The sequence below is a fragment of the Streptomyces sp. B6B3 genome, assembly GCF_039871525.1.
In the GTDB taxonomy this organism is placed as follows: Bacteria; Actinomycetota; Actinomycetes; order Streptomycetales; family Streptomycetaceae; genus Streptomyces.
In genome coordinates this window covers 461,374-518,820 of the sequence record NZ_JBDPLU010000002.1, presented here as the reverse complement: position 1 = coordinate 518,820, position 57,447 = coordinate 461,374, and the positions used below count along the sequence as shown (strand labels likewise).

Below are 57,447 nucleotides of genomic sequence, written 5' to 3'. Positions count from 1 at the left end.
CGGCGGGCACCCGCACGTTGTCCAGGTAGACCTCGCGGGTCGGCGAGCCCTTGATGCCGAGCTTCTTCTCCGGCGCCCCGAACGACACGCCCTCGTCGCCCTTCTCCACCACGAAGGCCGAGATGCCGCCACGGGCCCCCTTCTCCGGGTCGGTGACGGCCATCACCGTGTAGTACTCCGAGACGCCGGCGTTGGTGATCCACCGCTTCACGCCGTTCAGCACGTAGTCGTCGCCGTCCCGCACCGCCCGGGTCTTCATGCCGCCGGCGTCCGAACCGGCGTCCGGCTCGGACAGGCAGTACGAGAACATCGCCTCACCGCGGGCCAGCGGCGTCAGGTAGCGCGCCCGCAGCTCCTTGGAGCCGGCCAGGATCACCGGCATCGAGCCGAGCTTGTTGACCGCGGGGATCAGCGAGGAGGAGGCGCACACCCGCGCCACCTCCTCGATCACGATGACCGTGGCCAGGGCGTCCGCACCGGCGCCGCCGAACTCCTCGGGCACGTGCACGGCGTGCAGGTCGTTGCCGACCAGCGCGTCCAGGGCCTCCTGCGGGAAGCGCCCCTCCTCGTCCACCTCGGCCGCGTGCGGCGCGATCTTCGCCTCCGCGAGGGCGCGCACCGAGGCCCGGAGCATGTCGTGCTCCTCGGCCGGTCGGTAGAGGTCGAAGTCTCCGGCTCCTGGCACGTCTCTCTCCTCGCTCCAGTTGGCAAACGACCGTTAAGTAACTTAATCCTAGGGACGTGGGCTGGCTGTGGATAGGTGAGCTCGCCGACACGCTCGTCCGTTCTATGCTCGGGCCGAACGTTCCGCTTCCACCGTGTCATCAGCTGCCACCCGTCGGGAGTCCGCATGTCCTCGCCCGCGCCCGCCACCGAGCCCCCCGCGTCGCCCGCGCCCAAGATCACGGTCATCGGCACCGGGTATCTCGGCGCCACCCACGCCGCCGCCATGGCCGACCTGGGGTTCGAGGTGCTGGGTCTCGACGTCGACCAGACGAAGGTCGACAAGCTCCGCGGCGGCACCGCCCCGATGTACGAGCCGGGCCTGGAGGAGCTGCTGGCCCGGCACGTCGCCGGCCTGGACGGCGCGACCGGGCGGCTCTCCTTCACCACGTCGTTCGCCGAGGCCGCCGAGTTCGGCGACGTCCACTTCGTCTGCGTCAACACGCCGCAGCGGGCCGGCGAGTACGCCTGCGACATGTCCTACGTCGAGTCCGCGATCGACTCCCTGGCGCCCCACCTCACCCGGCCCGCCCTGGTGGTCGGCAAGTCCACCGTCCCCGTCGGCAGCGCCGCCCGCCTCGCGGTCCGGCTGGCCGAGCGGGCCCCCGCGGGGGAGGCCGTCGAGCTCGCGTGGAATCCGGAGTTCCTCCGCGAGGGCTTCGCCGTCCAGGACACCCTCCACCCCGACCGCCTCGTCGTCGGGGTGGGCGCCGGACCCGGCGCCGAGCGGGCCGAGCGGATGCTGCGCGAGGTCTACGCGACGCCCATCGCCGAGGGCACCCCGTTCCTGGTCACCGACCTTCCCACCGCCGAGCTGGTCAAGACCGCCGCCAACGCGTTCCTCTCCACCAAGATCTCCTTCATCAACGCCATGGCCGAGATCTGCGAGGCCGCCGGCGGCGACGTGACGCTGCTGGCCGAGGCGCTGGGCCACGACGACCGCATCGGCCGGAAGTTCCTGCGCGCCGGCATCGGCTTCGGCGGCGGCTGCCTGCCCAAGGACATCCGCGCCTTCATGGCCAGGGCCGGCGAGCTGGGCGCCGCGGAGGCGCTGGCCTTCCTCCGCGAGATCGACTCGATCAACATGCGTCGCCGGGTCCACATGGTCGACCTCACCCGGGAGACCCTCGACGGCTCCCTGCTCGGCAAGCGGATCGCCGTCCTCGGCGCCGCCTTCAAGCCCGACTCCGACGACGTCCGCGACTCCCCGGCGCTCAACATCGCCGGCCAGCTCCACCTCCAGGGCGCCCAGGTCACGGTCTACGACCCCAAGGCCATGGAGAACGCCAAGGCCGTCTTCCCCCCCCTGAGCTACGCCTCCTCGGCCGTCGAGGCCGCGCGCGGTGCGCACGCCGTGCTCCACCTCACGGAGTGGCGCGAGTTCCGTGAGCTCGACCCGGCCGTCCTCGCCGACGTGGTCACCGACCGGCACATCCTCGACGGCCGCAACACGCTCGATCCCGCCCTCTGGCGCAAGTCCCGCTGGACCTACCGGGCCCTCGGCCGCCCGGCGGCGTAGCGAGGTGGCCGCGGAGCCGGGGACGAGGGCGCCGCAGCGCGGAAGTTTTACGACAATTTTGCTGGTGGCGACTCTGCGCGTACGGAAAATCCATACGAACCGCCGGAAACGGCCGCTGCGTTGAGTCTTGTCAGCGTTCGAACGGGCCCCTAGAGTCGTCCGCCAGTGCCTTGGGAGCGCTCCCATCTGATCCCCCACACCAGAAGGAGCACCATGAAGTCTCGCCTCCGATCCGCGGCCGCGGCGGTCCTGGTGGCCGTCGGGACGCTGGTCGCCTTCGTCACGACGACGCAGACGTCTCAGGCCGACGTGCAGATCTGTGAGCAGTACGGAAGCACCACGATCCAGGGGCGCTACGTCGTGCAGAACAACCTCTGGGGTTCCACGGCGCCGCAGTGCATCAACGTGACGGACAACGGGTTCCAGATCACCCAGGCCGACGGCAGTTCCTCGACCGACGGCGCGCCGAAGTCGTACCCGTCCGTCTTCCTGGGCTGCCACTACACGAACTGTTCGCCCGGCACCAACCTGCCCAAGCAGGTCAGCACCATCTCCAGCGCCCCGAGCGACATCTCGTACACCTATGTCGACAACGCCGTCTACAACGCGTCCTACGACATCTGGCTCGACCCCGAGCCGCAGACCGACGGGGTGAGCCAGACCGAGATCATGATCTGGCTGAACCGGGTGGGCCCGATCCAGCCGATCGGCTCGCAGACCGGCACCGCCAGCGTCGCGGGGCAGAACTGGGAGGTCTGGGAGGGAAGCAACGGGTCGAACGACGTCATCTCGTTCGTCGCGCCGTCGGCGATGAGCAGCTTCAGCTTCGACGTCATGGACTTCGTCGACCAGGCGATCAGCGCCGGCATCGCCCAGCCGAACTGGTACGTCACCAGTGTCCAGGCCGGATTCGAGCCCTGGGAAGGCGGCGCCGGCCTCGGCGTGAACTCGTTCTCCGCGTCGGTCAACTGACCCTTCGATCACATGATCCCCTGCGATCGACCGACGCGTCGGTCCTCCGCTCCCGGGGCCCTGTGACCAGGGGAGTCGGGTCGCCCGCCCGGGTGGCCCGACTCCCCGCGCGGGCTGGTCGGGCGGCACCCCGGGGAAAAGCGGATGCCTCCGCCGCGACCCGGGTCGGACAATGACGCATGGCCACTCTGACCGAGCACTGGCCCCTCCTGGGCCTGTGCCTGACCACCCCGCGCCTGGAACTGCGGTTCCCCACCGACGCCGAGTTGGCCGAGCAGGCCGACCTGGCGGCGGAGGGGGTGCACGACCCGGCCCGGATGCCCTTCATATACCCCTGGACCGACCTGCCGCCCGCCGACCGCGCCCGGTCGGTGATCCTGCACCACTGGCGCACGCGGGGCGAGGTCACGGCCGAGGACTGGACGCTGCCGCTCGCCGTCTTCGCCGAGGGCCGGGTGGTCGGCCAGCAGTCCGTCGGCGCGCGCGACTTCGCCGTGCGCCGCGAGGTGTCCACCGGTTCCTGGCTGGGCCGCCGGTACCAGGGCGGCGGCATCGGCACGGAGATGCGCGCGGCCGTGCTGCACCTGGCGTTCGCGGGCCTCGGCGCGGACGACGCGCTGTCGGGCGCCTTCTCCGACAATCCCGCCTCCCACGCCGTGTCCCGGAAGCTCGGCTACGAGCCGGACGGCATCGAGCGGCTCGTGGTGCGCAACCACCGGGTGACGGAGCGCCGGCTGCGGCTGACCCGCGCGCGCTGGGAGGCGCACCGCACCGTGCCGGTGTCGATCGAGGGCCTCGAACCGTGCCTGTCCTTCCTGGGCCTGAAGAGCGGATGACCGGGTGGTCATCCGCCCGGCGGGAGGCGGCGGCTTCCGGTGCCCAGGATGTCGTTGCGAGCTGCCCTCGGGGTCCGTGCTGAGGACTCCGAGGTGAACCTCTGGCCGGGCGTGGCCTTCAAGCGGTAGCGGAGCGGTCCCGGCGTGCGCGGTAGGTGCGCATCTTCTCGCGGGTGCCGCAGGCCTGCATCGAACACCAGCGACGGCGGCCCGCCGGGCTGTGGTCGTAGTACGCCCACTGGCAGCTCTCGGAAGCGCACGCCTTGAGCCGCTGCCAGGTGCCGTCCGCCTCGCCCGCGGCGATGGCGACGGCGATGCGGGCGACGAGGGCGGGAAAGGGCGCGAGGCCCGGCGCCGGGTGCAGGGCGGCGGCGCCCGTGGCCTCGACGCGCAGCACGAGCGGGGCCGCGGCCAGCCAGCCGTTCAGCTCCGCCGCGTCCGCCGGCGGCAGTTCCGCGCCGACGTGTGCGCGGCACACGGCGCGCAACTGTTCGCGCAGGCGCCGCACCTGGGGAACGTCGTCGGGGGAGAGCCGCAGCTGGTGCCGACGGGTGAGTTCGGCGAGGCCGTCCCGGGTACTCAGGGAGTCCTCGCGGGTCTCGACGTCCAGGGTGTTGATCAGCTCCTGGACCACGAGCAGCCCGTCCGGCGTTGGTTTCTCACCCATAGCCGCCACGGTACTGCTTGCGGCGTTACCGGTTGAGGGGCATGATGTGGTAACCGTCGCCCGTTACCTCAAGAAGGCGGTATCAGGTAACGGGCGCCAGATGACAGGTACGCGCGAAGGAGAAGGACTCATGACCGTTCCCACCATGGGCGTCACCGTGCTCGACTGCCCCGACCCGCGGGCGCTCGCCGAGTTCTACGGCAACGTGCTGGACTGGCGGGTCGAGGGCGAGGGGGACTGGGTGGAGCTGACCGGGCCGAACGGCCGACGCCTCGCCTTCCAGAAGTCGGAGGGGTACCAGCCGCCGCGCTGGCCGAGCACCGAGATGCCGCAGCAGTTCCACCTGGACCTGGACGTGCCCAGGGACCAGCTGGACGCGGCGGAACGGCGGGTGCTGGGGCTCGGCGCCACCCTGCTGGAGGGGGACGACGGCAAGCGGGACTTCCGCGTCTATGCCGACCCGGCCGGCCACCCGTTCTGTCTCTGCGCCTGCTGAGTCCGGCCGCGGCCCGGCCGGCCACCCGATGTGGCTGTGCGCCTGCTGGGCCGCTCCCCGTCCGCCGGACGTCAGGCGCTCAGAGGTCGCCCACCTCGTCGCTGACGGTGACGGGCTCGTCGTTGCGTAGCTGCTCCACGAGGCTTTCGACGCGGTTCTCGTCCCAGTTGACGGCGTAGTCCAGGCACGGGATGTTCATCTGCTTGGCGTCGCGCATGGCGTAGAAGACCGTGCGCAGGTCCCACAGGCTCATGTCCTTGTCGACGAGCAGCGAGTCGAGCCCGGCGCCGAGGGTCGGGTAGAGGCGGAAGGGATTGAGGATGGTCCCCATCGACGCCATCTTGTCGGAGATCGTGCCGAGGAACTCCTGCTGGTTCCTGGTGCGGCCCAGGTCGCCCTCGGCCTCCTGGTAGCGCTGGCGGTTGAACGCCAGGGCCTCGGCGCCGTCGAGGTTGTGGCAGCCGGCCTCGAAGTCGGCGCCGGAGTTCTCGTCCTGCACCGGCTCGTCGAAGCACATCTCCACGCCACCGACCGCGTCCACGACGTTGGCGAAGCCGCCGAAGCCGATCTCCAGGTAGTGGTCGATGCGGAGGTCGAGGTTGTACTCGACGGTGCGGACCAGCAGCCACGGGCCCTCGTCGGAGTAGGCCTCGTTCAGCTTGACGCCCTCGCTGGCGGGGATGCGGTCACCCGAGGTACTGCCGGTGAACTCCGGGATCGTGACGAGCGAGTCGCGCGGCAGGCTGATCATGGTGTTCCCGTTGTCGCCGACGTGCAGCAGGATCATCGTGTCCGTGCGCTGGCCGCCGACGGAGCCGGTGTGGAGCTCCTGCTGGTCCTCCTCGCTCAGCCCCTCCCGGCTGTCCGAGCCGACGATCAGGTAGTTGGTGCCCTCGCCCGCCTCCGGCCGGTCCTCCACCGCGGACAGGTCCACCTCCCGGCGCAGCTTGCTGTCGGCCCAGAAGTAGGTGCCGGTGGCCACGATCACCATGATCAGCACCAGGGCTATCGTCGCGTAGCCCAGCCGGCGCGGCCAGTTGCGCTCGCGCGGCTCGTCGTCGTACCGGTCGTACGGGTCCGGCGGCACCGGCGGCTGCGGGCCCTGCGGGCCGTTCCGGCTGCCGCGGTAGACCTGGCCCTCGCTGTACCCCGAGTCGTAGTCCGGCTGCTGGTAGCCGGGGTCGGGCCCGTACGCGTCGTGCCCGCCGCCTCTCGGCCGGGGCGGCGGCGGAACGCTGGACGGCCCGGGACGCCGGACGTGCGGCATCACCTGCGGCCCGTCAGGGCTCTGGTGGCCACCGCCCCGCCCGTAACGGTCGCGGTCGCGGTCGTTGTCGGTCCATCCGTTGGGCCAGTCGCTCATGACACAGCAGTCTGCACGGTGGCCGTGTGGACGGGGTAAGGGGGGAACGGGAATGTGGCAGAGCTGATGCAAACGACCGGGGCGCGCCCCCGCGCATACGCTGGGGCGCATGACCGACCAGCCCGGCGCAGCCGACGCGGTGGCCAGCCAGGATCCCCCGGACCCCTCGGGCCCCGGAAAGCCCACGGCGGCCTCCCGCACCACGTTGTCGCACATCATGACCCAGAACGACGTCAACCTGCTCGGCACCGTGCACGGCGGGGTCATCATGAAGCTGGTCGACGACGCCGCCGGTGCGGTCGCCGGCCGGCACTCGGGCGGGCCCGCGGTGACGGCCTCGATGGACGAGATGCTGTTCCTGGAGCCGGTCAGGGTCGGCGACCTGGTGCACGTGCACGCCCAGGTCAACTGGACCGGCCGCAGCTCGATGGAGATCGGGGTGAAGGTGCTGGCCGAGCGGTGGAACGAGTCCACGCCGGCGAGCCGCGTCGGCACGGCGTACCTGGTGTTCGCCGCCGTGGACGAGGACGGGAGACCGCGCCCGGTGCCGCCCGTGCTGCCGGAGAGCGGGCGGGACCGGCGGCGCTTCCAGGAGGCGCAGATCCGGCGCACCCACCGGCTGGCCAGGCGCCGAGCGATCATGGAGCTGCGCGAACGCCGCCGCCGCGAGGGCATCGGCGACGAGCCCTAGACAGGCGCCCCACCCAGAGCCGGGCTCTGCCCGGAACCCGGAACCCGGCCCTGTCTAGAGCCGGGCGATGTCCATCCGCGGCATCCGGGGGGTGCGGCGGGCGGGGGCGCGGCCGGTCAGCAGGATCAGCCGGGCGGCGCGGTAGCGCTGCCCGGCGTACGGCGCGAGCAGCTCCAGCATCCGGGCGTCGTCCGCGCCCCTCGCGCCGGTCAGCGCGTAGCCGATGATGCCCGGCAGGTGCAGGTCGCCCACGGTGATCGCGTCGGGCGCGCCGTTGCTGCGCTGGAGCGTCTCGGCCGCGGTCCACGGGCCGACGCCCGGCACCGCGCGCAGCCGGGCGATCGCCTCGGGCAGCTCCATCGTCGTCGCCTCCTCCAGCCGCCGCGCCAGCCGCACCGCGCGCAGCACCGCCGAGGAGCGCTGCCCGTCCACGCCCGCCCGGTGCCATTCCCAGGACGGGATGCGGGCGAAGACCCGTGGTTCCGGCATCACGTACAACTCGGGCATGCCGCGCAGGTCGGGGGAGCCGGACCCCGGTCCCGGCGCCGGCTCGCCGAACCGGCGCAGCAGCAGCCGCCAGGCGCGGTACGCCTCGTGCGTGGTGACCCGCTGCTCCAGGATGGAGGGGATGAGCGACTCCAGCACCAGGCCGGTGCGGATGAGCCGCAGCCCGCCGTGGCGGCGCAGCGCCTCGGCCACCAGGCGGTGCCGGGGGGCGAAGGCGTCGGGATCGTCGGCGGCGCCGAGCAGGGCGGGCAACGATTCCAGCACCCACGCGGCGCCCGGTCCCCAGGCGGTGGCGTGGATCCGGTCACCCGGGACGAGGCGGAGCGTGGCGGCGCCCTGCGGGGTGCGGGTGGCGCGCCACAGGGTGCCGTCCCGCTCGGCGTGGAAGGCGGGGTCGTACGGGCCGCGGCCGAGCACGCTCAGGCTGCGGTGGAGGTCGTACGGCGTGGGCGGGGGCCAGCTGCGGTCGAGGCGGTCCGACATGTCCGGTAAGGCTAACGGCTCCGGGTCCCCCCGGCCCGACGCCACCCCGTCGGGGCGCGCCGCGCGCCCCGACGGGGTGGGTGAACGTCTCCTGGGCCTGGCTCGTGACGGTGGATCGGGCTCGTGACGGTGGATCGGGTCGCGGGGGGCGGGCCGCCCGCTAGCGGCCCTGCAGCTCGGCGGCGAGCTCGCGGATGGTGGGCAGCTCGTCGTAGAGCTGGTCGCCCGGGCAGTCGGTGGCATACCCGTCCCGGTGTCCGGACACGTTGTCCAGCCTGACGTCCTCGCCGCCGGAGATGCGGTCGGCCGCGCCCAGCGGGTTGGTGTCGAACAGGCCCAGCTTCCAGGCGAGGAGCTGCGACACGGCCTCCACGGCGCGCTTGGCGGGCTGGGTGGTGCCGTAGCTGCCGAGGACGGCGACGCCCATGCTGTTGTGGTTGTGGCCGTAGGTGTGGGCGCCCATCACCGGTTCGGTCACGCCGCCGGCGCGGCCCTCGTAGATGGTGCCGCAGCGGTCGACGAAGAAGTTGTAGCCGACGTCCCGCCAGCCCAGGCTCAGGTGGTAGCTGTAGATGGCCCGGATGACCGCGTCCGCCTCCTGGCAGGCGTAGTCGTTGCTGCCCGCGGTGTGGTGCACGAAGGCGGTGCGGACGTCGTCGGTGTAGAGGAACTCCTCCTCGCGCAGCGACTCGTCGGCGCCCCAGCCGGCGCGGGTCACGATGGCCGGCCGGGGACCGACGTGGTCGGCGCTGGGCGTGGGCGTCTCCTCCGTCCCGGTGCCCGGGTCGCTCGGGTCGCTCGGGTCCGAGCCCGACTCGGACCCCTCCGTGCCGGGCTCGGCGCCGGATCCGGTGGCGGTCGCGTCCTCGGCCTCGATCTCCGTGACCTCGGCCGTGTCGGCCGGGACCTCGCCCGGGTCGATCAGTTGCAGGTGCAGGCCGTCCGGCAGGCCGGCGGTGGGTTCGCCGCCGTCCTCGGGGACCACCCGGACCTCGACGGCGTCCGACTCGCCGACCCACAGCGGGGCGGTGCCGCCGCGCAGCCCCTCGTCGGCGGACTCCGCCGAACCCGGGTCGGGGGCGTGGTCCTGCTGTGGTTCCAGCGGCTGCCACTCGGACCACTCTCCGGTGGCCATGTCCCGGGTCCGGACCTCGGCCCGCCCGTTCAGCTCGGCGGCCGGGTCCGTCCAGACGACGCCGAGCAGCGAGAACGGCTCCGTCCTGGTGGCGGGCAGCCCGTGCGAGCCGGCCGCCGGCGCGGACTCGCCGGCCGCCTTGGTGCTCACGTCGAGCGGTCGCAGGGGCAGGATCTGAACGCCGTCCGCCGCTGCGACCGGGGCGGCCGCCTGGGCACCGGCGAGCGGTAGCAGCAGGGGAACGAGGAGGGTCGCCGCGCAGGCGACGAGCAGGGCGCGGGCCGGTCGGCGGCGCGCTCGGTGCACTGAACGAAGAAAGGCACGCATGACAATGATCTTTGACATATCGCCATAAGACTGTCCATTTATGATCACCCGACCGCGTTCGCGCGGGCGCGCCGCGTACCCTGACGGGCGATGAACTCCACCGATCAAACGCCCGCCGGCCTCCTCGGCGCCGCGCTGGCCACGGACGCCGCCCGCCCCCTGGTGACCTACTACGACGACGCGACCGGGGAGCGCGTGGAGCTCTCCGCCGCGACCCTCGCCAACTGGGTGGCCAAGACCGCGAACCTGCTGCAGGACGAGTTCGCCGTCGAGCGCGGCGACCGGGTGACCCTGCTGCTCCCGGCGCACTGGCAGACCGCCGTCTGGGTGCTGGCCTGCTCGGCCGCCGGCGCGGTCGCGGACCTGGACGGCGACGCCGCGGCGGCGGCCGTCGCGGTCAGCGGCCCCGACCGGCTGGACGCCGCGCTCGCCTGTCCGGGCGACCGGGTGGCGCTCAGCCTCCGCCCGCTGGGCGCCCGCTTCCCCGAGCCGCCCAGCGGGTTCGCCGACTACGCGGTGGCCGCGCCGGGACAGCCGGACGCGTTCGCGGCCTACGACCCGCCGGGGCCCGACGATCCCGCGCTGTGCGTCGAGGGCCAGGAGCTGACGGGGCGCCGGCTGGTCGAGCTGGCCAGGGCGGACGCGCGGCAACGCGGCCTGGGGCCTGGCGACCGGGTGATGTCGCTGAGCGGATACGACACTTGGGCGGGGCTCTCGGAGGGCCTGCTGGCTCCGTTGGCCGCCGGGGCGTCCGTGGTGCTCTGCCGGAACGCGGAACTGCTGGACGCGGCGGGGCGCGCCGCGCGGGTGGCGAGCGAGCGCGTCACCCACTTCGCCGCCTGACGGTGGCCGGGGCGGCGGGCCGCCCGCAGGATCGTGAGCATGAGGGTGCCGCGACAGCCCGCCTACCACCGGGACACGCCGCCGCGCGGATCGGCCGAACGCCGGGCGCGCCGGTGCCGGCCGTGGTGGTCGTGGTGGTCGGCGTCGTCGCACCTGCTGCGCGGGTTGGTCGCCGGGGCCCGCGGTCCCGGCGGGTTCCGCCGACCGGACGGCCCCGACGGGCGGCGTCGGTGGTTCGGACGCCGCTGGTTGCGTTGGGTCGCGTTCGCCCTCGCCGCGCTGCTGCTGACCGGCGCCGGGCTCGGCTGGGCGCTGCTGCGTCGGCTCGACGGAAATCTGACGGCGGACGTGGAGACCGCGGCCGAACTGGAGCGCCGTGCCGCGGAGCGACCGCCGCCGGCGCCGGGCGAGGCGCTGAACGTGCTGCTGATCGGCACCGATCCGGCGGACTCGACGGCCGAGACGGTGATCCTGCTGCATCTGGCGGGTGACCGGGAGAGCGCGACGGCCGCGGCCTTCCCCGGCGAGCTGCCGGTGGAGCTCCCCGACTGCACCGGCCGGGACGCCGAGGACGGCTCCGGGAACGCCGCCGACGAGACCGCCGACGAGGGCACCGACGAGACCGCCGACGAGACCGTCAACGAGGGCGCCGACGGGAGCGCGGACCGCGGGGCGGACGCCGACGCCGCCGAGGGCGGCCCGGCCGAGCCGGCGCGGGTGCCGTTCGAGCGCGCCTACCAGGTCGGCGGCGCCGCCTGCACCATCCGCACCCTGGAGGAGCTGACCGGTATCCGGATGGACCACCACCTCATCATCGACGTCGAGGGGTTCCAACGGATCGTCGAGGCGATCGGCGGGCCGGCGCCCTGCCCGGCCCCCGCCTCCGGCGACCTGCTCGCCGGCCAGCGGGAGTTCCTGGAGCAGCTCGTCCGGAAGGTGTCCGACGAGGATCTGCTGCGCAATCCCGCGAAACTTCTCCCGGTGCTCGACGCGGCCGCCGCATCGATCACAACCGACACCGAACTTGACTCCGTTGTAAAGATCTATGACCTGGTGCACGACGTCCAGGGCGTTCCGGCGGAGGCCTTCGAGCTGCTCACCGTGCCCACCGCGAGCGCCGCCGCGAGCCAGTTGTACCAACGGCTGCGGCAGGACCGTCCGGTGCTCCCGGGAGCGGCGTCCGACGACGGGAAGGCACCGTCCGTCACCGGCTGCGAATAAGTCGTCGCCAACGCCGCGCTAAAGACCCCGAAAAGGGGAACTAGCCGGAGGATTACCCCCGCTCGTCAGGTGGAATCCCTCACCGCCATCGCCGCGCCGGGAACTCAGGGGCTAGTGTGAGCCGTCTGAATCTGGAGACGGGCACACGGAGGGCGCACGGATAGGTGGACGCGCAGGGACGCGGAGGAGCCGGCGGCGAGGTCGACCCGGCGGACCAGTGGGTGTTCAACCCGAGCACCGGCGAGTACGAGTTGCGGGCGAACGGTCCGCGATCCGGACACGTAGGGCACGGGGGACGCCCCTCCCACCAGGCGACGACAGCCACGCCGGCGACGCCCTCAGCCGGTGACGCTCCGCCACGACAGCGTCGCGGCACGTCGTCTCCGGGCGACCGAACTCCCCCGGAGGCGGGCGACCGACCCGGGCGGGGCCGTGCCACCGGCGACCGGTCGGTGCCGGGACAGCGCGACCGCCGGGCGCCGCACAGCCGCCGCAAGCCCAAGCCCAGGCGCAGCGGGAAGAAGAAGGCCCTGATGTGGGTGGCGGGCAGCTTCGCGATGCTGCTGGTCACCGGCTGCGCCCTCGCCGGGTACATGTACTGGCGGCTCAACGCGAACATAGAAAGCAAGGAGGTCGTCGGCGAGGAGACCGGGTACGGCGACGGCGAGCCGGTCAACGTCCTCTTCATCGGCACCGACGACCGCACGGGCTCGGGCAACACCGGGTACGGCAACGAGGGCGACTCGGGGCGCGCCGACACCACCGTGCTGATGCACTTCTCCGCCGACCGGTCCCACGCCACCGCGCTGAGCATCCCGCGCGACCTGATCACCGACATTCCCGAGTGCGAGGTCAGGAACAACGACGGCACCACCACGGTCATACCGGCCACGGCGGAGACCCACTTCAACTACAGCCTGGGCGTGGACGGCCGCGATCCCGGCTGCACCTGGCGCACGGTCGAGCATCTCGTCGGCGTCGAGATCGACCACTTCATCATGGCCGACTTCAACGCGGTGAAGGACCTGTCCACCGCCGTGGGCGGAGTCGAGGTGTGTCTGGCCGAGCCCATCGACGACCCCAAGTCGCATCTCGACCTGCCGGCCGGCCGGCACGAGCTCCAGGGCGAGGAGGCGCTGGCCTTCGTTCGCACCCGGTACTCGGTGGGCACCAGCAGCGACCTCAGCCGCATCGAGCTGCAGCAGCAGTTCCTGGCCTCCCTGGCCAGGGAGATCAACTCCGTGAGCCTCACGAAGATGTGGGACCTCGCGGACACCGCCACCAAGGCGCTCACCGTCGACGAGGGCATCGACACCATCAGGAAGCTCTACGACCTGTCCCAGGACCTCGGCCAGGTGCCCATGTCCGACATGAGCTTCGTCACCCTGCCCGTGGTCGACAACACCGACGGCGCCACCGTGCTCGTGGACGAGACCCGGGCGGAGCCGATCTTCAGGATGCTCCAGCAGGACGTCTCGCCCACCGACGACGGCGGCAAGGGCAACGGCGGGGGCGGCAACCAGCAGGAGATGGCCCCGGCCGAGGAGGTCAGGGTCGACGTGTACAACGGCGGCGACGTGATCGGCGCCGCCCAGGAGACCGTCACCTGGCTGCAGAACGACGAGGGCGTGCCGCTCTCCACGAACGCGGGCAACGCGGCGGAGCCACAGGACGAGACCATCCTGGAGTACGGCCCTGACCAGGCCGATCAGGCGGCTCGGCTCGCGGACCTCATGGGCCTGCCGAAGCGCGCGCTCGAGGAGGGCACGGAGAACGCCGGCGACGAGCCGATGGTGCTGATCCTGGGCAACGACTTCAGCGGCGCCGGCCAGCCCATCGAAGGGCCGGCGCAGATGCCGGACGACGTTGACAGCATCACGGCGGATGACAGGGACGTCTGCGCCTCCTGAGACCCGAGCAGACCACCCGCGGGGGCGGGCGAAGTCGAGTGACGCCAACCGAAATGGGGGGATCATTGTGCGGAGGAGTGGCATATCCGGCGCCAACGAGGAGCGCCGGGGCGACGACACGGCCCCACTCGGCACCCGCGTGGTGCCCGCCGACGAGCCGGCGGACGGGGACGGACCCGGCCAGGACCAGCAGCACGAACCGGACGCGCGGACCGCGAAGGGCGCGCGCGCCGCGAGGAGCGGCAGAAGGGGGAAGAAACCCCCCAAACCGAGATGGCGCCGCGTCCTGGTGTGGACCGCCGGCTCGCTCGCGTTCCTCGTCGCCGCCGTCGCCGTCGCCGGCTGGCTGTACATCCGCCACCTGAACGGCAACATCGAGAAGGCGGAGCTCAACCTCGGGGACAGCCAGTTGGACCGGGCCGAGCCCAACGCGGCCGGCCAGACCCCGTTGAACATCCTGCTGCTGGGCTCCGACTCCCGCGACGGCGAGGAGAACCAGGACCTCGGCGGTGCCAGGGACCTCGCCGGGGGCGCGCACCGCGCGGACACCCAGATGCTGCTGCACGCCTCGGCCGACCGGAGCAACATCACGCTGATCAGCGTGCCTCGCGACACCCAGGTCACCATTCCCCGCTGCACCGATCCGGAAACCGGTGAGGTGTATCCGGAGGAGCTGTCGGCGTCCATCAACACCTCGCTCTCGCACGGCGGCCCCGGCTGCACGGTCGCCACCTGGGAGGCGCTGACCGGCATCCCCATCGACCACTTCATGATGGTCGACTTCGCCGGTGTGGTGGACATGGCCGACGCGGTCGGCGGCGTCCCGGTCTGCGTGCAGGACAACGTCTACGACGAGGATTCGGGGCTGCGCCTGGAGGCGGGGGACCACATCCTCGAGGGCGAGGAGGCGTTGCAGTGGCTGCGCACCCGGCACGGCTTCTCCAACGGCAGCGACGTCGACCGGACCAGGGCCCAGCAGATGTACCTGAGCAACATGGCGCACGAGCTGCAGGAGGGCACCTCGCTGACCAACCCCGGCCAGCTGATGGACCTGGCCGAGGCCGCTACCAACGCGCTGGTCGTCGACCACGGCATCGGCACCGTCAACAAGCTCTACGACCTCGGCGAGGACCTGCGCCGGGTGCCGAGCGACCGGATCAACTCGATCACCATGCCCTGGCTCCCCGACCCGGAGGATCCCGAGGTCACGGTGATACCCGACCCGGTGGAGGCGGAGGCGCTGTTCTCCCTGGTGCGCGAGGACAGCGCGCTGGACGAGCCGGCCGGTGACGGGGACGACCAGCAGGGTGGCGAGAACGCGGACGACGCCGAGCCCACGGAGGCCGCCGACCCGGCCGAGCAGATCGCGATCACCGTGCGGAACGCCACCGGCTACGACGGGCTGCCGCCCGTGGACGGCCGCGCCGCCGACATCACCGACCAGCTGTACCAGCTCGGCTTCACCGCGGCGGCGACCGACGAGACGCTCGGGTCCGAGGCGGCCAGCAGCGTGCTGTATCCGACGGAGGCCGACCGGCCCAACGCCGAGGCGGTCGCCACGGCGCTCGGCCTGCCCGCGTCGGCGGTGCGCGTCTCGCCCACCGAGGTGGGAATCACCCTGGTCATCGGCGCCGACTGGCGCGAGGGCACCAGCTATCCGGAGCAGTCGGACGACGGCTCGGCCGAAACCGGCGGCTCGGGCGGCGGGGGAGCGGCGCTCGACCCGGAGGACGTCCACTCCGGCGAGGACAACCGGAACGACTGCATGGCGGTCAACCCGTACTACACCTGGTGACGGTCGTGCGGGTCGGAGACCGGCGCCCGGCGGGAGGCGATGACCCGCCGCGCCAGCTTCCGCGGGCTGGTCAGGAACCCCCAGCCCCAGGACATGTGCATCGTCGCCAGGGCCACCGGGATCCGCGCCCGCACCGCGAGCGGCAGGCCGCGGCCGGTCGGTAGCGAGCCCGCCCCGATGCCGAGCAGGTATCCGGCGGGCACCACCAGCGCCCACGGGGTGAGCAGCCCGCCGAGCAGGCCCAGCACGATGGCGACGAGCGCCGCGGGGGGCGCGAGGTAGCGCGGGTTGATCGAGCCCGGATGGTAGCGGGCCACCACGCGCCGCCACCGTCCGTAGTTGCGGTACTGGAGGGCCAGCGCCCCGACCGAGGGACGCGGCCGGTAGGACACCAGCAGCTCGGGCGAGAACCAGATGAGCCCGCCGGCCTGCCGGATGCGGAAGTTCAGCTCCCAGTCCTGGGCGCGGACGAACTCCTCGTTGTACCCGCCCTGCTGCTCCAGCACCGCGCGCCGGAACACCCCCAGATAGACCGTCTCGGCCTCGCCGGCCTGGCCGCCGGTGTGGAACGCGGCGTTGCCCACCCCGATCCTGGAGGTCATGGCTGCCGCCACCGCGCGCTCCCAGGCCGTCTCGCCCTCGGCGTGCATGATGCCGCCGACGTTGGCCGCGCCCTTCTCCGCCAGCAGCCGCACCGCGGTGGTGATGTAGTTCGGCGAGAGCATGCCGTGCCCGTCCACCCGCACCACCACGGGGTGCCGGGACGCGGCGATCGCGGCGTTCAGCCCGGCCGGGGTGCGTCCGGTCGGGTTGGGCACCGTCCGTACCCGCGGGTCCTCGGCCACCAGCTCGGCGGCGATCTCGTCGGTCCGGTCGGTGGACGGACCGAGCGCGATCACCACCTCGATCTCGCCGGGGAAGTCCTGTTCCAGGATGTGCCGCACGGAGCTGCGCAGATGCCGCTCCTCGTTGAGCACCGGCATGATCACTGACACGGCCTCGGCCACGTCGCGGGAGGCATCGGGATCGGCGATGGTCACCGGCTCACGTTACCGCGAACGGGGGACCTCGACGCGCGCCGCCCCCGGGCTGTAGATCGTATCTGCATACGGTGGCTGCCCTGCCCATCCGCCGCATCCGCGGCCGACGTGGAGGTGTTCGACGATGCCCGCCAGACCGCCAGGCCGCCGCTGCGCACCCCACCCCCGGCTTCGCCGGCTGGCGCTGCGGACCACCGCGACGCTGGCCCTGCTGGTGCTGGCGGCGAGCGGGGTCGGCCACGCGATGGTCGACTCGGCCGAGCGGGGCCTGGAGCGGGTCGATCCGTTCCAGGGCCTGCCCGACGGCCAGCGCCCCGACGCGGGCGACGGCCTCACGATGCTGTTGATCGGCACCGACTCGCGGGAGGACCTCAGCGAGCGGGAGCGCGACACCTACCACCTGGGCGACGTCTCCTGCTACTGCGCCGACACCGTCATGCTGCTCCACCTGCCCGCCTCGCGCGACCGGCTGACGGTGGTGAGCCTGCCGCGCGACTCCTACGCCGAACTGCCGGCGCACGAGTTCGCGCCCACGGGCGGCCATCACGAGCCGCACGCCGACAAGCTCAACGCGGCCCTCTCGCACGGCGGCCCCGCGCTGATGGTGAGCACCGTGGAGCGGCTCGCCGGCCTGCGGGTGGACCACTACCTGGAGCTGGACTTCGCCGGCTTCGTGCGGGCGGTGGACGAGGTGGGGGGCGTGCCGGTGTGCACCACCCGGCCGCTGCGGGACGAGCCCGCCGGGCTCGACCTGCCGGCCGGCGCCCACACCCTGGACGGCGCCGAGGCCCTCGCCTACGTGCGCGCCCGGCATGTGGACGGCACCTCCGACGTCGGTCGGATGGAACGTCAGCAGGAGTTCCTCGCCGCCTTCCTGGACCGGATCGCCAGCAGCGGTGTGCTGCTCAACCCCGCCCGGGTCACCGGTGCCGCCGAGGCGCTGCTCGACTCGGTGCGCGTCGACCCGGACTTCGACATCGCGGAGATGGTGGAACTCGCCGAGGCGATGCGGGAGATCAGCCCGTCGGACGCCGAGTTCGTCTCCGTGCCGCTGGCCGAGCGGGAGCGCGAGCTGCCGAACGGCGGCACGGCCGTGGTCTGGGACGCGGAGCCGGCGGAGCGCCTGTTCGACGCACTCCGGAAGGGACAGCCGATCGACCCGAGCCGGCCCGTCGGCGACGGGTCGGAGAGCGACGGGCAGAACGGCGGGACCTGCGGGTAGCGCGGGAGCTCCGCCGGCTCCGCCGGCCACCCGATCGGGTGGGCGCCGCCGCGCTGACCAGGGCGTACCCCGCGCGCCGGGGCACCGGGGCCGCTGGTCATCACTTCGGGTGAATCCATGGCCGGGCCTTGCGGGTGGCGACCCTGTGTCGTCAAGCTGTTGCTGCTTGTCAGCGCTACAACCACGCGATAACGCACGAAAAACGCACGAAATCGGGAGAACCCCTGGGAGGGGCCGGTGCCGTTCGGTGAGCAGCCCGCGTATCTCCGGGTCGCGGACGACCTTCGACAACAGATCGCCAACGGCACCCTGCCGCCGCACTCCAGGCTGCCCTCACAGGCCAGCATCCGCACCCGGTACGGCGTGTCCGACACGGTCGCGCTGGAGGCCCGCAAGGTGCTGATGGCCGAGGGCCTCGTCGAGGGGCGCTCGGGCTCGGGGACGTACGTCAGGGAGCGGCCGGAGCCGCGTCGCATCTGCCGCAGCGGGTACCGCACGCTCGGCGAGTCCTCGCCGTTCCGCCAGGAGCAGACCGACGAGCGGGTGCGCGGCACCTGGGAGGCGCACAGCGAGCGGGCCGAGGCGGGCGAGGCGATCGCCCGGCGGCTGCACATCGAGCCGGGCGACCCGGTGATGTGCACCAGGTACGCGTTCCGCAGCGGCGGCGAGATCGCGATGCTGTCCACCTCGTACGAGCCGCTGCGGCTCACCGCCCGCACCCCGGTGATGCTGCCGGAGGAGGGCCCGCTGGCCGGCCGCGGGGTGGTGGAGCGGATGGCCGCCATCGACCTGGTGGTGGACAACGTCGCCGAGGACGTGCTGGCGCGCCCGGCCCTGGCCGCCGAGGCCCGGCTGCTCGGGGCCGTCCCCGGGCATTCGGTGCTGGTCATCGCGCGCACCTTCCGGGCCGGCAGCCTCCCGGTGGAGACGGCCGACGTGGTCATCCCCGCCGACCGGTACCGGGTCGGGTACCACCTCCCGGTGCGTTAGCCCTTGCCGGGCCCCTTCCGGTGGGACACGAGGGGCCTCCGTGCGTTCGGAACCCGGCGCCTTCGCCACACGGGAGGTCGTCGCCCGCGATCAGGCCCGGACCACCACCGACAACGCTCGTGCCCGACCTCCCTCAGGGCGGGTCCGGGCCTCCGACGTCGGGCAGCGCCAGTTCGAACCAGACGGTCCTGCCGTCCGGGCCTCGCCGGGTGCCCCAGAGGCGGGCGGTCACGGCCACCAGCGGCAGCCCGTCGTCGCCCTCGTCGTCGAGCGCGGCCCCGCGGGCCGGCTCCGGCATGGGGACGCCTCCCAGGTCCGTCACGCCTGAGGGCGCGTCGGTGACCTCCACCAGCAACGAACCGCCGCGCACCATGCGCAGCCCGATCGGGCCGTCCGCATGCCGCACCGCGTTGGTGACCAACTCGCTGACCAGCAGTTCGGCCCGCTCCGCCAGCGCCCCCAGGCCCCAGTCGTCCAGGGCCCGGCGCACCGCGTGGCGGGCGGCCCGGACCGCCTGGCGCCGGGCCGGGAAGGTCCGGCTGACGACCGCGTCGCCGGGCAGCCCGTCGAGCCGGGCGACGAGCAGCGCGATGTCGTCCTCGGGCCCGGTCCCGCCGCCGTGCGGCGGGCCCACGGCCTCCGGTCGCAGGGTCGCGATGACGTCGTCGCACAGCGGTTCCAGCGGCCCGCCGGGGCGGGCGGCGCGGGTCAGCTGGGTGCACAGCCGACGCAGCCCGACGCCGATGTCCTCGCCGCGCGACTCGATCAGCCCGTCCGTGTACAGCACGAGCACCGCGTCCCGGGGCACCTCGAAGCTCCGCTCCTCGAACGTGCCGTCCCGCATCCCCAGCAGGCTGTCCACGCCGAGCGGCGTGCCGGAGGGCAGGTCGAGCGGCCGGGCGCCCCACAGGCCGGTGCCCGGATCCGGGGCGAACAGCACGGGCGGCAGATGGCCGGCCCTGGCCAGCGTGCAGACCCGGGCCGCCGGGTCGTAGACGGCATACACACAGGTGGCCATCAGCGGATGGTGCGGATCCCTGGCGATGTCCCCGCTCAGCTTGCTCATCCGGCGGAGCAGCTCACCCGGCGGCAGGTCGAGCGCGGCGAGCGTGCGGATGGCGGTCCGCAGCCGGCCCATGGTGGCCGCCGCGCGCAACCCGTGCCCGGTGACGTCGCCGACCACGAGGGCCACGCGGCCCCCGGCCAGCGGGAGGAGATCGAACCAGTCGCCACCGACCTCCGCCGCGATGCCGCTGGGCACGTACCGGTGGCTGACGCTGACACCGGGCAACCGGGGAAGGGCCCGCGGCAGCAGGTCATGCTGGAGGGTGACGGCCCGCTCGCGCTCACCGGCGTAGAGGCGGGCGTTGTCCAGCGAGACACCGGCCCGGGCGGCCAGTTCGGTGGTGAGCGTCAGGTCGTGCTGGTCGAACGGCGCGCGCCGGCCGGCCCGGGTGACCGTCAGCAACCCCAGCATGGTGCCGCGGGCCGGCAGCGGCACGCTGATCATCGAGTGGACGCCGAGGTCGTGCGCCATGCGCGCCTTGGCCTCCAGAGGCGACAGCGAGGAGATCTCGGCCGCGGAGGTGAGCAGATGAGGGGTGCCGCTGATCAGGGCGGCGCCCAGCACGTTCTCCGCCGACACGGGCAGTTCCTCGCCCGGTTCCAGCCACCGGTCGACGGCGGGGGTGCGGTCCCGGGCGCCGACCGCGACCCGGACCAGCTGCTGGCCGGCCAGGGCGGCCGGCTCGGGCAGCGCGTCGCCGCGCAGCACGGGACGCAGCAGCGCCACGGTGGCGTAGTCGGCATACCGGGGTACCAGCACCCGGGCGAGCGCCTCGGTGATGGCGCGCACGTCCAGCAGGTCGCTCAGCGCGCGGCCGACGTCGTTCAGCAGCGCCAGCTCCTCGCGGGCCCGCTCCACCTTGGCCATGGCCTCGCGGCGCCCGGTGATGTCCATGACGGTGCAGCTGACCCCCAGCCGCCGCCCGGCCCGGTCGGTCAGCTGGCCGAGGGAGACCGACCGGGAGCCCTTGCCGTCCGGGGAGGCGGTGACCAGGTCGGTCACGGGTCGGCCGGTGTCCAGCACCTGTCCCAGGAGTTTGTGGAGCTCCTGGGACAGCGGCGGTGACAGCACGTCGAGCGCGGTCCGGCCGAGGATCTCGGCCTCGGTCGTGTCGTCCATTCGGACGAGGGACTCGTTGACCCGGACGTAGCGCCGTTCCGGGTCGAAGATCGCCATGCCCAGCGGCGAGGCCGTGAACAGGGCGTCCAGCGCCGCCAGCTCCTGTTCGATGCCCTCCACCCAGTGGGCCTCGGCGAGAATGGCGAGAATGGAGGGATTTCCGTCGGTCCGCCGCGCGAGCGAGCCCCGGCCCTCCAGCCGGACCGGGTGCCCGTCCCGGTGGCGCAGCGCCAGCGACCCGCGCCAGTACCGCCCGCTGAGCGGCTCCCGGTAGACCTCGGCGACGGACGCCTCCCCGCCCTCGGGGGCCAGCTCCGACAGGCGCCGGCCGAGCACCTCCGCCGCGGACCAGCCCAGGATCGTCTCGTTCATCGGGCCCCACAGCAGGACCGCGCCGGACTCGTCCAGCACGACGATGCCGACCGGCAGCTCGTCGAGCGGTGAGCGGAGCGGGGCGGGGCGGTGGTTCACGGCCTCGGCCTGCCGCAGGGGAGGAAATGTCCCATAAGGACGATTGTGCCCCGGTGGCGTCACCGTGCCTGTCGGTGCCGCCGCCGGGGCTCAACGGTGCGCGCGGACCCCCGGCTCGACGCGCTCCACGAGGTAGTGAGCCGGGGCGCCTGCGGAGTGCGCCGCGGCGCCCGATTCGAGTCGCCGGATGAGCCGGTGCGCCTCGGCGCGCGTCGCGCAGTGGCCTATGCGATAGCGACCACCGTTTTCGTCTTGCCGGATCACCTGCCACGGGCGCAGGTTGCTGCCGTTCATTCCTCACCCCCGATCCGCATATGCCAGACCCTACGCCAGCGCGTCACCCTGCGCACACGGATCAGGCCACTGCCATCGTCGGTTCGGTCGGGCAGCGGCTGGTGAACGGCCGGGAGACGGCCGGCGGAGGGTCGGCAGACGGCCGGCGGCGTCAGTCCTCCCGTCCCCGGCGGCGGATCTTGTTGCCGAGCCAGACCAGCGGGTCGTACTTCCGGTCCACCGCCCGTTCCTTCATCGGGATCAGCGCGTTGTCGGTGATCTTGATGCTCTCCGGGCAGACGTCGGTGCAGCACTTGGTGATGTTGCAGAAGCCGAGCCCATGCTCCTCCTGGACGGCGCGCTGCCGGTCCAGGCCCTGCCGCTCCGCGTCGTCGAGCGGGTGCATGTCCAGCTCGGCCATCCGCATCAGGAAACGCGGCCCCGCGAACGCCTCCTTGTTCTCCTCGTGATCGCGCACCACGTGGCAGACGTTCTGGCACAGGAAGCACTCGATGCACTTGCGGAACTCCTGCGAGCGCCCGACATCCTCCTGCTGCATCCGGTACTCGCCGGGCTTCACGCCCTCGGGCGGCACGAAGGAGGGGATCTCCCTGGCCTTCTGGTAGTTGAAGCCGACGTCCGTGACCAGGTCGCGGATGACCGGGAAGGTGCGCAGCGGCGTCACGGTGATGGTCTCGTCGCGCTCGAACTGCGACATCCGGGTCATGCACAACAGCCGCGGCCGGCCGTTGATCTCCGCGCTGCAGGAGCCGCACTTGCCCGCCTTGCAGTTCCAGCGGACCGCCAGGTCCTGGGCCTGGGTGGCCTGCAGGCGGTGGATGATGTCGAGGACCACCTCGCCCTCGTTCACCTCCACCGTGAAGTCCTCGAGGTCCCCGCCCTCGGCGTCCCCCCGCCACACCCGGAAGTGCGCGTCGTAGCGTGTGGTGGTCTCTGCGCCGCTCACTGCGTCAGCTCCTCTTCGGTCAGGTACTTCATCAGTTCGTTCTTGTCGAACAGCTCGAGCAGATCCGACCGCATCGGGGGGAGATCGCGGCGGGTCAGCTCGATCCGGCCGTCCGCGCTGAGCGAGCAGAGCAGGTTCAGCTTGCGCCAGGCACGGTCCATCTGGGGGTAGTCGTCCCGGGTGTGGCCGCCCCTGGACTCCTGGCGCTCCCGGGCGGCGAGCGCGACGCACTCGCTGACCAGCAGCATGTTCCGCAGGTCCAGGGCGAGGTGCCAGCCCGGGTTGTACTGCCGGTGGCCCTCCACGCTCACCCGGCGGGCGCGCTCGCGCAGGCCCTCCAGGCGCTCCAGCGCCTCGGTCATCTCCGACTCCCGGCGGATGATGCCCACCAGGTCGTTCATCGTCTGCTGCAGCTCCTGCTGCACCGTGTACGGGTTCTCCGGCGTGTCGGCGGCGCCCTCCGCCGGCGCGAAGGCGTGCACCGCCTCGCTCGCCGCGCCCTCGATCTCGGCGTCGTCGGCCGCCGGCCGGCCCGCCGGGTCGAGCCCGGCGGCGTACCGCGCCGCGTACAGACCGGCGCGGCGGCCGAACACCAGCAGGTCGGACAGGGAGTTGCCGCCGAGCCGGTTGGAGCCGTGCATCCCGCCGGCCACCTCGCCCGCCGCGTACAGCCCGGTCACGCCGGTGGCCGCCGCGGTGTCCGGGTCGACGTCCACGCCGCCCATCACGTAGTGGCAGGTCGGGCCGACCTCCATCGGCTCCTTGGTGATGTCCACGTCCGCCAGCTGCTTGAACTGGTGGTGCATGGACGGCAGCCGCTTGACGATCTCCTCGGCCGGCATCCGGCTGGAGACGTCGAGGAACACGCCGCCGTGCGGGGAGCCGCGGCCGGCCTTCACCTCGGAGTTGATGGCGCGGGCCACCTCGTCGCGGGGCAGCAGCTCCGGCGGACGGCGGTTGTTGTCCGGGTCGGTGTACCAGCGGTCGGCCTCGGCCTCGTCCTGCGCGTAGTGCTCCTTGAACACCTCGGGGATGTAGTCGAACATGAAGCGCCGACCCTCGCTGTTGGTCAGCACCCCGCCGTCACCGCGCACCGACTCGGTGACCAGGATCCCCTTCACCGACGGCGGCCAGACCATGCCCGTCGGGTGGAACTGCACGAACTCCATGTTCACCAGGGACGCGCCGGCCAGCAGCGCCAGCGAGTGCCCGTCGCCGGTGTACTCCCAGGAGTTCGACGTCACCTTGAACGACTTGCCGATGCCGCCGGTGGCCAGCACCACGGAGGGCGCGTCGATGACGAAGAACCGGCCGGACTCACGTTCGTAGGCGAAGACGCCGGCCACCCGGTCGCCGTCGCCACCCTCCTTGAGCACCCGGGTCACCGTGCACTCCTGGAAGACCTTCAACCGGGACTCGTAGTCGCCGGTCTCCTTGAAGTCCTCCTGCTGCAGGGCCACCACGCGCTGCTGGAGCGTGCGGATCAGCTCGAGCCCGGTGCGGTCGCCGACGTGCGCGAGCCTCGGGTACTCGTGACCGCCGAAGTTCCGCTGCGAGATCCTGCCGTCCGGCGTGCGGTCGAACAGGGCGCCCCAGGTCTCCAGCTCCCACACCCGGTCGGGCGCCTCCTGGGCGTGCAACTCCGCCATCCGCCAGTGGTTGAGGAACTTCCCGCCCCGCATGGTGTCCCGGAAGTGCACCTGCCAGTTGTCGCCGGAGTTGACGTTGCCCATGCTGGCGGCGACGCCGCCCTCGGCCATCACCGTGTGCGCCTTGCCGAACAGCGACTTGCAGATCACCGCCGTGCGCAGACCCTGTTCGCGGGCCTCGATCGCCGCCCGCAGCCCGGCCCCGCCGGCGCCGACCACCACCACATCCCACGACTGCCGTTCCACTTCTCGTACCTTTCCTAGTCGTCTCTGGGTCGTCTGACGAGCGCTGGGGCTCAGAACAGCCGCGGGTCGTTGAACACGTCGGTGGCCAGCAGGTACACGTACAGGTCGGACAGGCCGAGGCTGGTCAGGGACGCCCAGGCCAGGGTCGCGTGGCGGCCGTTGAGTCGGCTCACCAGGGACCACATGCGGTAACGCACCGGGTTCTTCGAGAAGCTCTTCAGCCGGCCGCCCATGATGTGCCGGCAGGAGTGGCAGGACAGCGTGTAGCCCCACACCAGGATCACGTTCACCAGGAGCAGCAGCGAGCCGAGCCCCATGTGGCCCCACTCGTAGTCCTCGTTGCGGAAGCCGAGCAGGGTGTCGTAGGTGAGGATCACCGCGATGACCGCGGAGAGGTAGAAGAAGTAGCGGTGGCTGTTCTGGAAGATCAGCGGGAAGCGGGTCTCGCCCGTGTAGCGCTGGTGCGGTTCGGCCACCGCGCAGGCCGGCGGCGAGGCCCAGAAGCCGCGGTAGTACGCCTTGCGGTAGTAGTAGCAGGTCATCCGGAAGCCGAGCGGCAGCACGAGGATGATCAGCGCCGGGGAGAGCGACCACCAGTCCCCGAACAGCGCCCAGTTGGGGCCGCCCTTCATGTCCACGCAGTTCTCCGCCAGACAGGGCGAGTAGAACGGCGAGACGTACGGGGCGGCGTAGTAGTCGGCGTTGCTGAACGCCCGCCAGGTGGCGTAGGCGATGAAGACCAGCAGTGCGGCGACGGTGACGGTGGGCGCGAGCCACCAGCGGTCGGTGCGCAGGTGCCGCTCGGTGATGGCGGCCCGGGCGGGGGCCGGTGGGGCGTTGGTTTCGGTGGCCAAGGGTCTCTCCGGGGCGAAGAACGGGGAACGTCAGCGTGCGGTCGGGCGGCGAGCGGGTGGGGGTCTCTCCCCGAGGCCGTGCCAGGGCGGCGACGACGTCGGAGTCGCCACCGGAACGGCCCTCGCCGGTGGGTCCGGCGTCGGGGGCGGGGGTAACGGGGGTGGCATCAGTGGCGGCACCCCAGGCCCTCGTCGTCCGCGCCTACCCACGGCCGGTGATCGTAAGGCGCGTCGGAGCCCTCTTTCGGCTCCCCGCTCTCCCGCGGGTGGTTGGCGCCGCGGCGCGGCCGGCGCCCGTCCGGCCAGTCACCCGGCTGCAGGTCCAGGCGGGAGAGACAGCGCGCCACGTCGTCGACGCAGCGCTGCGCGGCACGAAGCTCGTCGTGCGGCGACATCTCCCACCACCTCCTTCGGTGGTCCACCACCTGGACGATGAAGTGTGTCTCCTGACACAGGTGATTGGGAAGGGGGCGGTAGGGCACGGTGACGTCACGCGCCGTCCACCTCAGCTGTGCGCTGCTCCGTACGGGTGATGGCCGCGCGGCTGTTCGCCGTGTCGTCACCAGGGGCCCGCGCTCGTCCTCTTCAGTGGCACGCGGACGCACCGGTGCGATCGACGGACGGTCTGTTGATCGGAACGCGGAGGGGGCGCGGGGGAGGGGCGCCCGGCGGACGGTCCCGACTCGGACCCGGAGGTGCAGGGATGTCAGGCGGCCCGAACCGATCGCGCCGCGCCGCGGCGCTGCTCGCGGCGGCGGCCGCGCTGCTGGCGGGCTGCGCCGGCGGGGCCGACCCTCCCCCAGCCTCCGGCCGGGGGGACCCCCACGGCCTCGGCGGAGCGACGGGACCCTCGGTGGCCGTCGTCCCCCGCGCCGAGCTGACCGCCGGCGGGACCGTCACCTGGGGCGTCGACGAGCTGCCGGAGAGCCTCAACACCTACCACCAGGCGGCGGGCCCGGTGACCGCCCAGGTGGCCGGGGCGGTGCTGCCGTCGCTCTTCACGCTGGACCAGCGCGGCGAGCCCCGGCCGAACGCCGACGTGCTCGTGTCCGCCGAGGTCACCGAGCGGGAACCGCGACAGACGGTCGTCTACACCCTGCACCCGGACGCCGCGTGGAGCGACGGCCGGCCGCTCGGAGTCGCGGACTTCCGCGCCCAGTGGCAGGCGCTGAACGGCACGGACCGCGACTACCCGGCGGCCCGCGCGGCGGGCTACGACCGGATCGCCAGCGTGGCCGAGGGGCCCGGCGAACACCAGGTCACGGTCACCTTCGCCCAGCCCCACGCCGACTGGCGGGCGCTGTTCAGCCCGCTCTACCCCAGCTCGGTGACCGGCGACGCCGACCTCTTCAACGAGGGGCCCGCCCGGGACGCCGAACCCCCCGCCTCGGGCGGTCCCTTCGCGGTCGCCGAGGTGGACCGGGCGGCCGGCACCATCACCCTGGTCCGCAACGACGCCTGGTGGGGCCGGCCCGCGCTGCTCGACGAGCTGGTGTTCGCCGCGGTGTCGAGCGGCGAACGGCGGGACGCGCTGCTGGCCGGCGAACTCGACCTCGCGGAGGTCGCACCCGCCGAGGCCAAGGGGGTCCCCCCGGCCGGAGGCTGGGGGAGGATCGACGCCGCCGGATACCTCCAGGCGGCGCAGGACGACCGAGCCGGAGCCGCCGCACCGCCTCCGGCCGGCGCGGCCCCGGCCGACGCCGGCGCGGCGATGCACGCGCTGGCCACCGCCGCGCTGGCCGCGGCCACCTCGGAGACGTCGGACGCGCGGGCCGAGGCGGCGCGCGCCCACGACCGCTATCTGGGGGCGCTGAGCGCCGCGGAGCGAGCGCGGGGCGACGCGTTCGCCGCCCGCGAGCGGGACCTCGCCGACCGGCTGAACGACCTCACGGTCTACCGCGCCTACGACCCCGGGTACACGCAGCTCACGCTGAACGCCGCGGCGCCGGCGCTCGGCGACGAACGGGTCCGCTGGGCGCTGGCCGGCGCGATCGACCGGGCGGCGCTGGCCGCGGCCGTGCACGAACCCGCGGGGCTGCCGGTCCAGCCGCTCGGCAGCCACCTGCGGACCGCCGACCAGGCGCGGTACTGGGACACCAGCGACGCGCCGCCCGCCCCCGGCTGGGGGGACGCCGACGGCTCCGGCGACCCGGCGGCCGCCGAGGCCCTGCTGGACGAGGCGGGCTGGCGGCTCGACGAGTCGGCGGCCGCGTGGTCCGTGCCGGGCGGCTGGGACGACGTGGACGACGGGGTCCGGCTGCCCGCCGGCGTCGGCACGCCGTGGCGCCCCACCCCGGCCGAGACCCCCGCCGAGACCTCCACGACGGGGTCGGCGGGAGTGGTCGCCGCCGGGTTCGGCTCCGGCTCCGACGCCGGCTCCGACGCCGGTGGGGTGCGGAGCAGGGACGGGAAGCCGTTGGAGCTGCGCCTCGTGCTCCCGGACGGGCCGGGCGCCGCGGCGCTCCGCGGGACCGGCCGGCGCATCGCCGCGATGCTCGCCGAGGTCGGCGTGCGCGCCGAGCTCACCGAGGTGCCGGCGGACGAGTTCTTCGCCGAGACCCTCCCCGGCGGCGCCTTCGACCTCGCGCTGTACTCCTGGCCTGCCACCGCCTTCCCGGCCACCGACGCCCCCTCGCTGTTCGCCAAGCCGCGCACGCTGCCGGGCGGACAGCTCACCTTCGGGCAGAACTACTCCCGGGTCGGCACCGACTACGTCGACCAACTGCTGAGGCAGGCCGCGGGCGAGCTCGACGCGACGGCCCAGGACGAGCTGCTGCGCCGGGCGGACGCCCAGCTGTGGACGGTGGCCGGCTCGCTTCCGCTCTACCAGCCGCCGCAACTGGTGGCCGCCAGGAACGACCTGGCCGGCGTCGGCGCCCACGGCCTGGCCACGCCGCGGTACCAGGACATCGGCTTCCGCCGCTGACCTCGGGCTCGGAGCGGAGGGCCCGGCCGCCGGGACAGGAGGACGCTGGCGGCGGGAAGCCCCCCGCCGGCCCGTACGATGGCAGCCATGCCCACGCGCCACGACATCCGCAACGTCGCCATCGTCGCCCACGTCGACCACGGCAAGACGACCCTGGTCGACGCCATGCTCCGGCAGGCGGGAGCCTTCGCCGCGCACCAGCGGATCGACGAGCGGGTGATGGACACCGGCGACCTGGAGCGCGAGAAGGGCATCACCATCCTCGCCAAGAACACCGCCGTCCGGTATCACCCGAAGGGCGGCGGCGACCCGGTGGTGATCAACATCATCGACACCCCGGGCCACGCCGACTTCGGCGGCGAGGTGGAGCGCGGCCTGTCCATGGTGGACGCGGTGGTGCTGCTGGTGGACGCCTCGGAGGGCCCGCTGCCGCAGACCCGGTTCGTGCTGCGCAAGGCGCTGCAGGCCCGGCTGCCGGTGATCCTCTGCGTCAACAAGACGGACCGTCCGGACGCCCGGATCACCCAGGTGCTCGACGAGACCTACGACCTCTTCCTCGACCTGGACGCCGACGAGGACCAGATCGAGTTCCCCATCGTCTACGCCTGTGCCCGCGACGGTGTGGCCTCCCTCACCCAGCCCGCGGACGGCACGGTGCCGGACGACAGCGACAGCCTGGAGCCGTTCTTCACCACGCTGCTGGAGACCGTGCCGGCGCCGGTCTACGAGGCGGACGCCCCGCTGCAGGCGCACGTCACCAACCTCGACGCGGACAACTTCCTGGGCCGGATCGCGCTGTGCCGGATCCGCCAGGGCGACCTGCGCAAGGGCCAGACCGTGGCGTGGCTGCGGCGCGACGGCAGCGCGCAGAACGTTCGGATCACCGAGCTGCTGATGACCGAGGCGCTCACCCGCCGCCCCGCCGAACAGGCGGGGCCCGGCGACATCTGCGCCGTGGCCGGTATCCCGGACATCATGATCGGCGAGACCCTGGCCGATCCGGAGCAGCCGGTGGCGCTCCCGCTGATCACCGTGGACGAGCCGGCCATCTCCATGACGATCGGCATCAACACCTCCCCGCTGGTCGGCCGCGGCGGCAAGGGACACAAGGTGACGGCCCGGCTGGTGAAGGACCGCCTGGACCGCGAGCTGGTGGGCAACGTCTCGCTGCGGGTGCTGTCGACCGAGCGCCCCGACACCTGGGAGGTCCAGGGCCGGGGCGAGCTGGCGCTGGCGATCCTGGTGGAGACGATGCGCCGGGAGGGCTTCGAGCTGACGGTCGGCAAGCCCGAGGTGGTCACCAAGGAGATCGACGGCCGGGTGCACGAGCCCGTCGAGCGGATGACGATCGACGCGCCTGAGGAGCATCTGGGCGCGATCACCCAGCTCATGGCCGGGCGCAAGGGCCGCATGGAGACCATGACCAACCACGGCTCGGGCTGGGTGCGGATGGAGTTCCTGGTGCCGTCCCGCGGGCTCATCGGCTTCCGCACGGAGTTCCTCACCGAGACCCGGGGCACCGGCATCGCGCACAGCATCTTCGAGCGGCACGAGCCGTGGGCCGGCGAGCTGCGCACCCGGCGCAGCGGTTCGCTGGTCGCCGACCGCTCGGGCGCGGCCACCGCCTACGCGATGCTGAACCTGCAGGAGCGCGGCACCATCTTCGTCGAGCCGGGCACCGAGGTGTACGAGGGCATGCTGGTCGGCGAGAACTCCCGCTCCGACGACATGGACGTGAACATCACCAAGGAGAAGAAGCTCACGAACATGCGGGCCTCCACGGCCGAGACCACGGAGAGCCTGGTGCCGCCGCGGAAGCTCTCGCTGGAGCAGTCCCTGGAGTTCTGCCGCGACGACGAGTGCGTGGAGGTCACGCCGACCGAGGTGCGGATCCGCAAGGTGGTGCTGGACCAGCGGGAGCGGGCCCGCGCCACGGCCCGCGCCAAGCGCCACTAGACACAGCCCGGCGGTCCCCAGCCCAGCGGGCCGGCGGCCGGCCGTCAGGTCTCGTCGCTGCCCAGCACGATGGTGTGCCAGCTGAAGCCGTCCGCGGATATCCGGTAGTGGCCGGGGTGGTCGAGGTCGGTCAGCAGGTACCCGGCGCGGGTCAGCGCGGGCTCCTCCGGCGGCGGCCCCGGACGGGAGATGGTGAACGTGCTCCCGCCGTCCTCGCTGACGTAGATCGAGTCGTCGGCGTACACCACCAGGGTGCCGTCGGCGGCCGCGATCGGGCTGCCGAACACGGAGGCCGGGCGGCTACTGGTGTCGACGTGCGTCCACACCCGCTCCCAGGTGCGCCCGTCGTCCGCGCTGTGGTAGATGCCCAGCAGGTTGCTCCGGTACAGGCCGGACTGGAAGCCGCTGTCCTCCTCCGGATCCGCCGTGCCGGTCTCGAACGCGTACAGCCCGTCGGGCCCGAGCGCCAGCTCCAGCTGACGGTGACTCACCGAGCCCAGGAACTCGGGCGCGGTCGGCAGCGGCGCGAGCGTGCGCCAGCCACCGTCCTCCGGCCGCCACACGGCCACGGCGGGGTCTCCGTCGGCGTCCAGGCCCGGCACCCAGTACCGGCCGTCGGACAGGCGCCCGGGGGCGCCGAGCTCCTCCAGCGGCGGCTGCGGCTCCAGCAGTCGGTACTCGGCGGTGTCCGGCAGCAGCACGGCCAGCCGGCCGTCCACCGCGGAGGCGGTGCTCAGCAGGGCGCCCTGGGGTATCCCGGTCGCGGTGCCCGTGGGCTCGAAGTCGGTGGCCCGCCAGCTGCCACCGCCGTCCGTGGTGAGCCAGGCGTGCGCCTCGGAGGGCAGCCCCGCGCCGTGGGTGACGGCGGCCAGCCGCGCGTGTCCGGGGCCGGCCGCCTGGATCGTCGCGTCGAGGTCGCTCGGCGCGACGGGCGGCAGCGGGGTCTGCGCCAGCCGCCAGACGGCCTCGCCGTCGTAGCTGGCCACCCGGTAGCTGCACGTGTACGGGGGCGCGTCGGGGCAGTCGGCCAGCAGCGCGAAGCCGTGGTCCTCGTCGTAGAAGTCGAGCGAGATCACCTGGCCCGGCAGTTCGGCACCCGAGGGCACCCGGGGCGGCTCGGCCGAGGGCTCGACGGTCGGCTCCAGCGCGGGGGCGCCCGGCTGCTCCTCGGCCGTGGTACCGGTGTCGGCGAAGCAGCCGGTGAGCGCGGCGGCCCCGAGCGTGGCGACCAGGGCGGTGAGCAGAGCGGTGACGCGGGCTGTGGCGCGAGTGATGGGGGCGGCCGTGGGGGGAGAGGTGAAGCCGGACGGGACGTCGTGCCGTGAGCGACAGTGCATGCCTCTCCTGCGCATCCGCGCCTCCTAGCGCATAAACCGACGCGTGGCGTCGGCTACCCGGCGGTCGTTATCGAAATGATATCTCGACAGGTACGTCCGTCATATGGGGGTTTCTGGGCAACACGGGGGACTTAACGGGGCCCGGTCTGCCCCTAAAAACCACATTAAGTGTCTTATGGATCCCAGTGTGACGTTCGGTCAGCCCAAGGAGGCATCCATGCGCGAGGTCACGCGTCTGACCTGGGTCATCGCGACCACCGCCGCCCTCGCCCTGGCGGCGGTGGGATGCGGCGGGGACGACGGCTACGGGACCGCGAGCGCGGACGGGGCGGTGATTCGAGCCTCCTGGGGCGACCCCGCCCACCCACTGGAGCCGGCCAACACCAACGAGGTGCAGGGCGGCAAGGTCCTCGACATGATCTTCCGTGGCCTGAAGCGCTACGACCCGGAGACCGGCCGGGCCGAGGACATGATGGCGAAGTCCATCGAGACCGATGACCAGCGGAACTTCACCATCACCATCGAGGACGGCTGGACCTTCCACGACGGCAGCCCGGTCACCGCGGAGTCCTACGTGGACGCCTGGAACTACGGCGCGCACCTCGACAACGCGCAGGTGGGGAGCTACTTCTTCCAGTTCGTCGAGGGCTACGAGGACGTGCATCCCGTGGACCCCGGGGCGGAGCCCTCGGCCGACACCATGAGTGGCCTGAAAGTGGTGGATGACCACACGTTCACCGTCCGGCTGAGCGAGCCCTTCTCGCTGTGGCCGGAAACGCTCGGTTACGCCGCCTACGCTCCGTTGCCCCGCTCGTTCTTCGACGACCACGAGGCCTGGCTCGCCAAACCGGTCGGCAACGGCCCCTACCGGGTCGACTCCTACACGCCGAGCCAGAGCATGCTGCTGTCCTCGTACGAGAAGTACCGCGGCGACGACAAGCCCAGGAACGACGGCGTGGAGCTGCGGGTCTACACCGACAACAACACCGCCTACACCGACCTGCAGGCCGGCAACCTCGACATCATCGACGACGTGCCGGCCTCGCAACTGCAGAACGCCCAGGCCGACCTCGGCGACCGCTACATCAACCAGCCCGCCGGGATCATCCAGACCCTCTCCTTCCCGCTCTACGACGAGGCGTGGCAGGGCGAGGACGCCAGGAAGATCCGCGAGGGCCTGTCGATGGCCATCGACCGCGAGGCGATCACCAGCCGGATCTACCACGACACCCGCACCCCCGCGAAGGACTTCACCTCGCCGGTGCTGGGCCGGGACGGCGGCTACGATCCGGGGATCTGCGGCGCGGCGTGCGAGTACCACCCGGACCGCGCCCGTCAGCTGATCGAGGAGGCCGGCGGACTGCCCGGCGGCTCCATCACCCTGAGCTCGAACGTGGACACCGGCTCGCACCGCCAGTGGATGGACGCCGTCTGCAACAGCATCAACAACGTGCTGAACGACACCGGCGCCTGCACCGTGAACCCGGTGCCCACCTTCGCCGACTTCCGCAACCAGATCCTCGCCGACGAGATGACCGGGATGTTCCGCACCGGCTGGCAGATGGACTACCCGCTGATCCAGAACTTCCTGCAGCCGCTGTACTACACGGACGCGTCCTCCAACGACGCCGGCTACAGCAACGAGCGTTTCGACCATCTGGTCGACCAGGCCAACGCCAGCGCCGACGAGCAGCGGGCGACCGACCTCTTCCACCAGGCGGAGGAGCAGATCGTGCACGACCTGCCGGCGATCGCCCTGTGGTACCAGAACGGCACCGCCGGCTACTCGGAGCGGCTCAGCGACGTGAAGCTCAACCCCTTCTCCGTGCCCGTCTTCACCGACATCAGGGTCAGCTGACCCTCGGGACCAGTCGAGTACCAGGAAGCCCAGGAAGGGAGGCCCGCGTGGGGCGCTACGTCGTCCGGCACCTGCTGCAGATGATCCCGGTCTTCGTCGGGTCCACCTTCCTGATCTTCGTGATGGTGTACGCGCTCGGCGACCCGGTCACCGCCCTGTTCGGCGAGCGCGCCCCCGACCCCGCCACCGCCCGGGCGCTGCGCGAGGAGTTCGGCCTCGACCAGCCGCTGTGGCGGCAGTACCTCGACTACATGACCCGGATCTTCACCGGCGACTTCGGCACCGCCTTCAACGGCCAGCCCGTCACCGCGCTGATGGAGCACTCGTTCCCCATCAGCTTCCGGCTGATGCTCGTCGCGCTGGTGCTGGAGATGGTCGTCGGCATCACCCTCGGCGTGCTCACCGGACTGCGCCGCGGCCGTCCGATGGACACCTCGGTGCTGATGCTGACCCTGGTGGTCATCGCCGTCCCCACCTTCGTGCTGGGCACCACCGCCCAGTACTTCCTCGGCGTGCGGCTGGGCTGGATCGACCCGGCCGTCAGCCCCACGGCCGGCCTCGGCGAGTTGCTGGTGCCCGGGCTGATCCTCGCGCTGGTCTCGCTGGCCTACGTCACCCGCCTCACCCGCGCCTCGGTCGCCGAGAACGCCCGCGCCGACTACGTGCGCACGGCCGTCGCCAAGGGCCTGCCGCGCCGCCGCACCACCGTGCGCCACCTGCTGCGCAACTCCCTCATCCCGGTGGTCACCTACCTCGGCACCGACATCGGCAACCTGATGGCCGGCGCCATCGTGACCGAGCGGATCTTCAACATCCAGGGCGTCGGCTACCAGCTCTACCAGGGCATCCTCCGGCAGAACTCGCCCACCGTGGTCGGCTTCGTCGTCGTCCTGGTGCTGATCTTCCTGCTCGCCAACCTGATCGTCGACGTGCTCTACGCCGTGCTCGACCCGAGGATCCGCTATGCCTGAGGAACAGCACGCCGTCCTGTCCCCGGACGCGCGGCCGCCGGCCGAGGCGGCCGCGGGGCCCGAGCCCGGCGCGGCGCGCAGCCTGTGGTCCGACGCCTGGCACGACCTGCGACGCAACCCGGTGTTCCTGGTCTCCGCGGTGCTGATCGCCTGCCTGGTCGTCGTCGCCCTCTGGCCGGGACTGGTCGCCGGCGGCAGCCCGGTGCGCTGCGAACTCGGCCGTTCCCTCCAGGGCCCCACCTCCGGGCACTGGTTCGGCTTCGACAGCCAGGGCTGCGACGTCTACACCCGCACCGTCTACGGCGCCCGCGCCTCGATCGCCGTCGGGGTCTGCGCCACCCTCGGCGTGGCCCTGCTCGGCGGCGTCGTCGGCGGCCTCGCCGGCTTCTACGGCGGCGGCTTCGACGCGCTGCTGTCCCGGCTCACCGACGTGTTCTTCGGCATCCCGATGGTGCTCGGCGCCATCGTCTTCCTCAGCATGATCACGCTCACCGGCGTCTGGTCGGTGGTGCTGGTCATCGCCGCGCTGGGCTGGCCGCCGATCGCCCGCATCGCCCGCGGCGCGGTGGTGATGGCGAAGCAGCACGACTACGTGCTCGCCGCCCGGGCGCTGGGCGCCGGCAACGCGAGGCTGCTGCTGCGGCACATCCTGCCCAACGCGGTGGCCCCGGTGATCGTGATGGCCACGATCATGCTGGGCACCTTCATCGCCCTGGAGGCGACGCTCAGCTACCTCGGGGTGGGGCTGCGCCCGCCGACCGTCTCCTGGGGCGTGGACATCTCCGCGGCCTCCGACGGCATGCAGTTCCGCAACGCGCCCCACATCCTGCTCTACCCGGCCGCCGCGCTGAGCCTCACCGTGCTGGCCTTCATCATGCTCGGCGACGCGGTCCGCGACGCCCTCGACCCGAAGCTGCGCTGACGTCGGACGCCGCGGCGCGACGCCCGCGGCGCGAAAGGAGGCTGGTCGCCTTGCTGCTCGAGGTGCGGGACCTGCGGGTCGAGTTCGCCACCAGGGACGGCGTGGTGCGGGCGGTGGACGGGGTGAGCTACGCCGTGGACGCGGGCGAGACGCTCGCGGTGCTCGGCGAGTCGGGATCCGGGAAGTCAGTCGCCGCGCAGGCGGTGATGGGCATCCTGGAGACGCCGCCGGGCCGGATCACCTCGGGCGAGGTCCGGTTCCAGGGCCGCGACCTGCTCACCCTGGGCGCGGAGGAGCGGCGCCGGGTCCGCGGCGAGCGGATGGCGATGATCTTCCAGGACGCGCTCTCCGCCCTCAACCCGGTGTTGCCCGTGGGCTACCAGCTGGCCGAGATGTACCGGGTGCACCGGGGCGCGCCGCGCCGGGAGGCCAGGGAACGCGCGGTGGAGCTGATGGACCGGGTGCGCATCCCGGCGGCCAGGGAGCGGGCGGGCGACTATCCGCACCAGTTCTCCGGCGGCATGCGCCAGCGCATCATGATCGCCATGGCGCTCGCGCTGGAGCCCGAGCTGATCATCGCCGACGAGCCCACCACCGCCCTCGACGTGACCGTGCAGGCGCAGGTGATGGACCTGCTCGACGAGTTGCGCCGGGAGTACCGGATGGGGCTGATCCTGATCACCCACGATCTCGGGGTGGTCGCCGACGTCGCCGACCGGATCGCGGTGATGTACGCGGGCCGGGTCGTGGAACACGCGCCCGTCCGGCGGCTGTTCGCGGCTCCCGCCCATCCGTACACCAGAGGGCTGCTCGCCTCGATCCCGCGCCTGGACCGCAGGGGACGCGAGTTGGCGGCGATCAGGGGCCTGCCACCGAACCTGCTGTCGGTGCCGTCCGGCTGCCCGTTCCACCCCCGCTGCCCGCTGGCCCGGGCGGTCTGCCGCGCCGAGCGACCACCGCTGCACCCGGTCGCCGAGGGCCGCTCCAGCGCCTGCCACTTCTGGAAGGAGATCCTCGGTGACGGAGACCACCACGACCGACGAGCGCACCGGTGAGCCGCCGACGGGCGCCCCGCCCCTCCTCCAGGTGCGCGGCCTGGTCAAGCACTATCCGCTGACCCAGGGCGTGCTGCTGCGCCGTCAGGTCGGCGCGGTGCAGGCCGTCTCCGGCGTGTCCTTCGACCTGCGGCCCGCGCAGACCCTGGGGGTGGTGGGCGAGTCGGGCTGCGGCAAGACCACCGTGGCCAAGCTGATCACCAGCCTGGAGCGGCCGACCGAGGGCGAGATCCGCTATCAGGGCGAGGACATCTCCCGGCTCTCCGGACGGGCGTTGAAGGCGGTTCGGCGCGACATCCAGATGGTCTTCCAGGATCCCTACAGTTCGCTGAATCCCCGGATGACGGTCGGGGACATCGTGGGCGAACCCTTCGACATCCATCCGGAGGTGGCGCCGAAGGGCGACCGGCGCCGCCTGGTGCGCGAGCTCCTCGACGTGGTGGGACTCAATCCGGAATATCTCAACCGTTATCCCCACCAGTTCTCCGGCGGTCAGCGGCAGCGCATCGGCATCGCCAGGGGACTCGCGCTCCGGCCGCGGATCATCGTGGCCGACGAGCCGGTTTCGGCGCTGGACGTCTCGGTGCAGGCCCAGGTGATCAACCTCATGGCGAGGCTCCGGGCGGAGTTCGGCCTCTCCTATGTGTTCATTGCGCACGATCTGTCCGTGGTGCGGCATATCTCGGACCGGATCGCCGTGATGTACCTCGGGCAGATCGTGGAAACGGGCACGGAGACCGAGATCTACGACCACCCCACCCATCCGTACACGCAGGCGCTGCTCTCCGCCGTCCCGGTGCCCGATCCCGAGACGCGACAGCGGCGGGACCGGATCATCCTCGCCGGCGACGTGCCCTCGCCCGCCGACCCCCCGTCGGGCTGCCGCTTCCGCACCCGTTGCTGGAAGGCGCGGCCGCGGTGCGCGGAGGAGACGCCGCCACTGGTGGTGCCGCAACGGCTGAGCCGGGCCACGGGCCCGGTCAGGCATCCGTCCGCCTGTCACTTCGCCGAGGAACGGGTGCGCAACGGGTGACGGGCACTCAGCCCGCGGCCGGTTCGCGGTGACGGGGACCGGGGCGGTATGGACACGAAATCCACACCACCCCGGTCCTACGGCACCCGCACGGCCGTACCGCCTCAGTCTGGGCCGTTCGCATATCGGTGTAGGGTCCGCGCTGTTGCCTGATTGTTAACACCCTGCCTCGGCATTTGTCCGGATTTCTCGGAAATAAAGCTGCCCCGTCAAGCACGTTACGGCCTCAATCGGCATAACTTTGTCCTGCCATTTGGCTGTCATTGGCTCATACCAATGCTATGGCTTGACGAGAAACTGTGTGCCTTGCCACAGTCGCGATCTACACGCGCAGCACGTCCACACGTCGGGGGCCAACGATGTCCAGCCCAACCCAGGTCGCCAAGGCGGCCGAGTCGGTCGATGCCACTCCGGCGACGGCTCCGGCGCCCGAACTGGTCGGCCGTTCTCCCGGACAGCTGATGTGGCGACGCTTCCGGCGTGACCGGGTCGGGGTCATATCCGCCTTCGTGGTGCTCTTCTTCTTCGCGATCGCGCTACTCGCCCCGGTCATCTCCTGGCTCTACGGCAAGGATCCGTACACCCGGTACGGCCAGGAGGACACCAGCCTGCTCAACGCGTACGGCTACCCGATCAAGCCGAACGGCGGCATCGACGGCGAGTTCTGGTTCGGGCTGGAGCCCAACAGCGGCAAGGACGTGCTGACGCTGCTGGTCTACGGCATCCGCACCTCGCTGCTGCTCGCCCTCGTGGTGACCGTGCTGGCCACGCTCACCGCGATCGTGGTCGGCATCACCGCCGGGTATCTGGGCGGGAAGTGGGACTACTTCATCAGCCGCATCACCGACCTGATGATGGCGTTCCCGCAGCAGCTCTTCTTCGTGGCGTTCCTGCCCATCGTCGGCTCGCTGCTGATGGACCCGCGCGAGGAGACGCCGACCTGGGTCAAGGTGTGTTCGATCATCCTCGTGCTCTGGGTGTTGGGCTGGATGACGCTCGCCCGCATCCTGCGCGGCGCCACCCTGGCGCTGCGGGAACGCGAGTTCGTCGAGGCCGCGAAGGTCAGCGGGGCCAGCCCCTGGCGGATCATCCGCAGGGAGCTGCTGCCGAACGTGGTCTCGCCGATCCTGGTGCAGTTCACGTACATGCTGCCGAACTTCGTCACCACGGTCGCCGCGCTGTCGTTCCTCGGCGTCGGCGTCACGGAGCCCACGCCCGACTGGGGCCGGATGTTCGCCACCGCGGCCGGGGTGTACCACAACGACCTCACCTACATGTTCTTCCCCGGAGTGGCGATGGTGATCTTCGTCGTCGCCTTCAACCTCCTGGGCGACTCGGTCCGCGACGCCTTCGATCCGAAGACCGTCCGCTGACCGACACCGACTTTCCGGAAACGACCTACTGACAGAGACAACGAACGGGCAGGTGCGAGGAACCCATGAGCGAGAGAGCACTGGGTAGCGGGCGGGGCTTCAGGCTGCCCGAGTTTTCGAGAAGGTCGGCGCTCGCCATGGGCGGCGGTCTGGCGCTCGCCGCGTGCAGCAGCGGCGGCGGCGGTGGCGGTGAGAACACCGAGGTGGAGGGCCCCCAGGAGCTGGAGGGCGTCCTCTTCGGTGACGCCGAGAAGTCCACTGGCCCGGCGCCCGAGGTGCAGGGCGCCACGCGCGGCGGCACGCTCTACATGCTGAACGAGTCGCCGCCCGAGCACCTCGACCCGGGCCAGGTCTACGTGTCCGCCGAGTCGACCATCACCCGGCTGCTGCACCGCGGCCTCACCGTCGTCCAACTCGACGACGCGGGCGAGTACACGGTGATCGGCGACCTCGCCACGGACTCGGGCGAGACCTCGGAGGACGGGCGTACCTGGAAGTACACGCTCAAGGACAACATATTCTGGGAGAACGGCGACCCGATCACGTCGGCCGACGTGCGGCACACCGTGGAGCGGCTCTTCGCCGACTTCATCGCCCAGGGCCCGAAGTACCTCCAGGGCTGGCTGGCCAACGACCCCGCGAACTACCGCGAGCTGCTGCCCGGCGGCCCCTACGAGGGCAGCCACCTGCCGGACTCCGTGCTGGAGACGCCGGACGACAAGACGATCATCTTCCACTTCGAGCAGCCGCAGCTCGACCTGCCGTACTGCCTGGCCATGCCCGGCTACGCGATCGTCTCCGAGGCCGGCGACACCCAGGAGGACTACGACCGGGAGCCGCTGTGCTGCGGCCCGTACCGGATCGAGTCCTACGAGAGCGGCCGCTCCATGGTCCTGGTGCGGAACGAGCACTGGCACGCCGAGACCGACGCGGCGAGGAACGACTACCCGGACCGCTGGGAGATGTCCTTCGGGCACTCCTACGAGGACTCCACCAGCCGGCTGATGGCGGACCGCGGCGACGACCAGTACGCGGTGACCTTCAACAACGGCCTGGACGCGAGCAACGGTCAGACGGTGCTCGAGGACCCGCAGTACGAGGACCGTTTCATCGACGGATTCCAGCCGTTTGTGGCCATGCTGGCGATCAACATGGACATGGTCACCGACAAGAAGATCCGCGAGGCGATCTGCCACGCCATCCCGCTGAACGGCGTGCTGAACCCCTACGGCGGCCCCATCGGCGGCCAGTACGCGGGCGGCATCATCAGCCCGCTGCTGCCGGGCTACGAGGACGGGTACGACCCGTACGGCAAGCTCGAGAAGCCCGAGGGCGACGTCGACAGGGCGCGCCAGCTGCTGGAGGAGGCCGACGCGGTCGGCTACGAGCTGAACTTCTACAACAACGTGCGGGCCGAGGACCAGTCGGCGTCGTCCGCGATCGAGGACGCCCTCCAGCAGGCCGGCTTCTCGGTCAACCGGACCCAGGGCCCGATCGAGACGTACTACGACGAGATCGGCGTCGTCGAGAACAACCTGCACATCTACCGCAGCAACTGGGGCCACGACTGGATCTCCGCGTCCACCGTGATCCCGCCGCTCATGGACGGCCGGCAGATCGAGGACGGCGCCGCGAACTACTGCCACCTGAACGACGACTTCGTGAACTCGGAGATCGACCGGATCACCCAGATCACCGACGTCGAGGAGCAGGCCACGGAGTGGTTCAACCTCAACAAGCACATCCTGGAGGAGATCCTCCCGGTCGTGCCGATGTACTACTACCGGCAGCCGATGCTGCACGGTTCGAAGGTCGGCGGCGCGGTCTTCAACGACGACCTCGGCACCATCGACATGAACAAGCTCTTCGTCACGGACGTGTGACCCAAGCGCCAGGGGGTGCCCGCTCACGCGCGTGAGCGGGCACCCGCCCCGCCCCGGCCGGTCCCGGCCTCCCTCCGACGGATTCACAAGTCCTAAGGCTGCTCTCGATGCTCCGATTCATCCTCCGGCGAACGCTGGGCGCCATCGTCATCCTGCTGCTCATCAGCGCGGTCACGTTCTTCCTGTTCTGGGCGATCCCGCGTAACCCCGCGATCCTCGCCTGCGGGAAGGGCAACTGCTCCGCGGACGAACTCGCCATCGTCGAGCGCAACCTCGGCATCGACAAGGCCATCCCGGTGCAGTACTGGGACTACATGGTGGGCCTCTTCATGGGGCGGAACTTCCCGGCCGGCGACTGCCCCGCACCCTGCCTCGGCTTCTCGTTCCGCAACAACGAGCCGGTGCTGGACACCATCCTCGACCGGCTGCCGGTCACCGTGTCGCTGACCATCGGCGGGACGATCATCTTCCTGGTCCTGGGCCTGGCGTTCGGCATGCTGGCCGCCTGGCGCCGCGGCACCATGCTCGACAAGAGCATGAGCTCCACCTCGCTGGTGCTGAGCTCGGCGCAGATCTACTTCCTCGGCCCGCTGGCCCTGGCGCTCTTCGTCTACAACACCGGATGGCTGAGCCAACCCGAGTACGTGCCCTTCACGGAGGACCAGGCCGCCTGGTTCGCCGGGATGTTGCTGCCCTGGCTGGTGATGGCCACGATCTTCACCGCGAACTACACCCGTATGTCGCGCGCCACCCTGGTCGAACAGCTCCAGGAGGACCACGTCCGCACGGCGCGCGCCAAGGGCATGTCGGGGCGCGTGGTGTTCTTCAGATACGCGTGGCGGGGTTCGTTGATCCCCATCGTCACCATCCTCGGCGTCGACCTCGGCTCGCTGTTCGGCGGGGCGATGATCACCGAGTACACGTTCACGCTGCACGGCCTGGGCCGGCTGTCGATCGAGTCCGTCCAGGAGTCCGACCTTCCCATGCTCATGGGCGTGATGCTGTTCGCCGCCCTGATGATCGTCGTGTCCAACATCATCATCGACGCCTGCTACGCGCTGATCGACCCGCGCGTCCGGCTGGCCTAGGGAGGGGACCCAGGTGACCACGAGCACCAGCACCAGCCTGGCGAAGGACAGGGAGCCGGCGGGCGGCGGCGCGGCGGACGACAGCCCCTTCCTCTCGGTGCGGGACCTGCGGGTCCGCTTCCGGACCGAGGACGGCGTCGTGCAGGCGGTGAACGGCCTCAGCTTCGACGTGCTGCGCGGCCGCACCCTCGGCATCGTCGGCGAGTCCGGCTCCGGCAAGTCCGTCGCCAACCAGGCGATCATGGGCCTGCACAACCCGGCGAACACCACGATCTCCGGCGAGATCCACCTCGACGGCGAGGAGTTGACCGGCGCCGGGGAACGCCGCCTGCAGCGGCTGCGCGGCAACAAGGTGGCCATGGTCTTCCAGGACCCGCTGACCGCCCTCTCGCCGTACCACACCGTGGGCTTCCAGATAGCGGAGCCGTTCCGCAAGCACCGGGGCGCGTCCAAGCGCGAGGCCCGGGAGCGGGCGATCGACATGCTCGACAAGGTGGGCATCCCCAACCCCAAGCTCCGGGTGGACGACTACCCGCACCAGTTCTCCGGCGGCATGCGGCAGCGTGCGGTGATCGCCATGGCGCTGGTCTGCGACCCGGACCTGCTGATCGCCGACGAGCCGACGACCGCCCTGGACGTCACCGTCCAGGCGCAGATCCTCGACCTGCTCCAGGAACTGCAGCGGGAGTTCGGCTCCGCGATCATCCTGATCACCCACGACCTCGGCGTGGTCTCCCAGGTGTCCGACGACGTGCTGGTGATGTACGGCGGCCAGGCCGTGGAGCGCGGCAGCGTCCGCGAGGTGCTCCAGCGTCCCCAGCACCCGTACACCTGGGGCCTGCTGACCTCGATGCCGCGGCTGGCCGGCGACGTGGAGAAGGAACTGGTGCCGATCAACGGCAGCCCGCCCAGCCTGCTCAACCCGCCGCCCGGCTGCCCGTTCGAGCCGCGCTGCGGCTATCCCCCCGAGGTCGCCGACTCCCTCTCCTGCGTCGACGACCGGCCGGCGCTGCCCGAGGGGCGCGGCGCCGCCTGCCACCTCACCCCCGAGCAGAAGCGGACGTTCTTCGTGGAGCGCGTCCTGCCGCGACTCGGCTAGCGCACCTCCCGACGGGACACCCCGGGCCAACCCATTACGGACAGCCAAGGACAGCGATGACAGCCCTCAGCAAGAACAACGACGCGGCGGTGCCGGTCGGGGAACCCCTGATGACGGTCGAGGGACTCGTCAAGCACTTCCCGGTCAAGGGCGGCTTCCCGATCCGGCGGACCGTCGGCGCGGTCAAGGCCGTGGACGGGCTCGACTTCACCGTGCACGCCGGCGAGAGCGTCGGCCTGGTGGGCGAGTCGGGATGCGGCAAGTCGACCACCGGACGCCTGCTGGCCCGGCTGCTCGAACCCACCGCGGGACAGATCCGCTACCGCGGGAAGGACATCAGCCGGGCGACGCGTCGGGAGCTGGCCCCGGTCCGGTCCGAGATACAGATGATCTTCCAGGACCCCTACTCGTCGCTCAACCCGCGGCAGACGGTGGGCACGATCATCGGCGGGCCGATGGAGATCAACGGCATCGAGCCGCCGGGCGGCCGGGAGGCCCGGGTCCGGGAGCTGCTGGAGACGGTCGGCCTCAACCCCGAGCACTACAACCGCTTCCCGCACGAGTTCTCCGGCGGCCAGCGGCAACGCATCGGGGTGGCCAGGGCGCTGGCCCTGGAGCCGAAGCTGATCATCGCCGACGAGCCGGTCTCGGCGCTGGACGTGTCCATCCAGGCGCAGGTGGTCAACCTGCTCAGGAAGGTGCAGCGGGAACTGGGCATCGCCTTCCTGTTCATCGCCCACGACCTGGCCGTGGTGCGGCACTTCTCCCAGCGCATCGCCGTGATGTACCTGGGGAAGATCGTCGAGTTCGGCGACCGGGAGGCGATCTACGAGCGGCCCCGGCACCCGTACACGCACGCGCTGCTGTCCGCCGTGCCCGAGAGCGTGATGGACGAGATCCTCGACGAGGTCATCGAGGACGCCGACCACGGGACCGGCACCGCCGCCGGGACCGGGACGGAGAGCGGGACGGGGAACGGGAACGACGCCGAGCCGGCGCGCCGGGAGCGGATCCGGCTGCAGGGCGACGTGCCCTCGCCGACCAATCCGCCGTCCGGCTGCCGGTTCCGCACCCGCTGCTGGAAGGCGCAGCAGAAGTGCGCCGACGAGGAGCCGCCGCTGGTCCGGATCGCCGGCAACGGCGAGGGACACCTGACGGCCTGCCACTTCCCCGAGGAGGGCACCACGCTCTCGCGCGGCGAGGACATCGTGATGACCGCCAGGTGATCGTCTGACCGCCGCGTGACCGACCAGCGGGCGAACGGCGCGTGCGCCCCTCGTCTGCACCCGTGCACCGAGCCGTGTCCTGACACCGATAGTTAAGATCCGTAGCGCGTGGTGGTAAGAGGCTTCCGAAGATGCCATCCGGAACCGAGCATGGGCTATGGAGGTGATCCGGCGTCATGACCGTCTCTGCGGCGCTGCTGCTGCTGGTGGTCGTTGTGCTGATGGTCAGGAAGGCGGGACTCAAGGCGTTGCACGCCTTCGTCTGCGTCCTGCTCGGGTTCTACCTGGCCAGCTCCAGCCTGGCTCCCAGCATCAGCGACTTCGGCGACACGATGGCCGAGGTGATCGGCCAGCTGAGCTTCTGACCGGTGACGGCACGGGCCGACCGCCCACGTAAGCTCGGCGCATGAACGATGGCGAGGGGCGCGTGCTGCTGGTGCACGCGCACCCCGACGACGAGTCGATCAACAACGGCGTCACCATGGCCGCCTGCGTCGAGGCGGGCGCCGCGGTGACGCTCGTCACCTGCACGCTCGGCGAGGAGGGCGAGGTCATCCCGCCCGGGCTGGCGCATCTGGCCCCGGACCGGGACGACGCGCTCGGCCCCCACCGGGTCGGCGAGCTGGCCGCCGCCATGCGGGCGCTCGGCGTCGCCGACCACCGGCTGCTGGGCGGCGCGGGCCGTTGGCGTGACTCCGGGATGATGGGCCTGCCGACGAACGACCGGGACGGCGCCTTCTGGTCCGCCGACGTGGACGAGGCCGCCGCGGAGTTGGCCGACGTGATCCGCGCGGTGCGGCCCCACGTGGTCATCGGCTACCGCCCGGACGGCGGTTACGGGCACCCCGACCACATCCAGGCGCACCGGGTCGCGATGCGCGGGGTGGAACTCGCCGCCGCCGCGGGCGGTGGGCGCGACGGGCACCGCGTGGCGCGGGTGTTGTGGAACTGCGTGCCCCGTTCGCATGCCGAGCGCCGGCTCGCGCGCCTGCGCGCCGCCGGTCCCGGGCGCTTCTCCGGGGTCGCCGAGCTCTCGGGCGTGCCCGGGGTGGTTCCGGACGAGGAGATCGCGCTCACCGTGGTCGGCACGCCGTCCCAGGCGGCCGCCAAGGCCGCCGCGATGGCCGCCCACGCCACCCAGATCGAGATCGTGCCGACGACCGGAGACGGCGACGAGGCGTTCGTGCTGTCCAACGGCCTGGTCCAGCCGCTGTGGACCACCGAGTGCTACCAGCTCGGCGCCGGCGTACCGGTCCCCGCGGGCGCCCGTTCGGTCTTCGCCGGGCTGGAGTCCGCCAAGGGGTCCGAAGGGGAGACCGCATGCTGACCGACCGGCCGAGGCCCGGCCGACTGCTGGCCTATCTGGGACTCGGGGCGCTCGGACTGCTCGCCGGGGTCGCCGGATCGCTCGTCCAGGCCGGATGGTTCCCGCTCGGCCTGCTGCTGTCGCTGGGCGGCGCCGCCGGGCTGTTCTGGGGCGGAGCGCTGGCGACCCGCACCCGGGCCGGCGCCGGGGCGCCGGCCGGCGGGTGGGCGCTGGCCGTTCTGCTGTTGACCGCGTCACGTCCGCAGGGCGACTTCATCTTCGCCTCGGGCGTGGGCAGCTACGTCTTCCTGCTGGGCGGGATGGCGCTGGCGGGAGCGTCCGTCGCCCTCGCACCCGTCGGACGACCGCTGTTCGCCGTTCCGGACGTTCAGACGCCGCGGCGCTAGCGCTTCGGTTCCGGGCCGTTTCGGGGTCGGGCCGGCGGTCCGCCGGGATGTGCCGATCCTGTGGTGGCGACGTGGCACCCCGCGCGCCCCAGTATCGTGGGGCTCGCCGCTGGGCCTGGCAGCGACCCGGTCCCGTGGTGTAGCCAACCGGGAGATCCTGCCTTGAGTCGTGAAACTGACAACCCGCCCCCCAATCCTCGCGGATGGGGGAGCGAGGGGGAGGGCGCGGCCCGCCCCGGCGCTCCGCAGTCGGAGGAGAAGCAGACCGAGACCACGATGACGACCCGCGCCAGGATCAACATCCCCGGATCCCGGCCCATTCCGCCCATCGTGGTGCGGGAGACCGTCGACGAGGCCACCGCGCGTGGCGTCGCGGGCCCGGCGCCGGCGCCGGCGCCCACGCCGGGCACGAAGCCCACGCCCGCCGGTGGTTCGGGGGACGGCAAGAAGACCAGTTCCTGGTTCGAGCCCCGCAAGCCGCCCAGGGTCGGCCCCGGCGACGCCGGCGCGCCGGCGCCCGGACCCGGCCCCGCCACCGGCGCCACCCCGACCGTCGGCAGGAACGCGGAGGGCGCGCCGTTCCCCGGTGTGGCCCCGGCTCCCGGCCAGCGCCCCGCCGCGCGACCGGAGTCGGACCGCGCGTCGTTTCCCGGCATGGTCCCGGGGCCCGCCACGGGCGCGACGCCGATCGTGGGCCGGGATGCCGAGGGCGCCCCGTTCCCCGGCGTCGGCCCCGGTCCCGCGACCGCCCCCATGCCGCCCGTCGGAGCCACCGACACGGCCCCGTTCCCGGTCGTCGGCGCGCCCGCGTCCGACGGCCCCGGGACCGGCGCGTTCCCCGGCGCGCGGCGCGGCGACACCCCGCCGGCCGGCGTGCCGGGCCTGAGCGCCCCGCCGTCGCCGACCGAGACCCCGGCGGCCGGGATCCCCGGCCTCGGACGGTCGGGACCCTCGTGGTTCCAGCCCACCGACACGCCGCCCGACGGCACCGAGCGGTTCGCCGGGCCCGCGGCCGGGTCGCCGGCCGGGGGCCCCACGGGGCCGACCACCGGGCCCGGCAGCGGATCGATGCCGATCGCGCCGCCGCCCGGCGAGGAGCCCGCCGCCACCACGATGGACCTCGGCGGCCCGTTCCCGCCCGCGCCACCGCTGAACCACCCCGAACCGGCCGCGGTCGGCGAGGGCCTCGCCGTGCCGCCGCCAGGACCCGACCCGGCGCTCGCCGAGGACGACGAGCCCACGTCCACACCGGCGCCCGCGCCCGCCTCCGCCGGCGGCCGCAAGCGGCGCGCCCGGACCCGGCTGCTGGTCGTCGGCGTGGTCGGCCTCGCCGTCGTGGCCTACGGAGCGGGGCTGCTGCTCAACTCCGACGACGTGCCGAAGGGCACCAGCGTCCTCGGCGTCGACATCGGCGGCACCACCTCCCAGGAGGCGGTCAACCGGCTGGACGCCGCCCTCGACCAGGCCAACTCGGATCCGCTGACGCTGCTCGTCGGCGGGGAGGAGATCGAGCTCAAGCCCAGCGTCGCAGGGCTGGTCATCGACACCGAGACCACGGTCCGCGAGCTTTCGGGCCAGGACTACAGCCCGGTCACCGTGATCGGCTCGCTGTTCGGCGCCGCGCGCACCGAGGACGCCGTGTTCTCCGTCGACCGGGCCAAGCTGACCACCGCGCTGGAGGACATCGCCAGCCAGGCCGCGGGCGACGGCGCCCCGGTGGAGGGCACCGTCACGTTCGAGAACGGCGAGGCCATCGGCAGCCCCGGGCAGTCGGGCAACACCATCGACATCGAGGCCGCGGCCGACGCCGTCGAGTCGGCCTTCCGGGACCGCGCGGCGACCGGCCGCGACCCGGCGGTGGAACTGCCCGTGACCACGCAGGATCCACTGGTCGACGAGGCCGAGGTGCAGCGGGCCATGGAGGAGTTCGCCGAACCGGCGATGTCCGGCCTGGTCTACCTGATCGCCGCCGGCACGGAGCTGCCGTTCAGCCCGGAGACGCTCTCCGGCCTGCTGACCATGGAGCCCAGCGAGGACGGCACCCTCCAGCCGGTGCTCGACACCGAGGGACTGGCCGCCGCCTACGGCAGCACCTTCGACGGCATCATGATCGACGCCGGCGCCGGGCTGGTGGAGATGACGCCCGAGCACGCCGCGGCCGCGATGATCCCGGTGCTCCGGGAGACCGCGACGACGGACTACGGGGAGGGCCGCCGCGAGGCGATCGTCGAGGGCGCGGTGTGGCCCTAGGCCCGGCCCTCGCGCTGGTGCGCCCCGCCGGGGTGCTCCCGGTACTGGTAGTGGTGATGGTCGGCGAAGCCCAGGCCCCGGTAGAGGGTCTGGGCTTCGGCGTTGTCGGCCTCCACCTGGAGATAGGCGGCGCTCGCGCCGTCGCCGAGCGCCGCCCGGGCCAGCTCGGCCATCATCGCGGTGGCCAGGCCCTGCCGGCGGTGCGCCGGCGCGACCCGGAGCGCCGCGAACCCGGCCCAGCGGCCGTCCACCACGCAACGGCCCACCGCCGCGGCCTCGCCGTCCGCGTCGGGCACGGTGGCGAACCACACCGACGGCCCGCCCGTCAGCACCCGGCGCGCGGTCACCGGATCGCGCAGCGCGGCCGGGTTGCCGCGCACCCAGGCGTCCGTCAACGCGCGGCCGACCACCACCCGTTCGTCCGGCGGCCGGTCCGCCAGCGGGGCCAGGGCGGCGACCTGGCACACCGTGGCCCGGTTGGCCCGCCAACCGGCCCTGTCGAGTTCGGCGTCCAGCAACTCGTCGGTGCCCTCGGCGCCGCTGGTCAGGTGCAGCACGGCGGGCAGCCCGCGCGCGGCGTACCACCGGAGCACCCGATCGAGGTCGGGCGCTCCCGCTCCGGATCTGAAGCCCGAGTTGGCGCGATGCGTCCAGCCCGCGCCGGCGCGCACCGTCCAGCCGCCGATCCGTTCGCTCTCCAGCGCCGGCCAGCCGCGGGCGCCGACGGCCGTCAGCTCGGCGACGCTCGCCGCCGGAACGCCCCGGGGACGCGTGGGTGCGGGCGGCACCACTTTGGCGGCCACCATCTCGGCCTCCCCGAGCCTGGCCACCTGTCCGTTCCGGCGTGTGATGCTGAGCACACCACCCTCCCACGCCGTGAGCACGCCCACCGTGTCCGTGAAACGGGCCGGCCGCGGCCCGGATCCGGAGGGCAGACGCGTCCGCACGGAGACGCGTTTGCCCACGTCGGCGTGGGTGATGCTGATCGTCAGACGTCCGCCCGCGATGAAATCCACCGTCTTTCAGCCCCTCGTGTGCGTCCTTCGGCCACAAGCGGCGATACTAGGGCTGAGCATCGACGACACCGCGCTCCCGGGCGCCACGCGGCGCATCGCCGCCTTGAGGAGGAGGACCGACAGCGTGACCTATGTCATCGCGCAGCCTTGTGTGGACCTGAAGGACAAGGCTTGCATCGAGGAGTGTCCCGTCGATTGCATCTACGAGGGTCAGCGCTCCATGTACATCCACCCCGACGAGTGCGTGGACTGCGGGGCCTGCGAGCCCGTCTGCCCCGTCGAGGCGATCTTCTACGAGGATGACACCCCGGAGGAGTGGAAGGACTACTACAAGGCGAACGTCGAGTTCTTCGACGAGCTCGGGTCGCCCGGCGGCGCGAGCAAGCTGGGTCTGATCGAGCGGGACCACTCGGTGATCTCGGCGCTTCCGCCGCAGGAGCACGACGAGTGAGGACCTGATCCCACATCCCACCGCGTTCGTCCCTGGTCCCGCGCGGCGCCCGCCGCGCGGGACCAGTGGTTGTGACAAGCCCTGTCGAGGGAAGTGAGCCACCCCGTGCCGTCCGTCTCCGCCCGCCTCCCGGTCTTCCCGTGGGACCGGCTCGAACCGTACAAGGCCACCGCCGCGGCGCACCCCGACGGCATCGTCGACCTCTCCGTCGGCACCCCGGTCGACCCGGTGCCGGCGTCCGTGCAGCGGGCGTTGGCGGAGGCGGCGAACCGGCCCGGTTATCCGACCGTGTGGGGCACCGAGGCGCTGCGCGAGGCGATCCTGGGGTGGTGCGAGCGCCGGACCGGCGCCGGCGGCCTCGGGCACGAGCACGTGTTGCCGGTGATCGGCTCCAAGGAGCTGGTGGCGTCGCTGCCGGCGCAGCTCGGCATCGGCCCGGGCGAGGCCGTGGCGTTCCCCGAACTCGCCTACCCGACGTACGAGGTGGGCGCGCGGCTGGCCGGCGCCGAACCGGTGCCGTACGCGGCGAGCGCGCTGGCCGCCGCGGGCGACGGCGCGGAGTCGGGCCCATGGGGCACCGGCGGCTGCCCGGAGGGGTTGCGGCTGCTCTGGCTGAACTCCCCGGCCAACCCCACCGGACAGGTGCTGTCCCCGGACGCGCTGCGGGCCGCGGTGGCGTGGGCCCGGCGGCACGACGTGCTGCTGGTCAGCGACGAGTGCTACCTGGAGCTGGGCTGGGAGGCGGATCCGGTCTCGATCCTGCACCCGGACGTCTGCGGCGGCAGCGTCACCGGCCTGATCGCCGTGCACTCGCTCTCCAAGCGGTCCAACCTGGCCGGGTACCGCGCCGCCTTCCTCGCCGGCGACCCGGCGGTGCTGGGCGAACTGCGGGCGATCCGCAAGCACGCCGGCATGATGATGCCGGGTCCGGTACAGGCGGCGATGGTCGTCGCGCTCGGCGACGACCGGCACGTGACCCGGCAGCGCGCCAGGTACGCGGCCCGGCGGGCCGCGCTCCGCCCCGCGCTGCGCGGCCGCGGGTTCCGCATCGAGCACAGCGAGGCGTCGTTGTACCTCTGGGCGACCAGGGACGAGCCGTGCTGGGACACCGTCGGGGAGCTCAGCAAGCAGGGCGTGCTGGTGGCGCCCGGCGACTTCTACGGGGCGGCGGGCGAGAGCTTCGTGCGGGTGGCGCTGACCGCCACGGACGAGCGGGTCGCCGAGGCGGTGCGACGGCTGGGCTGAGCCGGGCGGCGCAGCTGGGCAGGGCGGCCGGGAAGGCGGCGGACCCCGGGCGGCGAGCGCATCCGGGGTCCGGCGGAGGTCGGGTCCGCGCTACAGCGTGATGCCGTTCAGGTCGGGGTCGTCCAGCGAGGGCAGGATCCGCTCCAGCTCGTACGGCGAAGGGCTGTTCGCGGCCACGGTCATGGCGAGGTTGTGCAGCAGCGCTCCGGTGGTGTACGCGGTCTCCGCGGCGAGCTCCTCGGCGGCGGGCGCGATGATCGGCATGGCGGTCCTGGCGGCGTCGCCCGCGAGCTCCTCCACCATCCCGTTCGCCGTCTCGGTGACGCTGCCCAGGGTGGTCTCGACGGCGGCGTTGTCCAACGCGGTCAGCCCGGACAGGTCCGAGGTCGGCAGCTCCGCGGCGCTGGCCTGGCCGCCGCCGGAGACGACCGGCGCCGCGCCGGCCGCGAGGAGAAGCGCGGCCCTGGCCATGCGGCGCTTGAGAGGGTTGGACATGGTGCTCCTTTGCCCGGGGGTGCTGTTCCGAAGGGACGTGCGAATCCGGCGCGGCCGATGGTCGGGCGGTCTCGGCCGGACGCCGTGACTATCGGCCGAGCGGCCGTCGAGGTTGCGGTCGATCGAGTAAAGGCTTGGCAATGCATCGCATTATCGAGTCAGGAGAAAACGGTCAAGCGCTCCGGCCCGGAATGCGTGACGGCACGTCATTTCCCACCCCTGTCCGGGAATTACGGCCGTCCATCGGCAAATCCTGCGCCGGGGGCGCGACTTACCCGGTCGGGTGAATTACGGCAGGGGCGTCCGCGCGCATCCGGGGGAATCCGGGCGGTCGCCCCGGCGCACGCGCCGCCGGGACCAGAAACGCGCGCCGGCGGCTAGCGGGGAGCGAAGGTGGCGAGGCGCAACTCCGTGGTCGGTCCGGCCGCCACCGCGTCCTCCTCGTCGGTGATCTCGCGCCAGCCCTCGGTGGAGCGGTCCGCCTCCCAGACCCGCTCGCCGTAGACGATCTGCTCGATGCCGAGCTCCGCGGCGTGCGCCACCGCCCAGTGCGCCAGCTCCCACCCCCGGCCCGGCTCGCCGGCGGCCCCGGTCGGCACGGTGATCCGGGCGCCGTCCCCGTTCGCCCGCACCCCGCCGCCGAACTGGCGGTCTATCCGCGCCGCTATCTCCTCGGGCCGACCGCGCACCGGCTCGTCGCCCATCACGCAGTTCAGCGCCGCCGCCCGCCGGCCGGTCAGGGCCGCGGCCAGCAACTCGGCCTCCTGCTCGTGCTGGGCGTACGCGTCCGGATAGGCGCTGCGCTGCACCGCCTGCGCGGCCTCGGTCAGCGGCAGCGACTCGAAGTCCGGCACCTCGACCAGGTGGTCGTAGAACTGCCCCGCCGCGTACACCGGGTCCTGCACCTGTTGCTCCGTGCCCCAGCCCTGGGAGGGCCGCTGCTGGAACAGGCCGAGCGAGTCCCGGTCGCCGTAGTCCAGGTTCCGCAGCATCGACTCCTGCATGGCCGTGGCGAGGGCTATGGTCACCGCGCGCTCCGACATGCCGCGCGCCGAGCCGACCGCCTCGATGGTCGCGGCGTTGGCGGCCTGCTGCGTCTCCATGGTGAAGGCGACGTTCCCCGACTGGCCCACCACCGCGCAGTGCGGCGTCGGCTCGTCCCCGGGGTCGTAGCGCACCACCGCGTATCCGGCGATCCCGAGGAGCAGCAGGACCGTGAAGGCACCGCCCACCCCGCGGCGGCGGCGCTTGCTCGATGTCCGTTCGGGCACGCGACCAAAGGTAGCGGGTCACCGGGCCGTTGCCCGACCCCCCGGTACGGTGACGTTCATGCAGGCACCCGAGCCACCACCCGTACCACCGTCCCCTCCCTCCCCTCGCTCCTCGTCCGGCTCTTCGGGCACCTCCGGACCGGCGGACCCGGCGCCGAGCCTCGATCTCGGCCTGGACGCCGCCACGCTCACCGCCCGGCTGGTGGACATCCCCTCGGTCAGCGGCACCGAGCGACCGCTCGCGGACGCCGTGGCGGCGGCCCTGGACGAGCTGCCCTGGCTGCGGGTGGACCGGCACGGCAACAACGTGGTGGCCCGCACCGACCTCGGCAGGGACGAGCGCGTGGTGCTGGCCGGCCACCTGGACACCGTGCCGCTCGCCGACAACCTGCCCAGCCGGCTGGACGACGACGGTGTGCTGTGGGGCTGCGGCACCTGCGACATGAAGTCCGGCGTCGCCGTGCAGCTGCGGATCGCGGCCACCGTGCCCGACCCGAACCGCGATCTGACGTTCGTCTTCTACGACAACGAGGAGGTGGCCGCCGAGCTCAACGGGCTCCGGCACCTCGCGGACGCGCATCCGGAGTGGCTGGCCGCCGACTTCGCGGTGCTGCTCGAGCCCTCGAACGGGGAGGTGGAGGGCGGCTGCCAGGGCACGTTGCGGGTGCTGCTGCGGCTGCCCGGACGGCGGGCGCACTCCGCCCGCGGCTGGATGGGCGAGAACGCCATCCACGCCGCCGCCCCGGTGCTGGCCCGGCTCGCGGAGTACCGACCCCGGCGCCCGGTGATCGATGGCCTGGAGTACCGCGAGGGGCTCAACGCGGTGCGCATCGAGGCCGGGGTGGCCGGCAACGTCATCCCCGACGCGTGCCTGGTGGCGGTCAACTACCGCTACGCGCCCGACCGCGGGGCCGAGGAGGCGCTCGCCCACGTCCGCGAGGTCTTCGCGGACTGCGGCGTCGCGGAGTTCACCGTCGACGACCACGCGCCCGGCGCGCTCCCGGGACTTAGGCATCCGGCCGCGCGCGCCTTCCTCGACGCGGTGGGCGGCCAGGCCCGCCCGAAGTACGGCTGGACCGACGTCTCCCGGTTCAGCGCGCTCGGCGTGCCCGCCGTCAACTACGGCCCGGGTGACCCCAACCTCGCGCATCGGCAGGACGAGCGGGTGGCCACCGAGCTGATCGTGCGCTGCGAGGAGCGGCTTCGGGCCTGGCTGGCCACGCCGGGCGCGTAGGCTGAAATCGCCGTCCCGGCAGGGGGCCGACGGTGGTCGTGAGGAGCACAGCATGAGCAGCAGGCGGGACCCGGATCCGGAGTCGGCGAGCGAGAGGCCGGAGGGCCGGCGCGAACAGCAGCTCGGCCCCGTGCTTCGGCGCCGTGGCCAGGTGATGGCCGGAACCGCGGACCAGCGGCTGCTCGACACCCGGGGACCCTCCGACTGGGTGCACGCCGATCCGTGGCGGGTGCTGCGGATCCAGTCGGAGTTCGTGGAGGGCTTCGGCGCGCTGGCCGAGCTCGGCCCCGCGGTCAGCGTCTTCGGCTCGTCCCGCACGCCGCCGGGATCGCCCGAGTACGAGCTCGGGGTGCGGATCGGGCGCGGGCTGGTGGAGGCGGGCTTCGCGGTGATCACCGGCGGCGGACCCGGTGCGATGGAGGCGGCCAACCGGGGCGCCAGCGAGTCCGGCGGGGTCTCGGTCGGCCTCGGCATCGAGCTGCCCTTCGAGCAGGGGCTGAACGAGTTCGTCGACATCGGGGTCAACTTCCGCTACTTCTTCGTCCGCAAGACGATGTTCGTGAAGTACGCCCAGGGCTTCCTCGTGCTGCCGGGCGGGCTCGGCACGCTGGACGAGCTGTTCGAGGCGCTGACCCTGGTGCAGACCGGGAAGGTGACCCGCTTCCCGATCGTGCTGGTCGGCACGGAGTACTGGCGCGGCATGGCCGACTGGCTGCGCGACACGGTCATCGCGCAGGGCAAGGCCTCCCCGGTGGACGAGGCCCTGTTCCAGATCACCGACGACCCCGACGAGGCCATCGCCCTGGTCACCAAGCCGTAGCGCGACCGCGCCTGCCGCGCGTGTCCGCGGCGCCGGGACGTCGTGCCCCCGGCACGACGGCCCCGAGGCCAGTGGCCGGCACCCGGAGCGAGCCGCCCACCCCGCACCCACCGCCGCTCGCCAGACGGCGGCCGTGTCCCGTGGTCGCGCCACGGCGGCGACACGCCTGCCTTCCGGCCCCCGCGGGCCCGTCGCCGGCCGCTCGGGTGCACGGGTCCCGGGGTGGGTGCCGACGTGGCCGTGCGGGTGACGGCGGACCGCGTCGGAACGATGCTCCGGCGCTGCGAACGTGAGGCGGTCACGGGTCGTCCGCCGGCCGCTCGGGTGCGTCCGTGGCGGGCCGGCTCGGTCCCGGTGGCGGGCCGCCGTGCGGTCGGGCACCCGCGCCTGCCCGGTCGGGCGCCGGCGATGGGCGTCCGCGTCCGGTTGCGTGCCGCGCCGGCCTGAGAACCCGGCCGGATGCGTCTGCCCGGCCGGGCACCCGCGCCCGCCCGTCCGGGCACGAGCGTTGCCCGCGGGTGCGCGTGGCGGGACGCGGGCGTCGGCGGGTCCGGGCTGGTGTGGCTGCCCGGCCGGGCGCCGGCGTGACACGGGCGTGTCGTCAGCAACGTTCGGCGCGGCCCGTCTCGTCGGGCTGGCCGCGGGCCCGCGCGTGCCGCGCGGGACGGCCCCGCGCGACCACGGGGCCGGTGACCGGCCGCTCCGGGGGCGCCGGGAAGGCGCGAGGCGCTACGCGAGCCCTCGGCGGGCCACCGCCGGGGGGCGGTGGCCGGCGATGGCGGCGACCATGTCGAGCACCTCGCGGGTCTCCGCGACATCGTGCACGCGATAGACCCGCGCACCCAGCCAGGCCGAGACGGCGGTCGTCGCGAGCGTGCCCAGCAACCGTTCCTTGACCGGCCGGTCCAGCGTCTCGCCGACGAAGTCCTTGTGCGACAGCGACACCAGCACCGGCCAGCCGGTGGCCGTCATCTCGCCGAGCCGTCGGGTGGCCTCCAGCGAGTGCCGGGTGGACTTCCCGAAGTCGTGCCCCGGGTCGATGAGCACGGCGTCCCGCCGCACCCCGAGCCCGACGGCGCGTTCGGCGAGCCCCACGGTGACCCGGAGGATGTCGGCCATCACGTCGTCGTAGCTCACCCGGTGCGGCCGGGTGCGCGGGCGCGCGCCGCCGGCATGCGTGCACACCAGACCCACGCCGTGCCGCGCCGCCACCTCGGCCAGCCGCGGGTCCACTCCGCCCCAGGCGTCGTTCAGCAGGTCGGCGCCCGCCGCGCAGACCGCCTCGCCGACCTCGTGCCGCCAGGTGTCCACGCTGATCACCACGTCGGGGAAGCGCCGCCGCACCTCGGCGACGAAGCCGACCGTGCGCCGGATCTCCTCGGCCGCGTCCACCTCGGCGCCGGGTCCCGCCTTCACCCCGCCGACGTCGATGATTCCGGCGCCCTGGGCCACCGCCTCCTCGACCCGGGCCAGCGCGGCCTCCTCGGCGAAGGTGGCGCCCTGGTCGTAGAAGGAGTCGGGGGTGCGGTTCACGATGGCCATGATCACCGGCTCGTTCGCCGCGAACTCGCGTGGCCCAAGGCGCAGCATGCCGCTCAGCTCTCCGATCGTCGACGGGCGTCGTCCCGCCTCGACGCTACCGGCCCGCGGGTGTCGGTGGGGCATGCGACCATCGGCATACCATTCGAGGATCGAGGGGGCCCGCGGACGACCGCGAAGGCCCGGCCAGGCCCAGGGGAGGCGCTCGTGTTCTGGTTTCTGATGGCGGCGATGATCGTGGTGATCGCCGCGGTCACCCTCGCGGTGCTGGGCAGTGGCGACGGGTCGGGTGGGCCGGTGACCGGTGGGCTGCCGGAGGCGGAGCCGGACCGGCTGGACGACCCGCTGCCGATGGACCGGCCGGTGGGCCCGGGCGACGTGGTGGCGGTGCGGCTGCCCGTGGCGCCCCGGGGATACCGGATGGCCGAGGTCGACGACGTGCTCGACCGGTTGGCCGCGGAGCTGGCCGAGCGGGACGCCCGGATCTCGGAGCTGGAGGCCGCGCTGGCGGGTGCCCACGCCGTCCCGCTGGGCAAGGACGAGGCGACGGACGAGCCCCGCTGACGCCCCCGGGCGAACGCCGCGTTCGCCCGGGTGAAGGCACGGTCGCGGCCGGTTTGCCGTCGCATTCGTGACGTCGGGAGGATTCAGCGGGCAATCGCCGAATTGCGTAGATTTGCGAGTGCGCGTTGCCGAAGGGATACCGCCCGATGTTGGTCATGGAGAGGTGGCATGCGGGATAATGGCGTGAAGCAATGTGTTCGATGCCGGTGACGCTTCGGTTGTCGGCTGCGATGAGCTGGTTCAGGAAGGGGAACGAGCATGGCGGCCATGAAGCCGCGGACGGGCGATGGCCCGCTCGAGGTGACCAAGGAGGGGCGGGGGATCATCATGCGCGTTCCGCTCGAAGGTGGTGGACGACTTGTCGTCGAGCTGAGCCCCGACGAGGCGGTCGCGCTCGACGAGGAGCTGAAGAAGGTGACCGGCTGATCCGCCGTGCTTTCCGCCGACCTTTCGGCCGACCGCTTAGCCGGCCCAGCTGACTCCGCGGCCACCTTCGGCCGTGTTCGTCGGTCATTTCGGCGCTGCCCCGGAACACACTCCCGGGGCAGCGCCGTATTGTCAGCGGATTCTCATGCCGGCCGGCCGCCGCGCGCCGGGTCGCGCCGCCTCGGTTAGGTCCTGTCCGGTGGATCGATGGGGGCACCTCCCAGCTTTCCAAGCTGGGGGAGGATCAGCCCGCGGCTCCCCAGGCCCTTGAGGCCTGGGAGCTGCCCCCATGACGCCGTGCGTCGCAAGGC

At 72.5% G+C, this 57,447-nt stretch carries 49 protein-coding genes and 1 pseudogene (1 of these 50 only partly in view); 33 read left to right on the top strand and 17 right to left on the bottom strand.

The window, feature by feature from the left end; translation table 11 throughout:
* Positions 1-685 carry the 5' portion of an acyl-CoA dehydrogenase family protein gene (locus tag ABGB06_RS06570; RefSeq protein ID WP_347586173.1) on the bottom strand. It extends 476 nt beyond the left edge of the window, so the window shows 685 of its 1,161 coding nt (coding positions 1-685); it begins with the start codon at positions 683-685; the stop codon falls past the left edge of the window.
* A gap of 165 nt (positions 686-850) precedes the next feature.
* On the opposite strand from ABGB06_RS06570, the gene ABGB06_RS06565 reads away from it, so the two are divergent.
* The 3 genes and pseudogenes from ABGB06_RS06565 (at position 851) to ABGB06_RS06555 (ending at position 4,050) form a co-directional block, all read left to right on the top strand.
* Positions 851-2,242: a UDP-glucose/GDP-mannose dehydrogenase family protein gene (locus ABGB06_RS06565; protein ID WP_347586172.1), complete on the top strand. Its 1,392-nt coding sequence runs from the start codon at positions 851-853 to the stop codon at positions 2,240-2,242.
* 213 nt (positions 2,243-2,455) lie between these two features.
* Positions 2,456-3,211: pseudogene (locus ABGB06_RS06560) on the top strand (glycosyl hydrolase family 5); the annotation flags it as partial.
* Positions 3,212-3,393: 182 nt separating this feature from the next.
* Entirely contained in the window at positions 3,394-4,050 is a 657-nt protein-coding gene (locus ABGB06_RS06555) for a GNAT family protein (protein WP_347586170.1), read from the top strand.
* 118 nt (positions 4,051-4,168) lie between these two features.
* Here ABGB06_RS06555 and ABGB06_RS06550 read toward each other — a convergent pair whose 3' ends face one another.
* Positions 4,169-4,717 carry a CGNR zinc finger domain-containing protein gene (locus ABGB06_RS06550; RefSeq protein ID WP_347586168.1) on the bottom strand — a complete coding sequence of 183 codons (549 nt, stop codon included), beginning with the start codon at positions 4,715-4,717 and terminating at the stop codon, positions 4,169-4,171.
* 130 nt (positions 4,718-4,847) lie between these two features.
* On the opposite strand from ABGB06_RS06550, the gene ABGB06_RS06545 reads away from it, so the two are divergent.
* Positions 4,848-5,213, top strand: coding sequence for a VOC family protein (locus ABGB06_RS06545; RefSeq protein ID WP_347586166.1), 366 nt, complete (start codon positions 4,848-4,850; stop codon positions 5,211-5,213).
* A gap of 79 nt (positions 5,214-5,292) precedes the next feature.
* On the opposite strand, the gene ABGB06_RS06540 is transcribed toward ABGB06_RS06545, so the two are convergent.
* Positions 5,293-6,576: an LCP family protein gene (locus ABGB06_RS06540; protein WP_347586164.1), complete on the bottom strand. Its 1,284-nt coding sequence runs from the start codon at positions 6,574-6,576 to the stop codon at positions 5,293-5,295.
* Between the two features lie 109 nt (positions 6,577-6,685).
* Between ABGB06_RS06540 and ABGB06_RS06535 the strand changes: the two genes are divergently transcribed.
* Positions 6,686-7,267: an acyl-CoA thioesterase gene (locus tag ABGB06_RS06535; RefSeq protein WP_347586162.1), complete on the top strand. Its 582-nt coding sequence runs from the start codon at positions 6,686-6,688 to the stop codon at positions 7,265-7,267.
* A gap of 54 nt (positions 7,268-7,321) precedes the next feature.
* Here the strand turns inward: ABGB06_RS06535 and ABGB06_RS06530 are convergent, their stop codons facing one another.
* Positions 7,322-8,257: a DNA-3-methyladenine glycosylase 2 family protein gene (locus ABGB06_RS06530; protein WP_347586160.1), complete on the bottom strand. Its 936-nt coding sequence runs from the start codon at positions 8,255-8,257 to the stop codon at positions 7,322-7,324.
* A gap of 160 nt (positions 8,258-8,417) precedes the next feature.
* The gene (locus ABGB06_RS06525; protein WP_347586159.1) at positions 8,418-9,719 is read right to left on the bottom strand and encodes an N-acetylmuramoyl-L-alanine amidase; all 1,302 of its coding nucleotides are present in this window, start codon (positions 9,717-9,719) and stop codon (positions 8,418-8,420) included.
* Between the two features lie 90 nt (positions 9,720-9,809).
* Between ABGB06_RS06525 and ABGB06_RS06520 the strand changes: the two genes are divergently transcribed.
* From ABGB06_RS06520 to ABGB06_RS06505, 4 genes are all read left to right on the top strand, one after another.
* Entirely contained in the window at positions 9,810-10,562 is a 753-nt protein-coding gene (locus ABGB06_RS06520) for a TIGR03089 family protein (protein ID WP_347586157.1), read from the top strand.
* A gap of 39 nt (positions 10,563-10,601) precedes the next feature.
* Complete coding sequence (locus tag ABGB06_RS06515; RefSeq protein WP_347586155.1) at positions 10,602-11,783, top strand: LCP family protein; 1,182 nt, start codon at positions 10,602-10,604, stop codon at positions 11,781-11,783.
* A 164-nt stretch (positions 11,784-11,947) separates the two neighbouring features.
* On the top strand, positions 11,948-13,693 hold the full coding sequence (locus tag ABGB06_RS06510; protein WP_347586153.1) for an LCP family protein: 1,746 nt from the start codon (positions 11,948-11,950) through the stop codon (positions 13,691-13,693).
* Positions 13,694-13,760: 67 nt separating this feature from the next.
* Positions 13,761-15,488, top strand: a complete 1,728-nt coding sequence (locus ABGB06_RS06505) for an LCP family protein (RefSeq protein WP_347586151.1) — start codon at positions 13,761-13,763, stop codon at positions 15,486-15,488.
* Here the strand turns inward: ABGB06_RS06505 and ABGB06_RS06500 are convergent.
* Positions 15,476-16,471 carry a glycosyltransferase family 2 protein gene (locus ABGB06_RS06500; protein WP_347586589.1) on the bottom strand — a complete coding sequence of 332 codons (996 nt, stop codon included), beginning with the start codon at positions 16,469-16,471 and terminating at the stop codon, positions 15,476-15,478. The two genes, ABGB06_RS06505 and ABGB06_RS06500, sit on opposite strands and share 13 nt — an antisense overlap.
* Before the next feature lie 181 nt (positions 16,472-16,652).
* Between ABGB06_RS06500 and ABGB06_RS06495 the strand changes: the two genes are divergently transcribed.
* The gene (locus ABGB06_RS06495) at positions 16,653-17,750 is read left to right on the top strand and encodes an LCP family protein (protein WP_347586149.1); all 1,098 of its coding nucleotides are present in this window, start codon (positions 16,653-16,655) and stop codon (positions 17,748-17,750) included.
* 237 nt (positions 17,751-17,987) lie between these two features.
* Entirely contained in the window at positions 17,988-18,740 is a 753-nt protein-coding gene (locus ABGB06_RS06490) for a GntR family transcriptional regulator (protein ID WP_347586147.1), read from the top strand.
* Between the two features lie 133 nt (positions 18,741-18,873).
* Here ABGB06_RS06490 and ABGB06_RS06485 read toward each other — a convergent pair whose 3' ends face one another.
* From ABGB06_RS06485 to ABGB06_RS06460, 6 genes are all read right to left on the bottom strand, one after another.
* Complete coding sequence (locus ABGB06_RS06485) at positions 18,874-21,396, bottom strand: SpoIIE family protein phosphatase (RefSeq protein WP_347586146.1); 2,523 nt, start codon at positions 21,394-21,396, stop codon at positions 18,874-18,876.
* Between the two features lie 90 nt (positions 21,397-21,486).
* Positions 21,487-21,690, bottom strand: a complete 204-nt coding sequence (locus ABGB06_RS06480; protein WP_347586144.1) for an SPOR domain-containing protein — start codon at positions 21,688-21,690, stop codon at positions 21,487-21,489.
* 151 nt (positions 21,691-21,841) lie between these two features.
* Positions 21,842-22,636: a succinate dehydrogenase/fumarate reductase iron-sulfur subunit gene (locus ABGB06_RS06475; protein ID WP_347586142.1), complete on the bottom strand. Its 795-nt coding sequence runs from the start codon at positions 22,634-22,636 to the stop codon at positions 21,842-21,844.
* On the bottom strand, positions 22,633-24,531 hold the full coding sequence (locus ABGB06_RS06470; protein WP_347586140.1) for a fumarate reductase/succinate dehydrogenase flavoprotein subunit: 1,899 nt from the start codon (positions 24,529-24,531) through the stop codon (positions 22,633-22,635). The genes ABGB06_RS06475 and ABGB06_RS06470 overlap by 4 nt, the downstream gene beginning before the upstream one ends.
* A gap of 50 nt (positions 24,532-24,581) precedes the next feature.
* The gene (locus tag ABGB06_RS06465) at positions 24,582-25,385 is read right to left on the bottom strand and encodes a hypothetical protein (protein ID WP_347586138.1); all 804 of its coding nucleotides are present in this window, start codon (positions 25,383-25,385) and stop codon (positions 24,582-24,584) included.
* A 167-nt stretch (positions 25,386-25,552) separates the two neighbouring features.
* Positions 25,553-25,780 (bottom strand): hypothetical protein, encoded by a 228-nt coding sequence (locus ABGB06_RS06460; RefSeq protein ID WP_347586137.1) that lies wholly within the window; start codon positions 25,778-25,780, stop codon positions 25,553-25,555.
* Between the two features lie 308 nt (positions 25,781-26,088).
* Here ABGB06_RS06460 and ABGB06_RS06455 point away from each other — a divergent pair, with 308 nt between their 5' ends.
* Both ABGB06_RS06455 and typA read left to right on the top strand, forming a co-directional pair.
* On the top strand, positions 26,089-28,311 hold the full coding sequence (locus ABGB06_RS06455) for an ABC transporter family substrate-binding protein (RefSeq protein WP_347586135.1): 2,223 nt from the start codon (positions 26,089-26,091) through the stop codon (positions 28,309-28,311).
* 87 nt (positions 28,312-28,398) lie between these two features.
* Complete coding sequence (gene typA, locus ABGB06_RS06450) at positions 28,399-30,267, top strand: translational GTPase TypA (RefSeq protein WP_347586134.1); 1,869 nt, start codon at positions 28,399-28,401, stop codon at positions 30,265-30,267.
* A 44-nt stretch (positions 30,268-30,311) separates the two neighbouring features.
* Here the strand turns inward: typA and ABGB06_RS06445 are convergent, their stop codons facing one another.
* Complete coding sequence (locus tag ABGB06_RS06445; RefSeq protein ID WP_347586132.1) at positions 30,312-31,604, bottom strand: hypothetical protein; 1,293 nt, start codon at positions 31,602-31,604, stop codon at positions 30,312-30,314.
* Between the two features lie 217 nt (positions 31,605-31,821).
* Here ABGB06_RS06445 and ABGB06_RS06440 point away from each other — a divergent pair, with 217 nt between their 5' ends.
* The 14 genes from ABGB06_RS06440 to ABGB06_RS06375 all read left to right on the top strand — a co-directional run bounded on the left by ABGB06_RS06440 (position 31,822) and on the right by ABGB06_RS06375 (position 48,075).
* Positions 31,822-33,462 (top strand): ABC transporter substrate-binding protein, encoded by a 1,641-nt coding sequence (locus tag ABGB06_RS06440; protein WP_347586130.1) that lies wholly within the window; start codon positions 31,822-31,824, stop codon positions 33,460-33,462.
* A gap of 47 nt (positions 33,463-33,509) precedes the next feature.
* The gene (locus ABGB06_RS06435; protein ID WP_347586128.1) at positions 33,510-34,433 is read left to right on the top strand and encodes an ABC transporter permease; all 924 of its coding nucleotides are present in this window, start codon (positions 33,510-33,512) and stop codon (positions 34,431-34,433) included.
* On the top strand, positions 34,426-35,355 hold the full coding sequence (locus ABGB06_RS06430; protein ID WP_347586126.1) for an ABC transporter permease: 930 nt from the start codon (positions 34,426-34,428) through the stop codon (positions 35,353-35,355). Before ABGB06_RS06435 ends, ABGB06_RS06430 begins: the two co-directional genes overlap by 8 nt.
* 50 nt (positions 35,356-35,405) lie before the next feature.
* Positions 35,406-36,410: an ABC transporter ATP-binding protein gene (locus tag ABGB06_RS06425; RefSeq protein ID WP_347586124.1), complete on the top strand. Its 1,005-nt coding sequence runs from the start codon at positions 35,406-35,408 to the stop codon at positions 36,408-36,410.
* Positions 36,373-37,443 carry a dipeptide ABC transporter ATP-binding protein gene (locus tag ABGB06_RS06420; protein ID WP_347586122.1) on the top strand — a complete coding sequence of 357 codons (1,071 nt, stop codon included), beginning with the start codon at positions 36,373-36,375 and terminating at the stop codon, positions 37,441-37,443. Before ABGB06_RS06425 ends, ABGB06_RS06420 begins: the two co-directional genes overlap by 38 nt.
* A gap of 359 nt (positions 37,444-37,802) precedes the next feature.
* On the top strand, positions 37,803-38,816 hold the full coding sequence (locus tag ABGB06_RS06415) for an ABC transporter permease (RefSeq protein WP_347586120.1): 1,014 nt from the start codon (positions 37,803-37,805) through the stop codon (positions 38,814-38,816).
* Between the two features lie 137 nt (positions 38,817-38,953).
* Positions 38,954-40,699, top strand: coding sequence for an ABC transporter substrate-binding protein (locus ABGB06_RS06410; protein ID WP_347586118.1), 1,746 nt, complete (start codon positions 38,954-38,956; stop codon positions 40,697-40,699).
* A gap of 107 nt (positions 40,700-40,806) precedes the next feature.
* The gene (locus ABGB06_RS06405; protein ID WP_347586116.1) at positions 40,807-41,787 is read left to right on the top strand and encodes an ABC transporter permease; all 981 of its coding nucleotides are present in this window, start codon (positions 40,807-40,809) and stop codon (positions 41,785-41,787) included.
* Between the two features lie 37 nt (positions 41,788-41,824).
* Positions 41,825-42,886, top strand: coding sequence for an ABC transporter ATP-binding protein (locus tag ABGB06_RS06400; protein ID WP_347586587.1), 1,062 nt, complete (start codon positions 41,825-41,827; stop codon positions 42,884-42,886).
* 56 nt (positions 42,887-42,942) lie between these two features.
* Positions 42,943-44,112, top strand: coding sequence for an oligopeptide/dipeptide ABC transporter ATP-binding protein (locus tag ABGB06_RS06395; RefSeq protein ID WP_347586114.1), 1,170 nt, complete (start codon positions 42,943-42,945; stop codon positions 44,110-44,112).
* A 176-nt stretch (positions 44,113-44,288) separates the two neighbouring features.
* On the top strand, positions 44,289-44,477 hold the full coding sequence (locus ABGB06_RS06390; protein ID WP_347586112.1) for a hypothetical protein: 189 nt from the start codon (positions 44,289-44,291) through the stop codon (positions 44,475-44,477).
* A gap of 41 nt (positions 44,478-44,518) precedes the next feature.
* Positions 44,519-45,439: an N-acetyl-1-D-myo-inositol-2-amino-2-deoxy-alpha-D-glucopyranoside deacetylase gene (gene mshB, locus ABGB06_RS06385; RefSeq protein ID WP_347586110.1), complete on the top strand. Its 921-nt coding sequence runs from the start codon at positions 44,519-44,521 to the stop codon at positions 45,437-45,439.
* The gene (locus ABGB06_RS06380) at positions 45,433-45,825 is read left to right on the top strand and encodes a DUF6113 family protein (protein WP_347586108.1); all 393 of its coding nucleotides are present in this window, start codon (positions 45,433-45,435) and stop codon (positions 45,823-45,825) included. The genes mshB and ABGB06_RS06380 overlap by 7 nt, the downstream gene beginning before the upstream one ends.
* Positions 45,826-45,987: 162 nt before the next feature.
* On the top strand, positions 45,988-48,075 hold the full coding sequence (locus tag ABGB06_RS06375; RefSeq protein WP_347586106.1) for a peptidoglycan binding domain-containing protein: 2,088 nt from the start codon (positions 45,988-45,990) through the stop codon (positions 48,073-48,075).
* On the opposite strand, the gene ABGB06_RS06370 is transcribed toward ABGB06_RS06375, so the two are convergent.
* Positions 48,072-49,091, bottom strand: a complete 1,020-nt coding sequence (locus tag ABGB06_RS06370) for a GNAT family N-acetyltransferase (RefSeq protein ID WP_347586104.1) — start codon at positions 49,089-49,091, stop codon at positions 48,072-48,074. The two genes, ABGB06_RS06375 and ABGB06_RS06370, sit on opposite strands and share 4 nt — an antisense overlap.
* 124 nt (positions 49,092-49,215) lie before the next feature.
* On the opposite strand from ABGB06_RS06370, the gene fdxA reads away from it, so the two are divergent.
* Together fdxA and dapC are read left to right on the top strand one after the other, a co-directional pair.
* Positions 49,216-49,542, top strand: a complete 327-nt coding sequence (gene fdxA, locus ABGB06_RS06365) for a ferredoxin (RefSeq protein WP_347586102.1) — start codon at positions 49,216-49,218, stop codon at positions 49,540-49,542.
* Positions 49,543-49,647: 105 nt separating this feature from the next.
* Positions 49,648-50,787, top strand: a complete 1,140-nt coding sequence (gene dapC, locus ABGB06_RS06360; RefSeq protein WP_347586100.1) for a succinyldiaminopimelate transaminase — start codon at positions 49,648-49,650, stop codon at positions 50,785-50,787.
* Between the two features lie 90 nt (positions 50,788-50,877).
* Here dapC and ABGB06_RS06355 read toward each other — a convergent pair whose 3' ends face one another.
* Together ABGB06_RS06355 and ABGB06_RS06350 are read right to left on the bottom strand one after the other, a co-directional pair.
* Entirely contained in the window at positions 50,878-51,282 is a 405-nt protein-coding gene (locus ABGB06_RS06355; RefSeq protein ID WP_347586098.1) for an ATP-binding protein, read from the bottom strand.
* Positions 51,283-51,659: 377 nt separating this feature from the next.
* Positions 51,660-52,553 (bottom strand): hypothetical protein, encoded by an 894-nt coding sequence (locus tag ABGB06_RS06350; protein WP_347586096.1) that lies wholly within the window; start codon positions 52,551-52,553, stop codon positions 51,660-51,662.
* A gap of 58 nt (positions 52,554-52,611) precedes the next feature.
* Here ABGB06_RS06350 and dapE point away from each other — a divergent pair, with 58 nt between their 5' ends.
* Both dapE and ABGB06_RS06340 read left to right on the top strand, forming a co-directional pair.
* Entirely contained in the window at positions 52,612-53,787 is a 1,176-nt protein-coding gene (gene dapE / locus ABGB06_RS06345) for a succinyl-diaminopimelate desuccinylase (RefSeq protein ID WP_347586094.1), read from the top strand.
* 52 nt (positions 53,788-53,839) lie between these two features.
* Positions 53,840-54,607 (top strand): TIGR00730 family Rossman fold protein, encoded by a 768-nt coding sequence (locus tag ABGB06_RS06340; protein ID WP_347586092.1) that lies wholly within the window; start codon positions 53,840-53,842, stop codon positions 54,605-54,607.
* A gap of 729 nt (positions 54,608-55,336) precedes the next feature.
* Here the strand turns inward: ABGB06_RS06340 and folP are convergent.
* A complete protein-coding gene (folP, locus tag ABGB06_RS06335) occupies positions 55,337-56,197 on the bottom strand; it encodes a dihydropteroate synthase (protein ID WP_347586585.1) in 861 nt (286 codons plus the stop codon).
* Positions 56,198-56,353: 156 nt separating this feature from the next.
* On the opposite strand from folP, the gene ABGB06_RS06330 reads away from it, so the two are divergent.
* Both ABGB06_RS06330 and ABGB06_RS06325 read left to right on the top strand, forming a co-directional pair.
* Positions 56,354-56,710, top strand: a complete 357-nt coding sequence (locus ABGB06_RS06330) for a DivIVA domain-containing protein (RefSeq protein WP_347586090.1) — start codon at positions 56,354-56,356, stop codon at positions 56,708-56,710.
* Positions 56,711-56,968: 258 nt separating this feature from the next.
* Entirely contained in the window at positions 56,969-57,136 is a 168-nt protein-coding gene (locus ABGB06_RS06325; RefSeq protein ID WP_347586089.1) for a DUF3117 domain-containing protein, read from the top strand.
* The last annotated feature ends 311 nt before the right edge of the window (positions 57,137-57,447 follow it).

Excerpts from the sequence above, each read along its gene's own strand:
- ABGB06_RS06565 (WP_347586172.1), top strand. The coding sequence starts at position 851 with ATGTCCTCGCCCGCGCCCGCCACCGAGCCCCCCGCGTCGCCCGCGCCC.
- ABGB06_RS06555 (WP_347586170.1), top strand. The coding sequence starts at position 3,394 with ATGGCCACTCTGACCGAGCACTGGCCCCTCCTGGGCCTGTGCCTGACC.
- ABGB06_RS06550 (WP_347586168.1), bottom strand. The coding sequence starts at position 4,717 with ATGGGTGAGAAACCAACGCCGGACGGGCTGCTCGTGGTCCAGGAGCTG.
- ABGB06_RS06545 (WP_347586166.1), top strand. The coding sequence starts at position 4,848 with ATGACCGTTCCCACCATGGGCGTCACCGTGCTCGACTGCCCCGACCCG.
- ABGB06_RS06540 (WP_347586164.1), bottom strand. The coding sequence starts at position 6,576 with ATGAGCGACTGGCCCAACGGATGGACCGACAACGACCGCGACCGCGAC.
- ABGB06_RS06535 (WP_347586162.1), top strand. The coding sequence starts at position 6,686 with ATGACCGACCAGCCCGGCGCAGCCGACGCGGTGGCCAGCCAGGATCCC.
- ABGB06_RS06530 (WP_347586160.1), bottom strand. The coding sequence starts at position 8,257 with ATGTCGGACCGCCTCGACCGCAGCTGGCCCCCGCCCACGCCGTACGAC.
- ABGB06_RS06525 (WP_347586159.1), bottom strand. The coding sequence starts at position 9,719 with ATGCGTGCCTTTCTTCGTTCAGTGCACCGAGCGCGCCGCCGACCGGCC.
- ABGB06_RS06520 (WP_347586157.1), top strand. The coding sequence starts at position 9,810 with ATGAACTCCACCGATCAAACGCCCGCCGGCCTCCTCGGCGCCGCGCTG.
- ABGB06_RS06515 (WP_347586155.1), top strand. The coding sequence starts at position 10,602 with ATGAGGGTGCCGCGACAGCCCGCCTACCACCGGGACACGCCGCCGCGC.
- ABGB06_RS06500 (WP_347586589.1), bottom strand. The coding sequence starts at position 16,471 with ATGCCGGTGCTCAACGAGGAGCGGCATCTGCGCAGCTCCGTGCGGCAC.
- ABGB06_RS06495 (WP_347586149.1), top strand. The coding sequence starts at position 16,653 with ATGCCCGCCAGACCGCCAGGCCGCCGCTGCGCACCCCACCCCCGGCTT.
- ABGB06_RS06480 (WP_347586144.1), bottom strand. The coding sequence starts at position 21,690 with ATGAACGGCAGCAACCTGCGCCCGTGGCAGGTGATCCGGCAAGACGAA.
- ABGB06_RS06460 (WP_347586137.1), bottom strand. The coding sequence starts at position 25,780 with ATGTCGCCGCACGACGAGCTTCGTGCCGCGCAGCGCTGCGTCGACGAC.
- ABGB06_RS06455 (WP_347586135.1), top strand. The coding sequence starts at position 26,089 with ATGTCAGGCGGCCCGAACCGATCGCGCCGCGCCGCGGCGCTGCTCGCG.
- typA (WP_347586134.1), top strand. The coding sequence starts at position 28,399 with ATGCCCACGCGCCACGACATCCGCAACGTCGCCATCGTCGCCCACGTC.
- ABGB06_RS06445 (WP_347586132.1), bottom strand. The coding sequence starts at position 31,604 with ATGCACTGTCGCTCACGGCACGACGTCCCGTCCGGCTTCACCTCTCCC.
- ABGB06_RS06440 (WP_347586130.1), top strand. The coding sequence starts at position 31,822 with ATGCGCGAGGTCACGCGTCTGACCTGGGTCATCGCGACCACCGCCGCC.
- ABGB06_RS06430 (WP_347586126.1), top strand. The coding sequence starts at position 34,426 with ATGCCTGAGGAACAGCACGCCGTCCTGTCCCCGGACGCGCGGCCGCCG.
- ABGB06_RS06415 (WP_347586120.1), top strand. The coding sequence starts at position 37,803 with ATGTCCAGCCCAACCCAGGTCGCCAAGGCGGCCGAGTCGGTCGATGCC.
- ABGB06_RS06410 (WP_347586118.1), top strand. The coding sequence starts at position 38,954 with ATGGGCGGCGGTCTGGCGCTCGCCGCGTGCAGCAGCGGCGGCGGCGGT.
- ABGB06_RS06405 (WP_347586116.1), top strand. The coding sequence starts at position 40,807 with ATGCTCCGATTCATCCTCCGGCGAACGCTGGGCGCCATCGTCATCCTG.
- ABGB06_RS06395 (WP_347586114.1), top strand. The coding sequence starts at position 42,943 with ATGACAGCCCTCAGCAAGAACAACGACGCGGCGGTGCCGGTCGGGGAA.
- ABGB06_RS06390 (WP_347586112.1), top strand. The coding sequence starts at position 44,289 with ATGACCGTCTCTGCGGCGCTGCTGCTGCTGGTGGTCGTTGTGCTGATG.
- mshB (WP_347586110.1), top strand. The coding sequence starts at position 44,519 with ATGAACGATGGCGAGGGGCGCGTGCTGCTGGTGCACGCGCACCCCGAC.
- ABGB06_RS06380 (WP_347586108.1), top strand. The coding sequence starts at position 45,433 with ATGCTGACCGACCGGCCGAGGCCCGGCCGACTGCTGGCCTATCTGGGA.
- ABGB06_RS06355 (WP_347586098.1), bottom strand. The coding sequence starts at position 51,282 with ATGTCCAACCCTCTCAAGCGCCGCATGGCCAGGGCCGCGCTTCTCCTC.
- dapE (WP_347586094.1), top strand. The coding sequence starts at position 52,612 with ATGCAGGCACCCGAGCCACCACCCGTACCACCGTCCCCTCCCTCCCCT.
- ABGB06_RS06340 (WP_347586092.1), top strand. The coding sequence starts at position 53,840 with ATGAGCAGCAGGCGGGACCCGGATCCGGAGTCGGCGAGCGAGAGGCCG.
- folP (WP_347586585.1), bottom strand. The coding sequence starts at position 56,197 with ATGCTGCGCCTTGGGCCACGCGAGTTCGCGGCGAACGAGCCGGTGATC.
- ABGB06_RS06325 (WP_347586089.1), top strand. The coding sequence starts at position 56,969 with ATGGCGGCCATGAAGCCGCGGACGGGCGATGGCCCGCTCGAGGTGACC.